Genomic DNA, 57,671 nt, shown 5'->3' with positions numbered 1-57,671 from the left:
TATACCGCCACTTATCGGGCTGTTTTTTGCCTATGTTGTTATTCTAAACTACGAAAAAGAGCGCAACTACAAGGATTTTACGCATCATTGGTATCAAAGCATCGCATATCTTTTTTTAGCAGAACAAGTTCATGGTTTTGAGCTTTTTTCTGTGGCGATAACTTTTGGGATTTTTTACTACTTTGTTTTTGACTATCTTTTAACATCACTTAAATTTAGGAATTTGCTATTAGTTATTTTAGTTTGCGTTGGATATATAGGCACTTTTTTAGTAAGCAACCTTATATCATATATGAAAAATTCGCCAAAGCTAGAGCTAAGCTATGAGTATGGATTTTACATTTTAGTTGAGTCTGCGATAGCATTTTTACTTTTTAGGGGGCGAATTTTATGAGGCTTCGTTTGGCGTTTTGCGCTGTAGTTTTAGTGTGGATAGTGCTTCTTGTGCGGATTTATTACCTAAGTATCAAATCAAACGAATACTACGCCGAAATAGCTGAAGACAATGTCGTAAGAACAAAGCTTATAGCTCCAACTCGTGGGCAAATTCTAGACTCAAAAGGTCGCCCTATAGCTATAAACAGACTTGGCTTTTCTATATCGCTTGCCCCACATCTAAAACAAGATGTAAGAATGGTTGAGATAGAAAAAATCGTATCGATTTTCCCAGATCAAAACGCTACTTTACTAGAAAAAGAGTATAAAAAACAAAACTCTCCATACAATCAAGACTTTATACAAATAGTCGATTTTATAGACTACGACACGGTTTTACCACACTTTGCAGAGCTAAATTTAAGACCAAATTTAAAGCTTGATTCATCATCAAAAAGGCACTATCCATATAACTTTTTAGCATCTCACATCATCGGCTATGTTGGGCGCTCAACAACAAAAGATATGGAAAAAGACTCACTAGCAAAACTTACAAACTATGTTGGAAGAAGTGGAGTTGAGGCGTTTTATAATAACGTTCTTCAAGGAAGTAGTGGCGTTAGAAAGACTAAAGTTACGGCACTTAATCAGGTTGTAGAAGAAATTTTATATGAAAAACCAAAAAGCCAAGATATAGCACTTAATATCGATATGGAGCTTCAGCAGTTTTTAAAAGATACCTTTGGCGATGCAGCAGGAGCGGCTGTTGTGATGGATGTAAACACAGGAGCGATAATCGCGGCTGGAAGTTTTCCAGAGTATAACTTAAACCCATTTGTTACAGGGATTACTCAAAAAGAGTGGGATGGGCTTATACAGGATTTAAAACACCCATTTACTAACAAACTTGTAAATGGACTTTATCCGCCAGGTTCAGTTATAAAAATGGGCGTTGGAATGTCGTTTTTAAATAGTGGCAAAATAGGCAGAGAAAAGACATACTTTTGTGGCGGATATATCGAGCTTGGAAAGCGTAAATTTAGATGTTGGAAGGCTAGCGGACATGGAAATATGAACCTAAATGACGCTATTAGAGAGAGTTGCGATGTATATTTTTACGAGGGTAGTTTAGAAGTTGGGATTGATTTTATAGCGCAAAATTTAGAAAGGTATGGTTTTGGTAAAAAAACCGGAGTTGATTTGCCAAATGAATTCGTAGGAACTGTGCCTAGTAAAGCGTGGAAAATGGAGAAATATAACCAGCAGTGGTTTATGGGAGAAACTGTAAATGCCTCCATCGGGCAGGGGTATTTTTTAACCACGCCTATGCAAGTCGCTAAATACACAGCCGAAATAGCAAGTGGCAAGGGGCTTACGCCGCATTTTTTAAAAAGTATAGATGGAAAAGATGTCGAGTTTAAGCCAACAGAGCTTTTCACGCCTTTTGAAAAAGAGCAATTGCCATATATCAGAAAAGCGATGTATGAGGTGGCAAACCATCCAAAAGGCACTGTTTATAGGCTTTTAAAAGATAACATCGTGCCAATTGCAGCTAAGACTGGAACCGCGCAAGTTATTAGTATACCACAAAGTGAAATCGTTCGGATGAAAGAAAAGGATATGGAGTATTTTCACCGTTCGCACGCGTGGATGACTACATATGGACCTTATGATAACCCACAATACGCCGTTACTGTCATGGTCGAGCATGGTGGCGGGGGTGGAAGCGCTGGTGGACCAATTATCAAAAAAATTTATAAAAAGTTAGTTGAAATGGGATATATAAAGCTTCCAGAAGTGGTGGAAAAAACGGTTAAAAAGGGCAAAAAGTAGACTAAATTTGCTTTTTTGATACTTTGAGTTTTTTAACTTTAGCTTTGGTTGGCTTGTTGATTTGGTTAAATTTAGACTATTTGTTCGACATATCTATGTAAATTTACAACGACTTTAAAAATTTGCTTTAGATTTAAAACAATGGTTCGTTAAATTTATTCTCCTGCAACGACATTCTAAAATAATTTTTTTATATTTTTATGCTAATTTATCTAAATTTACTTTATAGAAGAGATAAAATTTACTTAAAAATTTTAAATTTATAAGCAACTTTAGTTAAAATTTCTTTTAAATTTAGCCAAAATTTAGCTCTAAATTTAGCTAATCTTATAAAAATATTTTTTAGACCAATTTTATTAAGTATATAAATAAATATTTGACTATTTTATAAAGTAACATTTAGCATTAAATTTTTAACGCAATCAAATTGATTATAAAATGCAAAAAGTCGCTTAGCGCGCTATAAAGCTAGCGTGTCAAAGTATAAATTTATAAGCTAAAAACATCATAGCAAAGCTATTTTTATAAATTTAAATAAATTTACACTTTTAATTTTATCTCTACGACTATACTAAAATGCTATTTTTATAAATTTAGATAATTTTTCTTTAGATTTTTATTTGTAATTTATATTGTATTAGATAGAATAACACAAAGCAAATGTATCATAATAACCTTATAAAGGAGTTGATAATGTCACATCAGCCAAACACACGCTTGCTTGATAAACTCAACCATGCGAATTCTCACAAGAGTCACAAAAACTCGTTTAAAAATTTAGTTGGCATTAGCCTTATAACCTGTGTTGTTTTATTCGGTGCTTCTAGCTTAAATGCCGATGAGGTTACTTGGAATGATGAATCAGACAAAAGTAAGCTTGAGTCATATGGTGGTTTTCAGCCGATGCTAGCTCCTATAGGAACGCAGTATGGTACTGCTAGTCTTAGTGGAAATGTTGTAAATATAGAAAACACTCCTGGCATAAATGATCTTGGAAATATATTTGTCTATGGTGTACATCATGATACAAAAGAAGTTTCTGGAAATACTGTAAATATAAAAAATGGCAAGATAACAAGAGATGTTACTGGTGGAAATAGTTATTTTTATGATTTGCTTAATAAAACTATTACTGGCAATATAGCTTCAAAAAATACTGTAAACATAACTGGTGGTGAGATAGATAACTCGGCTACCATAGTAGGTGGTAAAGGAAAAATTGGCGCTAACGGAAACATTATAACTATAACTGCCGGAAGTATGCTTAGTGGCACTATACGTGGTGGCGTTAGTGATAGTGGAGAAGTTACGGCTAATCAAGTAAGTGTTTCTCAAGAAGATGGTAAAACAACAATTATACAAGCTGATATTTATGGTGGCTCTGCTGCTAACGTAAGTGATGGTGAAATAGCTAATGTTACAGGCAACGAAGTGTATATAACTAGCGGAACGATAATCAACGATTATATATCTGGTGGTCAAAGTGTTAATGGAATTTCTAGCGAAAATAAAGTCTATATATCTGGTGGAAACATATCCCCAAAACGCGATAATAGCGCCATATATGGTGGAGAAAGTTCAGCCTCTTCTGCTACATTAAACGAAGTGTATATAACTGGTGGAGCTATAGAAACTAAAGATGGAATTTACGGTGGTGTCGCTAGTGGTAATGATAGTGCTATGATTAGAAATGCTAGTGACAACAAGGTTGTCATCTCTGGCGATACAACAAAAGTAGTTGGTAATATTTATGGTGGAGTTAACTATGGTTATGGTTCTGATGATGCCGAAGAAGTTTCTAGAAATATAATTGAGATAACTAATGGAACAGTAGAAGGCGCAATTTATGGTGGAAGCAGTTGGTATTCGAAAGTTAATAACAATGTAGTTAAAATAACAGGTGGTAGCATAATAGCCAAAGATGGAATTTATGCTGGTAGCAGTTATGGTATAGTCGAAAAAAACACAGTTGAGATAGAAGGTGGAACTATAAGTGGCGATATCGTTGGCGGATATATTGTGTCCTCTTCTGCAGGTCAAGCCACCTCAAACACAGTTACCATTAAAGGTAATCCAAATTTAGCTAACTCAACTATCTATGGTGGATATAATGGTTATTATTCAAACGATACAGCCTTTGATAACTTTGTTAAAGGTAATACATTAAATTTATACTCTAAAGGCTTAAATGCAAAAAACATAGCTAACTTTGAAAACATAAATTTCTATCTACCAGCTGACTTTAAGCATAATGATACAGTTTTAACTCTACACGATACAAAAGATACAGATATATCAAAAGCTAAAGTTGCAGTAGGAGTAATAGATGGTAAAGCGCCTAAACTTGAAGTAAATGAAAGAGTAAATTTACTGCACTCACTAAATGCTAAAGTAATTCACCCAACTGATATGAGTAATCACGTAAGCCTTATGCAAGGAGTTTCTAAAGAGTATACTTTAGAGCTAAAAAATGATGAAGAAAAATACCTCTATGCCTTAGTTACAAAAGTACCCAAAAAACCAGTCACTCCAGAAGAACCAGCTTATAAAGAAAATCCAGGAGTAAAATCTTTCTTAGAAGCTGAGCTTAGCACTGCTTCGTTGTTAAATCAAGGAGTTGATTTAACAAGTAGCGATGGTATAAAAGCTATGAGAACTTCATATGATGAGCAGTATGGTTTGGGTGTATTTTCAGTAATTGGAGGAAGTGATATAAGATATAAAACAGGCTCATATGTAGATATAAAAGGCTTTAACTTTGCAGCTGGTGTATCAAATAGTGTGTTGGATAACTCTTTAGTATATGGTCTGTTTTTTGAGTACGGAAAAGGCGAGTATGATAGCTTTAACTCATTTGCAAACTCAAGTGTTGTAAGAGGAAGTGGAGATACTAAATACTACGGTTTGGCATTTGCTTTAGAAAAAGAGCTAGAAGATAGATTTTACATAGATGCAAGCGTAAGAGCTGGTAGAAGCAAGAGCGATTATAAAAGCAATGACTTTAATGGCTTAGCTAGTTTTGATATAAGTAGAAACTACTATGGAGCACATATTGGAGTTGGTAAGATAGTAGAGCTAAATTCGGTTTCAAATTTAAACTTATACACTAAGCTACTTTACTCAAGATTAGAGGGAAAAGATGTTGATATAAGAGGAGATAAATTTAGCTTTAATGCGATTGATTCGATACGAACAAAGCTTGGAGCTAGATATGAGTATCTAATAAACAATGGCTTTGATATATACACTGGCGTAGCGTGGGAAAAAGAGTATGATGGTGAGGCCAAAGGTTTTAACCATGCAACAAACAAAAGCATAGACGCGCCAAAACTAAAAGGTGATAGTGCTGTGCTAGAACTTGGAAGCAACTACCAAACTAATAGCTTTAACATAGGCACAAACCTTCAAGGATATCTTGGAGATAAAGAAGGAATTAGTGGTGGTGTTAAGGTGGAGTATAAGTTTTAAGAGCTAAAAAGAGTATGGGTTTATAACTCATATTTTTATAAATTTAGGCTTTAAATTTTAGCGCTAATCGAACTTTTAAGAGTTTCAAATTTGCTAAATTTAAAGCCTATAAATTTTGGTTTTAGTATTTGATAAAGTTAATCCACTTTTTATAAGTTTGTTTACTTGATAAATTTATTTTATTTTTAAATTTGATTTAGAGATAAATTTGGCTTTTAATTACTGTGATTAAAGCGCAAAGTTTAGCTAAAATCGCTATCGCATGTCCTAACTATCAAACTTTTTGGAAGGTTAAATTTAGCTATAACTTCGCTCTCTTTATCTCTCATCTCTCCATTGTCTATTTCATGATCAAATCCTAGTATATGAAGCAGTCCGTGAATAAACAAAAGTGCGATTTCAGCGTCTTTTGAGTGTGAAAACTCATCAGCTTTTTGCTGCGCTAAGTCTAAATTTATAACGATTGAGCCGATTGGAAAGTGCGCCATTTTTTCAAATGGAAAGCTAAGCACATCAGTAGTCTTATCAAGCCCACGCTCATTTTTATTTATAGCTTGCATATCAACAGAATTAACAAACACAAGCTCAACTTCATCGCCACTTAAAAAGCTTGCAATTTCATCTAAAATAGCTGGATAATCACTCTCACAACTTATCAAATTTAGCCCTTTGTATGTAAATTTTGGTAAAATTATAGCAAAAAAAGGATGAAATTTGAAAAAAGCAGTTTGTGTTATAAGTGGCGGAATGGACAGCACGCTTTGTGCGTATATAGCAAAAAACGAGGGTTATGAGATAGTTGCGCTTCATTTTGATTATAACCAGCGAACAATGGAAAAAGAGCGAGAAAGTTTTTATAAAATTTGTGATAAGTTAGGCGTAAAAACAAGGCTTGTGCTTGATGTTAGCTTTATCTCGCAAATCGGAGCAAACGCGCTAACTGACAAAACTCTTGAAGTACCAAAAGATGGGCTTGGCGCTGAAGTTCCTATCACATATGTGCCTTTTAGAAATGGGATTTTTTTAAGCATCGCAGCAGCATTAGCCGAAAAAGAGGGGTGTGAGGCTATATTTATCGGTGTGGTTGAAGAAGACAGTAGCGGATATCCAGACTGTAGCGAGAGCTTTATAAAATCGATGCAAGAGAGTATAAATTTAGGCAGAGCAACAAAGGTAAAATCACAAATCAAAATGCCACTTGTTCATCTTAGCAAAGCACAAATCGTAGAAAAAGCCCTAAATTTAGGCGTTGCGCTTGAGCTAACTTGGAGTTGTTATGAAAACAGCGATGAGGCGTGTGGAGTTTGTGATAGTTGCAGACTTAGGCTAAATGGCTTTAAACAGGCTGGATTTAAGGATAAAATTCCATATAAAAATTGCAATAAAAACTAAATAATATAAAATTTTAAAATATTTGTTGCGATAAATTTATAATTCTTATTATGATAAATTTGGATTTGTTATAGAACTCTTAAATTTAACTTTGTTTAAATGGTTTTGGTACATTTGTATGATTTTGGCTTAGCTGTATTTTAAAATTTAGTCGCGTTTTTAGTCGTGCGCTTGTTTGATTTTTGGAATTATACATTTTAAAATTTGTAGTTATGATTTTTTTGTGGCGTAGGGCTTATTTATGGCTTTTTAAGGTGTTGATATTTGCATTATTTGGATAAATTTAGCCAGTGCTGATGATAGTTTTAAAACTGCTTTTAAGCTTTGAGTTTGGTTTTTAAGTTAAGCGACTTTGCAGCTTTACGTGGAATATAGCTGTTTTATATCTTTTTAAACATTGAGAATTTTTGAGATTTTGACTAATGACAATGACTTTAAAAGTGCTTTAAGCTTGATACCTTTTTAAATTTAGCCATATTTTATTTTTATGCTAATGAATTTAGTTTAAAACCGACTTTAAAAATTTTAAACGTTATATTTTTTCTGTTTCAAAGCACAGTATTTGTGCGAATTTGTAACTTTTCAAAGCTATTAAAAAGTTATGATAACTTTTGCATAAACATTTTAGATATAGCAAAATACTGCGCGCAGCATGTAGGTTTAAAAATTTACTATTTTAAAAGAAAAATTTAGCGATATTAAAAAATGCAGATACTAAAAATAATATCTTTTTAAAATGTCATAGCAAATGCAACTTTACAAAATGTTTTAAAAATTCATATGTGCAAAATAGCCTTTCAAAAGCGCTAGTTTCTCTAAATTTAACTTCCATTTTTCGCGCCTAAAATCGCGTCGTATCTGCTTAAATTTCAAAAACTTAGCATGAAATTTAGCTTTTAAAGCACTTTAAAAATATTTTAAGCTAGCTCTAAATTCCTTTAAATTTATCCAGCTATTTGGCTAAATTTAGTATTTTTATCGCACCTTTTAACACGATGATAAAGACAATCGCGCCGATAAGCAAGTCTGGAATCTTTGAAGATGTGATAAAAACTAAAATCCCAGCCAAGATAACGCCTAAGTTGATAACGATATCATTTGATGTGAAAATTTGGCTAGCTTTGATGTGTGCTCCATCGCTTTGGCTTTGATTTAGCAGTTTTAAACAGATGAAATTTCCAACCAGCGCAAGTGCAGAAATGCTAACCATAAGTGTAAAATTTGGCAACTCTATCTCATAAAAAACTCGCCTTAAAACCTCTAAAAAGCCAATTCCGGCTAAAAGCAGTTGAAATACTCCAGCTATTTTGGCTACTTGTTTTTTAACAAAATCGCTCTTAAAAACCGCATATAAGCTGATAGCATAAACAAAGCTATCTGAGAGCATATCAAGGCTATCAGCAACCAAACCCATAGAATCAGCCAAAAAACCAAAGCCAAATTCGATGATAAAAAAGGCAAAATTTATAGCCAAAACTACCCAAAGCAAACGCCTGTCTTTTGCCTCATCATCTACGCGCAGCGTTTCTTTAAACTCGCTAGTTTGTAAAAGTGATGAGTCAAGTTTAAGCTCATCAAGTGCTGATAAGAGCGCATTTGCGTCGCATTCATGCACGACTTCTAATTCTCTTGTGCCAAAGTTAGCGCTGATTTGCAACACGCCTTCAATCTTGCTAAATTTCATTCGTATTAACCGCTCTTCGCACGGACAATCCATCTTTTTAACTTTAAAAACTGTTTTTTTCATTTTTCTCCAAATTTAACTAAAATTTATCGCATCTACATCGACTTCAGCATTTGCGATATTAGCACAAGCTCTAGCAGCTTGAATAATGGGCTTGTGTGAATCAGCGCGCACAAGAATTTCATAGCGATATTTTGATGCGATATACTCTATGGTTGCTCGCCCATAGCCGATGATTTCGATGTTTGCGACATTTTTTAAATTTAGCAAACAGCTATCCATAGAGTTTTTTGCCGTTTCTGCATTTTTATGCGAGATAAGAACCCTCAAAAGCCGTTTATAAGGCGGATAAAGCCCATCTCTAAACTCATCTTCATCGTTTAAAAATTTATCATAGTCGCTGATATAATTTTTAAAAAATTCCTCTTGTTTAGTTTGGAGTAGCACTCTTCCAACCCCAGCACGCCCAGCACGCCCAGCTATTTGTATAGCAAGGGCGAGAGTTTTTTCTCTAGCTCTAAAATCAGCGTAGCTTAAATTCTCATCAATGCCCATGATAACGGCAAGTTCGACATTGTGATAGTCGTGTCCTTTGCTAAGCATTTGAGTGCCGACTAAGATATCGATTTTTTGCTCGTTAAAATCTTTTAGTAAATTTACAAGTTTTTTTTGTGTAGTTATCTCATCACGGTCAAATTTAGCGATATTTGCGGTTGGAAACAGCGCTCTAAGTTCATCTAAAACTTCGCTTGTTCCCATTCTTTTAGCTTCTAAAATTTCACTTCCACACTTAGCGCAAGTTACTTTTGCGTAGGTGCTAAATCCACAGTAATGGCACTTAAGAGCATTTTTGTCTTTATGAAAACTCATACCAACGCTACAAAACGGACAAGTTACGATGGCGCTACATTTTAAGCAGATCATATACTTAAAATTTGCTCTTGTTGGCAAAAATACGATGGCTTGTTTGCCTTTTTCAAGGGTTGTTTTTAGCTCATTTTTGATTTTACTTGTGATTTTTGTTTCTGAAATATCATATAAAAAGCTCTTTTGGCTTTGAAAAAATGTCTCATTTAAGCGAAAAGTTGGCTGCTTTTTATATGTCGTAAGAGATGGCGTTGCTGAGCCAAGAACGACTTTTATATCAAGCTTTGATGAGAGAAAAAGCGCTAAATCACGTGCATTATAGCGTGGTTTGTGGGCTGATTTGTAGCTATCATCATGCTCTTCATCGACTATGATAATGCCTAAATTAACAAATGGTAAAAACAGCGCCGAACGCGCTCCTGCTATAAGTTTTATCTCACCATTTTGAAATTTTTCTAAGATTTGAGTCTTTTTTTTAGGAGTTATTTTGGAGTGCCAAATCCCAATATGACTTCCAAAATACTCCTCCAAGCGCTTTTGCATCTGTGGAGTTAGTGAGATTTCTGGCATTAAAAAAAGCGCTTGTTTGCCTTGATTTAGTGTCTTTGTAATAAGCTTTATATAAATTTCACTCTTGCCACTTCCCGTATCGCCAAAAAGTAGCGATGAGTTATGTGTATTAGCAAACTCGTAAGCTTCTTGTTGTTTTTGGCTTAAATTTGGCTCTTTTGTAAACTCGATTTGTTTGAATTTGGGTTCAACCAGCGGCTCGAAAATCCCAAAAGCAACACCGATTTCACAAACGTAGTAGTATGAGATAAATTTAGCTAGCTCGATTTGTATGAATGAAAATTTAGAATTTAAAATCTCTTCTATCTCTTTTGTAATAAAGTTTGTTTTTTCAACTTTTTCTAATACAACTGCTGTTTTTAAAGAGGTTTTAAGCAAGACTTTTACAAGGCAATAAGGCGCGATATCATTGTTTGATGAGTAAGTAAGCGGTTTTAAAGATGAGCTTAAAACCGCAACTTTATAATAAAACATTAAAAAATATACTTGCTATAACGCTATTCACTTAGCATTTTGCATACAGATTCTGCTGGTGGGCATGAAAACGTTCCAGCCGGAGTTGTTACGGTGTCTGGTTTGCCATTTTCACCCTTTTTTACTACACCTTTTTGGTAATAAGTAAAGTTTGTACATTTTCCAGCTACGCAAACTTCAAAAGTTGGTTGATCGGCTGTTCCCGAAGTTTTCTTCCAGCCATTTCTGGCATCGCCTTTGAATTTTATAGGAGATTGTAAAACTTCTGAAAAACCACCAGTTAGAACTGGCCAATTAGGATTTCCACTCATTAAATTTTGTTGTCTTTGCAAAGCTATACCGCTTCTTATAGCTGCTATATCAGCTCTTAGTTTTGAAACAGTTGCATCATCTCTTGTAACTACAAGTTTAGGTATGGCAACACCAGCTAAAATCCCCAAAACAACTATAACGAAAACCAACTCTATCATCGTAAAAGCAGATTTTAATCTCATAACACATCCTTTTTTGAAATACTTCTATACACTTATAAAAGTTTTGTATATTTTACAATTATTCTAGTAAAAAAGATATAAATTTAATGCGCCAAAGGCTTTCCAAGAAGAATATATCTTCCTTGTTTGATATAGTTTGATACCATAGGCGATTCTTGAACTCTTTTACAAAATGCATTATTTTGATTTATCGCGATAAGTTCAGCAGTGCCACCTCTTATGAGATTATCTTTTTCATCTTTTATATCATCATTATAAATTTTAATCTTCAAGCACCCAACACCACGAGTTGGAAGCGTAGCACTAAAATCGCCATCATCAACGACTTGAACTAAGGTCATAGATGAAATTTTTGGATTATATCCATTTTGCGATAGATAATAACCTGATAAATCACTTAGTAAAACTGATAAATTCTTAGCATAAGCAGCGATTTGCGCATCATCTCTAGTAGCTGCTAAACGTGGGATTGCAAATGCTGCTAAAATCCCAAGGATAAGTATAACAAATATAAGCTCGACCATTGTAAATCCGTGTTTTAACCCTTTCATCACAAATCCTCATTTTCTAAATTTATTTTTCCTATGATATCGCCAAATTTAACTTTTTGCTCACTTGTTAGCTCAAATTCCAAAGCACCGTTTTGAGCTAGTAAAACTATAGTTGAGCCAAGTTCGAAATTTCCGATATGCTCACCTTTTTTAATATACAGATTCTCATACTCGTAAAACTGCGTGTAGCTTGCGTTTGCGTTTGTTTGTATACGGTTATCAAAGTCAAATTTCATCTTTCCTACATTTAGCGCTCCAACAAAAACAAGCCAGAGAATTTTGCCATTTTCTAGCCTTGTTTTTAGCACGACTCGCTCGTTTTTACAGTATAAATTCGGCACTTTTATAAGCCATTTTTTAGCCACGCTATAAAGCTTTGCAGGAACATAAAATGCACTTAAAATCTCCAAATCACAAGGTGCGTGATAGTGATGATAATCGCTTGGCGAAAGATAGATATTTGTATAAATAATCTCGCCTTTTAGCTCATCTTTACTAGCGCTCATTCCAAGAAGTCTATCTATACTATAGTTATGGTTTTTTACACAAAGCGCTTTTAGACTATCGCTTTTGCCAACTTCAAAGATAAGCCCATCGCTTGGGCTTATAAGTGTATTTTTTTGACTTGAAAAATCTCTAGGTTTTACAAAAGTCCTTGTAAAAAGAGCGTTTAAACTCTTATAACTACTAGCATCATCAAACTCGCTCATATCGATTTTAAACGCTTTAATGTAGCGTTTGTTTATAAAAGTTTGAAGCTTTTTTGGGAATTTGATGTTTGCGATAAGTCCAAAAATTTGCGATATTAAATTTGTCATTTTATCCTCTTTTTAATTTTAAAAGTGTGATTTCAGATGGTGCGAAAACTCTAGCTTGCGGACCCCAAAATCCAGTGCCACTGCTTACATAAATTTGCTTTACGCCATCGTTATAAAGCCCAGCTACATAGGTTTGATCAAGTCTTACTAAAAAAGAAAATGGGAAAATTTGCCCGCCGTGAGTATGCCCACAAAGCGCTAAGTCAATCTCATCTTTTACATTTTGAACTACGTATTTTGGTTGATGGGACATTAAAACCGTTGGCAAGCTTTCATCTTTTCCACTAAGCGCTTTTTTCAAATCAGGCTCTAAGTAGCCAAATTTAAACCCGCTGATATCATTAACTCCTGCTAAATTTATACCTTCAAATTTAACATTCTCATTTGCTAAAACTCTCACGCCGTAGCTTCTTAAAGCTTGCATAAGCTCATTTGCACCGTTGTAATACTCGTGATTTCCAAGTGTAAAAAAGGCTGGAATTTTTAACTTTTTTAGCGGTTCTAAAACATCTTTTAGCTCATATGATTTTAAATCAAGCATATCGCCAACGATTAAAAGTGCCTTAGTATCAAGCGTGTTTACTTTATCTATGATAAATTCCAAAAAATCTTTGTTTAAAAACTCACCAAGATGAACATCTGCAATCATGGCTAAATTTAGCTCATTTGGCAAGTTTTTAAGCTTGATTTCTACCTCTTTAACGGCAGGTTTTTTAAGTCCATTATAAAATCCAGTCCCAACATATAAAGTACTAGCTGCTACAAATGCAGAATCTATGCTAAATTTAGCAAATTTTCTTCTTTTTTCACTAAATTTTATCTTACTGGTAAAAAAACTTATCAAGTCAAAAAGTATGCATATAGCAAAAAGCATAAAAGTAACTGCTATCGTAGCGACTGAAATTTGATATAAAATTCCATCTAAATAGTTAAATCTAAGTGAAAAAAAGTAAAGAATTTCAAGCATGGTTAAAAGAGTAAAAATTAGCCAAAAAATCGGCTTTAAAAAGAGAAAATTTCGCTCTTTTATAAAGCGATTTTGAAGCGATTTTAGAACATAAAGGTTTATAAACAAAAAAATCAAGCTTGCAACGATGGGGAAATAATACATCTTCATATGACAAAAAACTCTTTTAATCTCTCATTAACTCCGATAATCTCGCCATTTTTATCATATTTGAAAAGATTATCTTGCCTAAATTTAGCCAAAGTTCTTGAAAGCGTTTCTGGCGCGACATTTAGTATCGCTGCTACTTGAGACTGTTTTAACGTTTTAAAAAGTTCTAAATTTTCATATACAAATTTAGCTATCTTTCCGTCTGCATCAAGAACTATCTCACGGACAAAAACATCGTTCATAACTTTTAGTTTTTTAGCTAAAGATTTTAAAAACTCAAGCGAAATTTCAGGTCTAGATAAAAAAAGCTCTTTAAATTTAGCATAATCTATCCTTAAAATCTCACTATTTGACGTAAAATACGAACTAGCAGGATAGGGAATATCTTCAAAATTCGCTAACTCGGCTATAAAATTTATGGGGCGAATTTCGTGCATAAAGACATTTTTGCCTTTTGGCGAACTTTTATAAATTCCAATTGTCCCTTTTAGAAGGATATTTAGCCATTTTGACTCCTCTCCTTCTAAAAATAGAACTTCGCCTTTTTTATACTTTTTAAATATACTTATATCGTTTAATTTTTTGCAACTTTCATCATCTAAGCTGCTAAAAAAAGGAATTTGTTTTATCATTTATTTTTTAAAAGATCTCTAATCTCTGTTAAAAGCACAACATCTTCAGCTGGTGCTGCTGGTGCTTCTGGCACTTTTGGCTCTTCTCTTTTTAGTTTATTTATACCTTTAATAACGATAAATATACAAAATGCGATGATTAAAAAATCAACTATAGTTTGGATAAAAGTTCCATAGTTTATAGTCACAGCAGCAGCTTCGCCAACGGCATCCTTAAGTGTGATTTTAAGATCTGTAAAGTCCACGCCACCAGTTAAAACTCCAACAACTGGCATAATCACATCGCCAACAAGTGAGCTTACAATTTTACCAAAAGCTCCGCCTATAACAACACCAACTGCCATATCCATGACATTGCCACGCATAGCGAATTCTTTAAATTCCTTAACAAAACTCATAAATTCTCCTTTAAATAATTATAAATTTGTAAGATTTTAGCCAAATTTTGATAAAATTGGCATTAAAATTCTTATTGCTTTTTATTAGCCATTTGGATATATAATTATAAAAAATTTAAAAGGATGTTTAATGTATCGTTTTGCGCCATCTCCAACTGGAGATATGCATATTGGAAATTTACGAGCTGCTATATTTAACTACATTTGCGCTAAAAAGGACAAGTGCGGCTTTATACTTAGAATCGAAGATACTGATGTGGCAAGAAATATCGAGGGAAAAGATGATGAGATTAAAGAAATTTTGACTAAATTTGGTATTTCGTGGGATCAATTTTACCGCCAAAGTAAAAATTTGAAATTTCACCAAGAATTTGCAAACAAACTTTTGATAGAAAAAAAGGCATTTTGCTGTTTTTGCACCGAAGAAGAGCTTGAAGCTAAAAAAGAGCTTGCAAAGGCAAATGGCGAAGCATATCGCTATGATGGGACTTGCGAGAGACTAAGCGATATGGAAGTTTTAGAATGCGAAAAACCATTTGTCGTGCGTATGAAAAAACCAAACGCTGCGGTTGGTTTTAGCGATGCTATAAAAGGCGAGCTTGTTTTTGAACCTGAAAATATCGATAGTTTTGTCGTAATGAGAGTGGATAAAACTCCAACTTACAACTTTGCTTGTGCGATTGATGATATGCTAGAGGGCGTTACATTCATAATTAGAGGTGAAGATCATGTTTCAAACACACCAAAGCAAGAATGGATCAGACAAAGTCTTGGATATACCGAAAAAATGGGCTACGCACACCTTCCAATCATACTAAATCACGAAGGCAAAAAGATGAGTAAAAGAGAAAATAGCTCATCTGTTAAGTGGCTTTTGTTTAGTGGATACTTGCCTGAGGCGATTGCGAATTATTTGATTTTACTTGGAAATAAAACTCCGTGTGAAATTTTTACCATAAATGACGCTATAGAGTGGTTTGATATCAAAAATATTTCAAAAAGCCCAGCTAAATTTGATATAGATAAACTTTCTCAAATCAACCGTGAGCATATCAGGCGAGCAAGCGATGAGCGTTTGGCTGAAGTTTTTGGTATGGATAAGAAATTTGCAAATTTGATAAGATTTTACACACAAGAAGCGAGCTTAGTCGTAGAAATTTCAGAAAAAATAGCTCAAATTTATGGTAAAAAAGATATCCCAGATGAGTTTAAAGAGAGCGCTGAAGTTTTAAAAAAGGCGATTTTAGATATGGAAATTCCTGTAAATTTTGATGAGTTTAAAGCAAATTTAATGCAAATTTCAGGACTTAAGGGCAAAAACTTTTTTATGCCACTTCGCGTTTTACTAACAAACCAAACGCATGGTCCAGAGCTAAAAGAGCTTTACACACTTATAAAAGATGATATTAAGGAGATAGTAAACGTATGATTTTAAAGACATTTTTACTTGCGATTGCGCAAATTTTACAACTTGTGATATTTGCTTATACTTGGGTTATCATAATTGGCGCAGTTTTAAGCTTTGTTCGCCCAGATCCATACAACAAGCTTGTTCAAGTGATTTACCGTTTGACTGAGCCAGTTTATCAATACATTAGAAAATACATACCAACGACTTTTGGTGGGCTTGACTTTGCCCCATTAATCGTGCTTTTAGGACTTCAGTTTTTGGATAAATTTTTAGTAACTTTGGTGCTTAGATATGCTTCTACGATGTAGTTTTGTGCTGATGTTTTTTATCTCTTTGAATGCTTCGGTTTTAAGCTATGAAGAGATAAAAAAAGAGCCAAAATCTTTAGCAAAAGATTATTATATTTATCGTTTGATAACAGAGACAAAGTATGATAAAAACGAGATTAAAGAGCTTAAAAAAGATATTTTTAGAAACAAAGGAAAGCTTCAAACACAAATCGATAAAATCTTACCGCCTTTTAAAAAACAAGATAATTGCAACGGTATCGGCTCAAAAAACATCTTAGATGCAAATTTAAGTTGCAAACTAGCTAGAATGTTCCCAAATTTTATAAAAAGCATTTCGCAAGGTGATCGCGAGGCGCTTATAAAGGAGTTTGCTAGCAGGGCGGATTTGATAAATTTATTACAAGGCTATAACCAAAAAAACCCAGCTAAATACTACGCTAAAACGCAAAATGCGAAAAACTTTTTCATATACTATAACTCTATAAATCAGCAAGAGCAAGATGATAAATTTAACTTCGCTTTAGAGCCTGAATTTGCTCAAACTTTAGCGACTAAAGGATATTTTAAAACCTTTGTTGTAAATTCTGTACTCCAAAAAAAGCATGAGGTTTTAACAAAGTCATTGCTTGAATTAAATACTACAGTTTTATCTGATGACTCTGCGTTTTTTTTAGGACTTCAAGCGCTTAAATTTAATAAGCCTAAAAAAGCAAATGAGCTATTTTTTCAAGCAAAAACAACCTATAAAAAGCAGTTTGATAAGGATAAGTCAAGCTTTTGGATGTATCAAACTTCAAAAGATATAAATTTGTTAAAAGAGCTATCAAATAGCCAAAATATCAACATCTACTCACTTTATGCAAAAGAGATGACTGGAAATAACCAAGTTGAAGTAGTTATCCCGCAACCAACTAAAAAAAGCGTTAAGGGATATGATAGTAGCGACCCTTTTGCATGGGTAAAGCTTAAAGAAAAAGTAAAAACGCTAGATTTAAAAAATTTAGAAAAATATGCAGATAAATTTGATACTAAAAATACAGTTGGCGAGTATATTTATATAGCAAATATCTTATCAGGATATAAAGATAACTTTTATCCTATGCCGTTTATGGACTATCTAAAAGATACAAACATCCATAGAAGGGCACTTATCTTTGCTTTGGCAAGGCAAGAAAGCCGCTTTGTTCAAAGTGCGGTTTCCACCTCATACGCGCTTGGTATGATGCAGTTTATGCCGTTTGTTGCAAATGATATAGCTAAGAAAAACAAGCTTAAGGATTTTGATCAAGATGAGATGTTTAAGCCAGAAGTTGCGTATAAATTTGCTAATATTCATCTTGATTGGTTAGAAAGATATCTTTATAATCCAGTTTTTATAGCTTATGCTTATAATGGTGGTTTGGGATTTACCAAACGCACACTTTTAAGAGGGGATTTGTTTAACGATGGCAAATACGAGCCGTTTTTAAGCATGGAGTTAGTGCCAGTTCAAGAAAGCAGAGAGTATGCAAAACATGTTTTAGCAAACTATGTTATTTATCTTCAAGCTTTATCCGTGGAGTCCAATACATCGATTTTGACACTTTTAAAAACCTTAACGATACCTTCTCTAAGTGATTCGTTTCGTAAGTGATAGTTAGATAATCACTTTGTTTTTCTGGAGCAATTATCTCATAATGGTTGCTCCAAGGCAAATTTATGTTTGTTAGTTTAAGTAGTTCATCATCTTTTTGAAGCTTGTTTATAGTTAAATTTTCATCACTTCCATTTACTTTTAAACTTTTTAAATTTATATCTATATTTTTTGGATATGATGATAGGATAAATCTTTCTTTTGCGCCTTGTTCAAGCTTTAAAACAGGGTTTAGATAGGTTGCTACTGCTAGGTATTTTTCATCTTTTTTTATAATTTCAAATTTTTGCGTATATGCCAAAAGCTCATTTTTAAACGGTTCGTGAAATGGTTTTTTATCTGAACAAGAGATAAAAAGTAGGGCAAAAGATAGTATTAAAAGAGTTTTTTTCATTTTTCAACCTTGATAAATTTGGTTAATTTTATCTAAATATAATTAATTTTTAACCAAATTTAGCCTTTTTAAAAGACGAAATAGATATAATTAAAAACTTTATTTAAGGAATGTGAATGAAAAGAGTGGCGATTGCCTTTTCTGGACCTTCAAACACCGGTAAAACAACGCTTATACTAAAGGTTGCAAAGAAATTTATCGATGATGGGCTTAAAGTTGTGATTATAAAACACGACCCATCAGATAAGGCGAAATTCGATGTTGAGGGAAAAGACAGTTATAAATTTAGCCAAATTGGCGCTGATGTTGTCGTAGCAAGTCCTACAAGGACGACATATTTTAGTAAAGAGATGAAAAGTTTAGCTCAAATGGTGGATATGGTTGGCGAGTTTGATCTTTTGATAGTAGAGGGTTTAAAAACGCTGCCACTTCCTAGAATAAGCCTATTTAGAGAGCATATAGATGAGAGTTATCTTGAGTTTTCAGATGCTATAGCAACTGATGGACTAAAATGCAGTGTAGATATACCAAATTTTGATATAAACGATGTCGAGTCAATCTCAAAATGGGTCATAGATAATGCAAAAAAAGTATAAAGAAGGTAAAAATGCAAGAGATTTTTAAAACTATAGAAAACATTGCTATAAAGATAAGCGATGCGCTAAAATATGCAGATTTAGGCTATACAGATCACAAAAACCAAACAGGCGACACGCAGTTAAAACTCGATGTTTTAAGCGATGAGATTATAACAGCTGAGTTTAAAGATGTAAAAAGCGTAAAATCCTTAATAAGCGAAGAAAAAACAGATGAAGAGCTTTTAAACGAAGATGGCGAGTATATCGTAGCTTATGATCCGCTTGATGGCTCGAGTTTAGTTGATGTAAATTTTGCTGTTGGTTCGATTTTTGGAATTTATAAAAAAAGTTTAAGTGCTAAAAATTTAGTTGCTAGCGTTTATACCATATACGGACCACGCCTTGAAATGGTAGTTTGTAAAGACTCGCCAAAACTTTACCGCTTAAAAAGAGATGGAGAGTTTGGCTTTGTAAGAGAGCTAAAACTACAAGAAAAAGGCAAACTAAACGCAACTGGAGCAACTCAAAAAGGCTGGAGTGATACTCATAGAAAGCTTGTAAATACGCTATTTGAGCGTGGATATCGCTTGCGTTATAGTGGCGCTATGGTTTCTGATTTGCACCAAGTTTTACTAAAAGGCGGCGGGCTTTTTAGCTATCCAGCAACAAGCGATGCGCCAAAAGGCAAACTTAGAGTTAGCTTTGAAGTCTTGCCATTTGCTTTTATATATGAAAAAGCTGGAGGAGCTACAAGTGATGGCTTTTCAAATTCGCTTTTTGATATAGAGATTAAAGAGCTTCATCAAACAACTCCATGTTTTTTTGGGTCAGTCGATGAGATAGAAACTCTGCATCAAATTTATGGTAAGAAGAGTTAGAATGCAAGAAGAGAAAGATAAATTTGACGCTCATCTTGAAAATATGATAAAAACTTTGCAAGAGTGTCAAGAAAAGCATTCACTTAAAAGCTGTTTTGAGTGTGAAATGCTTTTAGAGTGTGAAACTAGAAAAAACTATGTAAACGCTGTCTATCTTAGTATGTCTAAGGGAGCAGAGGGCGGATTTGATTTTTAAAATTTGATAAGGGAAAAGATGGAAAAGAGATTTATAACTACACCGATTTATTATGTTAATGATGTTCCACATATAGGACATGCTTATACAACCATTATCGCAGATATGATGGCTAGACTTTATAGGCTTCAAGGGCATGAGACATACTTTTTAACAGGAACTGATGAGCATGGTCAAAAGATAGAAGAAGCGGCTAAATCACGTGGCTTTTCGCCAAAAGAGTATGCAGATGAGGTAAGTGGTAAATTTAAAGCTTTGTGGGATGAGTTTGAGATTTCATATGATCATTTTATAAGAACAACTGATGAATATCATATAAAAACCGCGCAAAATGCTTTTGATATAATGTATAAAAATGATGATATTTACAAAGGCGAATATGAGGGATTTTACTGTGTTAGCTGTGAGACCTTTTTTCCTGAATCTCAGCTTATAGATGGCGAGTATTGCCCAGACTGTGGTAAGCAAACTAGGCTTATTAAAGAAGAAAGCTACTTTTTTAGACTATCAAAATATCAAGATAAGCTTTTAAAATGGTATGAAGATGAAGAAAAATGTATTTTGCCAAAAGGTAAGAAAAATGAGGTTGTAAGCTTTGTAAAAGGCGGGCTAAAAGATTTAAGTATAACTCGAACTAGCTTTGAGTGGGGTATAAAACTGCCTGAAAGCTTAAATGAGCCAAAACATGTGATGTATGTTTGGCTTGATGCTCTTATAAACTACCTTTCAGCGCTTGGTTATACAAGAGATGAGAAAAATATGGACTTTTGGAACAACGCTATGCACATCGTAGGAAAAGACATCTTGCGTTTTCATGCGGTTTATTGGCCAGCGTTTTTAATGAGTTTAAATCTACCTTTACCAAAACACGTTGCAGCGCACGGCTGGTGGACAAGAGATGGTAAAAAAATGAGTAAATCTATAGGAAATGTTGTAAATCCAAAAGAGGTTGCTGATACTTATGGGCTTGAGCAGTTTAGATACTTTTTGCTTCGTGAAGTGCCATTTGGTCAAGATGGCGACTTTTCTCAAAAGGCGTTTATAAACCGTATAAATAGCGAACTTTGCAACGATTTAGGAAATTTACTTAACAGAATAATTGGCATGAGTAGCAAATACTCAAATTACGAGATAAATTCAAAAGATGTTTTAAAGTATTTTACCGATGAGATAGAAACTGCAAATGCGCTTTGTAAAAATGCGCTTTTAGCAAGCGATGAAGTGGCGACAAATCGCTATTTAGAAGAGCTTTGGAAAGTGCTAAATTTAGCAAATGCCTCGATAGCAAAGTATGAGCCGTGGAATTTGATTAAAGATGGTGAAAAAGATAAAGCACTAGCGCTTGTTGCGATGGTTAGTAATCTTCTTGCAAAAGTTGCTGTTCTTTTAAGTCCAGCTATGCCAAAAAGCGCAGATAAGATAGCAAAGGCACTTAGCTTTGATGTCAATACAAATTTATATAATAAACTTATAAAAGATGGTGGCATTATAGATTTTATGGCGGTTGCGACTGAGCCGTTGTTTGCTAAGGTTGAAGTTCCTAGCTTGGAAAACGTAGTTGAGGTTAAAAAAGAAGAGAAAAAAGTTGAGGTTATAAACATAGATGAGTTTAAAAAATGCGTTATAAAAGTAGGAACGATTTTAGAGTGTGAAAACATCGAAGGAAGTGATAAACTACTTAAATTTCAAATTGATTTAGGCGAGGAAAAACCACGTCAAATCATCTCGGGAATAGCTAAATTTTATAATCCATCCGAACTTGTTGGCAAGCAAGTGTGTGTTTTAGCAAATTTAAAACCAGCTAAAATTTTCAAACATCTAAGCGAAGGTATGATACTAAGCGCAGAAGATGGCAAACTAACGCTTCTTAGCACTTTAAGCAAAGTTCAAAACGGCGCTATAGTCGGATAAGGTAAATATGACGATACAAAATCTTGTTAGATTAATCGGTGCAAAACTCCTAAATGAGCCATCTATTTCAAATGTAGATAGCTTTACTTTTAATCTAAAAGATATAAGACATGCAACTGCTTTTATAGCTATAAATGCTAGTGAAGAAGATGTTGAAGAGGCTATAAATTTAGGCGCTTACGCTGTGATTTTTGATAGTGAATTTGAAGTTAAAAACAAAGAGGTTGCTTACATAAAAGTGCAGAATTTAAACTCTGCACTTTTTAAACTTATGCGTTTTACTCTAGCTTTAAATTCGGTTAAATTTGTGCGCTTAAGTACTATTGAAAGTGCGATTTTATCTAAATGTAGCGTTGATAAAAAGGCTATTTTTGCAAGTGAAAATGTGCATGAGCTTTTTATGCAAGTTATGAACGCAAAACAAGATGAGATTTTTTTTAGTCCAAATTTAGAAACTATAGAAAAAATAACCTCAGTTTATGAGAGTATAAGTCCAAATTTAGAGGTAAAACCAGATATAGACGGTTCGATTTTTTACCTAAATTTTATATATGAAGATGGCTATTTTAAGTTAAATTTTCCTCAAATTTTCTTACCAGAGATTTATGGAATTTTAGATTATATGAGAGAAAATGATATAGAGATAAAATTTAAAGATGGTAGAAATTTAGGGCATTTTGAGCCGATTTTTGTCGATAGGTTTTATGATGTTAGGCACTTTGGCGATAGTTATCGAGCCTTTATAGTAGAAAGCGATGAGAGACTTTTTTTGCGTGAAGCTAAATTTTTAAAAAATAAATTTAAAGGCGAAATTATCACTTTTTCACCTTTTTCTAATGATATAGAAAGCGATATAAAGTATAGAAATTTAAGCGATTTAAAAGTAAATTATAACTTCAGATATGCACTTGTTCTAGGAAATCACGACGAAATTTTAGCAATGTTAAATCAAAAAGCCGAAGAAGTGACGCTATTTGATGAAATAGAAGAGTAGAATTTTAAAGAAATTTTGCTCTAGTGTAACAAATTTACCCACAAATTTTTACTAATAAATAGTTAAATTTAACTTTAAATATAAACTAAAATTATCATTTCAATATAAAATCTATTTAAATAAATTTAAACTATAATAAATAATTAGTTTAAATTTGGTTATCATATATAAGAAATCCCACACATTGGCACTAAAATAATTAAATGGTTATTAAAAAAAGCGTATTTTGATAAAATTAAAAACAATTTAAGTTTTCAAACTATATTCAAATCCAGCACATTGCTTTAAGTCTAGTTATAATAAAATCAAAAATTCCAAAAAAGTTGTTATGATCTAACAGCTTAAAATGTCAATTTAAGGAGAATTTATGGAAATTTGGGAACAGGTCTATAATCCGTTGGGAAATATCTGGCTGAGTGCTTTTGTGGCATCTTTGCCGATACTACTTTTTTTTGCATCTCTTGTTTTGTTTAAGCTTAAAGGATGGGTTGCGGCGGCTTTAACTGTTGGTTTAAGCTGTATTATCGCCATCGCAATGTATGGCATGCCGATACAATCAGTTCTTTCTAGTTTTGTTTATGGGTTTATCACTGGTATGTGGCCAATCGCGTGGATTATCTTAGCTGCTATTTTCCTATATAAACTATCTGTTAAATCAGGTTATTTTGAAACACTAAAACATAGTGTTATGTCTATAACTCCAGATCACAGAATCCAAGTTATACTCATAGCTTTCTGTTTTGGTGCGTTCTTAGAGGGTGCGATTGGTTTTGGTGGACCAGTTGCTATCACAGCTGCACTTTTAATGGGTCTTGGACTTCGCCCACTATACGCTGCTGGTTTATGTATGATAGCAAACACAGCTCCAGTTGCTTTTGGTGCGGTTGGAATTCCAATTATTGCGATGGGTAAAGCAGTTGGCGTTGATCCTGTGCATATATCTGCAATGGTTGCTCATATGCTTCCTCCTATAACTATATTTGTTCCATTTTTCATAGTATATTTAATGGATGGATTTAAAGGCGTTAAAGAGACATATCCAGCTATTTTAGTAGCTTCTTTAACCTTTGCTATAACTCAGTTTGTAACCGCTAGTTATGTTGGGCCAGAGCTTCCAGATATCACTTCAGCGGTTGTTTCGCTTGTTTGTACTACGGCGTTTTTAAAGATTTGGAAACCAAAAAATATCTTTAGAGTCGAAGGAAGTGAGCCATATGTTGAAAATGAGCAAATGAGCGCTAAACTTGTTATAAAAGCATGGCTTCCGTTTGTTTTTCTTATCCTTACGGTTGTTTTATGGACTATGCCATTTTTCAAAGCTTTGTTTGCAAAAGGTGGCGCACTATCGTTTACAACATTCCAATTTACAGTGCCATTTATAAATGAAATCAACCAAGTTGCACCGATAATCAAAGAGGGTCAAAATGCTGCTTTAAGTGGTGTATTTTCTGTGCCGTTGATTTTAACTGCCGGAACTGCTATTTTAGCGGCTGCTTTCCTAACAGTAGCAGCTTATAAGCTAAAAACTTCTATGATAAAAGAGGCTGCGACTGAGACAATTAAAGAGATGAGTATTCCTATTCTTACGATAGGTTTAGTTGTTGCATATGCATATGTTGCTAAAAACAGCGCGCAAGCTGCAACTATGGGTCTAGCTCTTTCAAATACCGGTCAAGCGTTTGCCTTCTTCTCGCCAGTTATTGGTTGGCTTGGAGTTTTCTTAACAGGAAGTGATACAAGCTCAAACTTGCTATTTGGTCCACTTCAGCAAGTTACAGCTCAACAACTTGGAGTTCAAGATTATGTATTTTTAGCAGCAAATACTGTTGGTGGTGTTGTTGGTAAGATGATAAGCCCACAAAGTATAGCTATAGCTTGTGCGGCGGTTGGTCTTGTAGGACAAGAGAGTTCGTTGTTTAGATTTACTCTAAAGTATTCGATATTTTTCATCATTATAGCAGGCATTATTTCATGGTCGATAGTTCATATCGTGCCAAGTCTTATACCGCTATTTTAAATAAATTGTTTAAAGTGGATAAATTTATCCACTTTAATGTATAATACTTATATATTTTTTTAAAGGATTTACATGTCACAAAAAGTTTATCTTTTTGCTACCTGTTTGGGTGCATCGATGATGGGCAAAACGGTGGTAAATGCTATTAAGCTTTTGCAGCGAGAAGGAATTGAGGTAATCTTTAAAAAAGATCAAACATGTTGTGGACAGCCATCTTACAATACAGGATATTTTAACGATACAAAAGAAGTAGCACTTTATAATGCTAAGCTTTTTAGCGAAAATTATCCCATTTTAGTTCCTAGCGGATCTTGTGCTGGTATGATGATGCATGATTATGTTGAGCTTTTTAAAGGTGAAAAAGAGGAAGAGAAAATCAAAGAATTTAGCTCTAAAATAGTTGAACTAAGTGTGTATTTAGACAAAGTTTTAAATGTGAAGTATGAAGATGCTGGTGAGCCTATAAAAGTAACTTGGCACAGCAACTGCCACGCTCTTAGAGTAGCAAAAAGCATAGAAAGTAATTTAAATCTTTTAAAAAGATTTAAAAATGTCGAGCTTGTGCAACTAGAGTATGAAAAAGAGTGCTGTGGTTTTGGAGGAACTTTTGCGGTAAAAGAGCCTGAAATTTCAAATGCAATGACGCTTGAAAAGATTAAGCATATAGAAGAAACAGGCGTAAAATACCTAATAAGTGCTGATGGAGGCTGTTTGATGAACATAGCTGGAACTATGTCAAAACATGGTAAAAATATAAAAGCGCTTCATCTATACGATTTTATACTCTCAAGACTCAATGGAGATAAGATATGAAACATGAAGAAATAGTAAGAGAAAATCTTGCAAACAAACAACTTAGAGAAAATTTAAGCAAAGCTATGCACACTCTTCAAACAAACAGAGCTAAGATGGTGGAGAGTAAATTTGTTAATTGGGAAGAGCTTAGAGAACAAAGTAAATATGCAAAAAACAAAGCTTTAAATTCTCTTGAAGAAAGACTACTTGAGTTTGAAGCAAATGCTACGAAAAACGGCTTTATAGTGCATTGGGCTAATGATGGCGATGAAGCTTGCGAGATAATATACAACATCATGCTTGAAAAAAAGGCTAACAAAATCCTAAAAGGTAAATCTATGGCAAGCGAAGAGATAGGACTAAACCACTATCTTGAAAAAAGAGGCATTACAGCTATGGAAACAGACCTTGGAGAGGTTATAATACAGCTAATCCACGAAGCGCCAGTTCATATAGTAGTGCCGGCGATTCACAAAAATCGCTATGAAATAGGCGAAATTTTTCACGATAAACTCGGAGTTGAAAAAGAGAGCGAACCAGAGAAACTAAATGCTATCGCAAGAGAGTATCTTAGAGGTGAGTTTAAAGAGCTTAGTATAGGGCTAGGTGGAGTAAATTTTGCTTTATCTAAAGAGGGCGCTATATGGATGATTGAAAATGAGGGAAATGGTAGAATGTGTACTACTATATCTGATGTTTTAATCAGCGTTTGCGGTATAGAAAAAGTTCTTGAAACTGTAGAAGATGCAGTTAGCGTAGATAGTATGCTAACACCTTCAGCTACTGGTCAGTTTATAGCAAACTATAACAACATCATCTCAGGTCCAAGACGAGAAGGCGAACTTGATGGCCCAAAAGAGTGTCATATAGTGCTTTTTGATAACAGACGAACAGATATGCTAAGACATGAGGACTATCATGAAGTTTTAAGATGTATTAGGTGTGGAACCTGTATGAACTTTTGTCCAGTATATGATAAAATCGGCGGACACAGCTATCAAGCAACTTATCCTGGTCCTATAGGAGATGTAATCGATCCTCAAATTTTTGGTATGGATGAGCATGGCGATGTAGTAACTCTATGCAGCCTTTGTAACAGATGTAGTGCGGTATGTCCGGTAAAAATCCCGCTTGCTGATATGATAAGAAAGCTAAGAAGAGATAAGGTCGGAGATGGAGATAATCCACCTTTTGGAACACAAAATTTAAGTAAAAATATAGCCGAAAAGATGGTTTTCAAAGCCGTTACAACTGCCTTTACTAACGGATGGATATTTAGAAATGGCGTTAAAGCCGCTAGGATGTTTAACACTCCTATTCATATGGTTTCAGGCTTTGTTCCTGTTGTAAACAAATGGACTAAGTATAAAAATCTATCAAATTTTGGTATAGATGTTTATAAAGAGGTTTCAAACATGCAAGGAGTAAGATATGAGTAGTAAAGAAGATATACTATCTCGCATAAGAGAGGCGAAAAAAATCGAAGGGCTTGTCGTAGAGCCAACGCCAGATCCGGTTAAATTTATAAAAAATGCAAACGAAAATAATGATTTGCTAAGCGAGTTTAAAACTCGTGTGGCTGAAAATAGAGCGTTTGTAATCGAGTGTGATAAGTCGGAAATAGAAGAGAAAATCAACGAAATTATCAAAAAAGAGGAGGTAAAAAACCTACTTTATCCAGTAAATTTACCTATAGATGTAGAAAAAGTTGATATAAGTACTAAATTTGCTTTTGATAATGAGATAGAGAATTTCAAAGAAAGACTTTTTGAGTATGATTTTTCTATCATACAAGCTAGAATGGGCGTTAGCTCGCATGGAGTTTTTTGCGTAGCATCAAGCAAAGAGCAACCACGACTTTTAAGTCTAACTCCAAAAGTATGCGTTGTGCTACTTAAAAAAGAGAATATGACTAAAAGTATGAGTGGGGCGCTAAATCAGATAAAAGAGGAAGATGGAAGATTTCCAACTAATATAATCTTCATCTCTGGCCCATCAAGAACGGCTGATATAGAGCTTATAACTGTTCTTGGAGTTCATGGTTCGCAAATCGTTTATGTGATTTTATACTAAAATATGGGGCTAAATTTGGCTGAGTGCTAAATTTAGCCCATTTTAACGGCTTTAGAATTTTAAATTTAAAGATTTTATTTTTAGTTGTTTTGACACATCTTGCAAAAATATATAAAATATTTTACTAATGCTATATTTTTTATTTTTATTAACCAATATTTTCTTCCTAAATACATGCCACTTTCGTAAAGAATTTAAAAAAATATGCTATGTAGAGTAGTTTATAATTTTAACAACTTAACTTTTATAAATTTATAGGTTAAAAATAACGCTGATTTAAATTTGATTTTTAAGTATTGTTTTTTATTAAATTCAAGGCTCAAAACAAGTTAAGCGGATTTTCTCTTATCAATTTAAGTAAAATTTGATATAAGTTTTCTCTGTTATTAAACCTAAATTCACACTCTTTTAAGTGCAATATAAAATTATCTTTTTTATGCCTTTAAATTTACTTAACCTATGCTTTGCATAACCCCAGAAATTCTCTATACCATTTATGTAATTTTACCATTAGCGAATTCATTTTTGCAGTGTTTTATACGGTAATGAGCTTTTGCTCCATAATCCACTAAACCATCATAAGCTCTGCAACTATCAGAGTAAATAATACTCTCATTTAGCTCACTAAACTCTCTTAATATTGACACTAGCTCACTTGCACTGCAGTTTTTAACTACTTGTGTATAGACCTTACCATTCTTGTTTTAACATACCAAATACTAGTTGTTTATTAGCTGCACCTATGCCTCTTTTGCCTCTTACTCTTTTAGCTCCTTCTATTTACAGTTACTAGCAAAGCGAAGTAAAAAGTAGCTTTCATCTATTTCTATCTCGCCATCAAATTTAGAAATTTCCTCGCATTCTTGTGCCATTAAAATTCTTATCTCTTTTAGAATTTTATTGATAGAATTTCTAGAAGTATTACAAATTTCAGCTATCTTTACAGCTTCTAAATCAAGGCAAAAATACTTGAGAATTTCACAAAATTTCTTTTCAGAAATTAGGGAACGGTATATGTATTTGTTTTTCATCGATAGCATAGTAGTTAAAAACCCCTTTAAAAGTTTTTAACTTGTCTTGAGCCTAAAAAATTATTAAGATAAAAGCAAAAAAGAGAAGCATTGAATTTGAAAACTAAGCCTAGAAAAGAGCTAAATTTAGCTTCAAATTTAGGTAAATTTTACCTTTTAAGCAAAATTTACCTATTTTTATAAAGATTTTATTTTAGATTTAGCTTAAACATTAAACCTAAAGTGCATTACATCGCCATCGGCAACAACATACTCTTTGCCCTCTAACCTCATTTTTCCAGCCTCTTTTGCCTTGCTTTCGCCACCGCACGCTACATAGTCATCATAAGCTATAACTTCAGCTCTGATAAATCCTCGCTCAAAGTCATTATGTATAACACTAGCCGCTTTTGGCGCTTTCCAGCCCTTTGTTATCGTCCATGCACGAACTTCTATAACTCCAGCTGTAAAGTAGCTGATTAAATTTAGTTTTGCAAAAGCCGTTCGTATGATATGCTCAAGCCCACTCTCGCTAGATCCAAGGCTTTCTAACATCTCTTTTGCCTCATCATCTTCAAGTCCTACAAGCTCTTCTTCGATTTTAGCGCATAGTTTTATCACTTCGTGGTTGCTTTTTGCGGCGTATTCTTTAAGTGTTTTTACATACTCATTATCTTGTGCGATTCCTTCTTCATCGACATTTGCTCCATAAACCACCTCTTTAGCAGAAAGCAAGCGAAGCTCTTTATTAAGTTCGCTAAATGCATCGCTTGTAAACTCTTCAAAGCTACTTGCACTCTCTCCATTATTTAAATGCTCAAGTAGTTTTGTAGCGATTTCAAGTTGCTCTTTTGCCCCTTTTTGGTTTGATTTTACCTCTTTGTTTAGGCGTTCTATTTTTCTGCTTAGTTGCTCGATATCGGCTAAAATAAGCTCGGTTTGTATGATTTCGATATCGCGAATCGGATCGATTTTGCCCTCAACATGAGTGATGTTTTCATCATCAAAGCAACGAACTATATGAAGGATGATTTCGGTTTCTCTAATGTTTGAAAGAAATTTATTCCCAAGCCCTTCGCCCTTGCTAGCTCCTTTTACAAGTCCAGCAATATCGACAAATTCGATAGTTGAGTATTGAATTTTGTTTGGAATCACGATTTTAGCAAGCTCTTTTAGCCTTACATCAGGCACTGGCACGATGGCTTTGTTTGGCTCGATTGTGCAAAATGGATAGTTTTGCGCTTCTGCGTTTTGTGCCTTTGTAAGAGCGTTAAAAGTTGTTGATTTGCCCACATTTGGGAGTCCTACGATGCCTACAGCTAGTCCCATTAAGACTCCTTTGCTAAGTTATATAGATAGTATAAATTTGCTCTTACTCCAGCTCCAGTAGCGCCGATTTGGTTATATCCCCACGCTTTTTCAAGATACGCAGGTCCTGCGATATCAAGATGAAGCCATCTGTCTTTATACTCATCTTTTATAAATTTATCCAAAAACAGCCCAGCTGTCGTTGTTCCGCCGTATCTGCTTGAAGCGGTGTTGCTGACATCGGCGATGTTGCTTTTGATAAGCTCTCTTAAATAATCATTAAATTCCAATACACTCATAAGCTCGCCACTTGCTTTGGTTACTTTTTTATACTCTAGTTTAAACTCTTCGTTGTTGCCTAAAAGCCCGATTGTAAACTCACCAAGCCCCACAACGCAAGCCCCAGTTAGTGTCGCCATATCGATTAGTAAATCAGGTTTTAGCTCTTGAGCCCAGCTTAGACAATCAGCTAGCACCAAGCGCCCCTCAGCATCTGTGTTTCTAACCTCGATAGTTACGCCACTTCGAGATATTAAAACATCATCAGGTTTATATGAGTTTCCGCCTATCATATTTTCAGTTGCACCGATAACGGCGTGAATTTCAAATGGCAGCTCAAGTTCTGCCGCACCTTTTATAATGCCCATTGCAGCGAGCGCACCACTTTTGTCGCACTTCATCGTAAGCATATAATCGCTTGGCTTTAAACTTAACCCGCCACTATCATAAGTTAGCCCTTTACCGACAAAAACGACTCGTTTTTTAGCCTCGCCATCTGGCTTGTAAACTAGATGTATAAGGCGTGGAGGATGAACTGATGAGCGATTTACCGCTAAAAATGCGTTCATGTTCTGTTCTTGTAAAAACTCCTCGTCGTATATTTCGCACTCTACGCTATCATAACCAGCAGCTAGAATTTCAGCCTCGCTTGCCATTTTTTGTGGAGTGTAAATTTCTGGGATTTCATTCACGCCATCTTTTGCGTAGTTTGTCGCATCTGCTATGATTTTGCCAAATTTAAGTCCATTTTGCGCTTTTTGTAAGTTGATAGTTTTGCCACTAAATTCGCTTGATGAGATAAAAATTTCTTTTAGAGTATATTTTTTCTTTTCGCTTTTGTATTTGTTAAACTCATAACTTCCAAGATAAAGCCCCTCAGCTAGCGCCATATAGCTTTTTGTGGTGCATTCGCCAAGATATGATGCGACTTTAAAATTTGTTATATTATAAACTTTAAGCGTGTTATAAGCACTTGCTAGTGCTTTTCTGATTTGATCGCTTTCTAGCTTTTTAATGCCGATATATAGGCGTTTTGATTCAAGAAGTAGTAAATTTGTATCACCTTTATAGTTTAAAAGTTCAAATTTATCACTATCTTTTATGAATTTATGCTCTAAGTTTTTATCAACTACCAAAATCACTTCAAAATCAGCCGAAATTTCATCTATCGGCTTATCAACTAATGTTAATTTCACTATTTTTTCCTTTTCTTTCGTTTAATATTTTCTTTTCAATCTCTTTAAAAATATAGTAAATCACCGCAAAAAAGCACGCTATAATCGGTATAGCCGCATACCAGTGTTTTTCCATCCAGCCAACTGCTTTCCAAATTTCTTGCCCAAAATACCAAGCTAAAAGTATAGTTATAGCAGCCCAAACCCAACCGCTGATTAAATTTATAATGGCAAAAGTTTTAGCGCTATATCTTGTGATACCGATACTCATCGGAATTATCGCACGAAACCCATAGATATAGCGTTGTAAAAATACAATCGGCCAGCCGTATTTTTGAAGCATCAGATGAGCGACTGCAAATTTGCGTTTTTGCTTGTTTAGTTTTTTTGTAATGTATTTTTTGTTATATCTGCCAATATAGAAGTAAATTTGATCTCCTACAAAAGCTCCAAGCCCAGCTACAAATATAGCAAAACCTATATCAACATGACCCTCATGTGCTAAAATTCCACCTAAAATAAGCGCTAACTCGCCTTCTAACAAACACCAAAAAAATAGTATTATGTAGGCGTATTGATGATAATTTATCATCCATTCTTTTAAAATTTCCTCCATCTAAACCTCTAAAATAGAGTAAAGCGGAGTTAGTTTTGAGACTAAATTTGCACCATTTAAGTCTTTTAAATCGATTAAAAAACAGGCTTCAACGCAAGTTGCATTTGTTTGGTTTATAAGTTCAACAGAAGCTTTTGCCGTTCCTCCAGTTGCTATCAAATCATCAACTAGCAAGACTTTCGCATCTTTTACACTTGAAAACGCATCGATATGAATTTCAATCTCATCGACACCATACTCAAGTGAGTATTTTTGTGAAATTGTTATATATGGAAGCTTTTTTGGCTTTCTAATCGGCACAAAAGGTAGGCGAAGTCTTGAAGCAAGGGCAGCCCCAAAGATAAAACCACGACTTTCAATACCGGTTATAAAGTCAAGATTGTAGCTTTTATAACGTTTTTCTAAATGATCCATTAAAAAGTTAAATGCATCTTTGTTGTTTAAAAGTGTCGTTATATCGCGAAATACAATACCAGGTTTTGGGAAGTCGTTTATGCTTCTAATCGTGCTTAAAAGGTATTTTTTCTCTTCATTTGTCATTTCTATCATCTTTTGCCTTTTGAAATTTTTTAAAATTATCGTTTTGGAGTTTTAGTTTTGTGTTTCTGATTTGTAAAATTGTAGTTTTGTTTTCTAGCCTTTTTCTATGCTCTTCAAGTAAAGCCATAGTATCGATGCTAGTTTTTAAATTTAGTTTAAGTTTTTCTACTATTTCATTTAATGCTTCTATGTCTTTGGTTAAACGGCTAATCCTAGTTTCAAGCTTTTTTCTTTTTAGAAAATTTAGCACAACAACCACAAATAAAATAGCGCATAAAATTATAAGTAGAGCTTTCATCTAGCAACAACATCCTAGCTTATCGACTCGTTTTTGATGCCTTCCACCTGCAAATTCTGTCGAAAAAAAGGCTTTTAACATCTCTTGAACTACGCCCATTCCAACGACTCTTGCGCCATATGCTAGCACATTTGCATCGTTGTGCTCTCTTGCCATAGTGGCTGTGAAAGTATCGTGGCATAGCGCACATCTAATGTCTGGATTTCTGTTTGCGGCTATGCTTATGCCAATTCCAGTTCCACATATTAAAACGCCATAAGCTTCATCTTCGTTTGCGACTTTTTGGCATAAAATTTGAGCAAAATCAGGATAATCAACACTAACTTCAGCGCTATTTGCACCCAAATCAACAACCTCAAATCCTAAATCCAAAAGCAACTTTTTGCTCTCATCTTTGACTAAAAACCCAGCATGATCGCTTGCTATGTAAATTCTTTTAATATTCATATAAATACCTAAATTTTTATTAAAACGACTGTATTATACTCAAATTTTGTTAATTCAGATTAAAGCGATAATGCTCTTTAAAATTTGAGAAATCGGATAAAAAACATACTCTCCAACTGGCGAGATGATAATGACTATAATAACGATAAGTGAGTATTTTGACAAACTGTCGTAAAAATTTGCAAAACCGTTAAATCCAAACATCCTAGCAAGATATCCAAGTGCGTGAGAGCCATCAAGTGGCGGGATAGGGTAGAGGTTAAAAATAGCTAAAATGATATTAATCGTTAGCGCCATAAAGATAAAATTTAGCGCATACTCTGGCGCTAAGTTAAAATGAAGTAGCAAAAAGGATAAGATTGCTAAAACAAGGTTGTAGCAAATTCCAGCTAAACTTACCAAAATAGCGGCTTTATATCCACCATTTTGGATAACCGTTTTGGTGTTTATAGGAACTGGTTTTGCCCAACCAAAAATAACTCCACCAGCGATATATAAAATCGCTGGAACTAAAATAGTTCCTATAATATCGACATGCAAAAGTGGATTTAAACTCAAGCGACCTGCGTTTTTAGCGGTGTTATCGCCAAATTTATAAGCGATATATCCGTGCGCTATCTCATGACCTACGATTGAGATGATTAAAACTACAGCAAGGGTTAGAAGCTGAGTTGGGCTTAGGTTTTGCATTTTTATCCTTTTGTAATGATGGCTCTTTTGGCTAAACAGTTTTAAGCGTTAAATAAGCAATATTAAATTTAAAATGGGATAAATTTATACCGGCTTTACACCGATATAAATCTTGCTTTTAAGGTTGTTCGTGGATAAATTTTTCATTATTTTGCACGGTATCTACGAAGCGACCGATTCTTTCCCAACGAATTTTTTTGTTTTTATCCCAGCTAAAATATATAAACCAAGGCTTTCCAACTATAAATTTATACGGAACACTTCCCCAAAAACGGCTATCGTTTGAGTCATCTCTGTTATCGCCTATCATAAAAAACTCACCATTTGGCACTTTTTTATAGTATGCGTTAAAATCTAGCCCACTATAAAGTTGTGGCAACTCTTTTACATACATCGGCTGCATAGAAAATTTGCCACTTTCTAAAGCTCTGATTGTAGTTGGTAAAATGTCGATTTTATCGCTATAGTGTATCCCTTTAAATTTATATGGCTCTTTTACAAATTTAACCCCATTTAGTATAACTATATCTTTTTTATCGTAGTTTTCATCTATGTATTTATCCCCTTCGTGAGGGCGTAGATACATACTTTTTGAAGTAAAAATCACTTCATCCCCACCAACAGCGAAATTTCTTTTAACAAAGTGAAGTTTTGGATCTGGTGGATAACGAAATACAACGATATCTCCACGGCGTGGCATATCGCCTTTTAATATATGTCCATCACCATCAAAATCAGGCGCAACCGGAACTTCAAGCCAAGGGATATGTGGTGTTGGTATTCCATAAGAGAATTTTTTAACGAACAAAAAATCCCCAACTAAAAGTGTATTTTTCATCGAGCCACTCGGTATGACAAAGGCTTGTGCTACAAAAAATATCACAAATAAAACGATTATTATCGTGCCAGTCCAGCTGCTTGAAAAATCATAAATTTTACTAAATATTTTTTTCATCTATCTCTTTCTCGCTAAGCGGTTTTTAGCTGAAGTTATGGTGTTTTGAAGAAGCATAGCTATTGTCATAGGACCAACACCACCTGGAACTGGAGTTATAAATGAGCATTTTGGCGCAACTGCTTGAAAATCAACATCTCCTACAAGTTTGCCATCTTCAAGGCGGTTGATTCCAACATCCACGACAACAGCGCCATCGCTTATCATATCAGCTTTTAAGAAATTTGGTTTGCCGATAGCTGCTACGATGATATCGGCTTTTTTAGTGATATCGCTTAAATTTTTAGTTTTGCTATGAGTTATCGTAACTGTCGCACTTGCGTTTAAAAGTAAATTTGCCATAGGCTTTCCAACTATATTACTTCGTCCGATGATAACGGCGTTTTTACCGGCTACTTCGATGCCATACTCTTTTAAAAGTCGCATAACTCCAAGTGGAGTACAAGGCACAAAGCCATCAAGTCCACTAACCAAGCGACCGACATTTACAGCATGAAAGCCATCGACATCTTTATCAGGACAAATCGTTTCTAAAACTTTGTCTGTGTTGATGTGTTTTGGAAGTGGAAGTTGAACTAAAATACCATCAACTAGCTCATCTTCGTTTAAATCTTTTATTAAATTTAAAAGCATTTCTTCGCTAGTATCGGCATCTAAGCGGTGCATTATAGAGTTGATTTCGCATGCGATACACGCTTTTTCTTTTGAAGCGACATAAGTTTGACTTGCTTTATCTTCTCCTACAAGGATAACTGCAAGTCCTGGTTTAACGCCTTTTGAGGCTAAATTTAGTGCTTCAAGCCTAACTTCATCTTTGACTTTTGCGCTTATGGCTTTTCCATCTATTAGTGTCATTTTATACCTTTTTTATGGTTTTAAAAGCGTATAATATCTAAATTTAGATTAAAAGTTTAACACATAGTTTAAATTTAGCTTGTAAAAATTTTAGTTTTTCTTTGCAATCTTTATATTTTTATATCTTTTTTAAAACTATAACTTTACCTAAATTTAAACTCAAAAAGTGTATTATAAGAAAAAATTTTAGAGTGAGTTTGATGCGTGTTTTGCTTGTTTTATCGGTGTTTTGTAGCGTGTTGTTAAGTGAGAGTTTTATAACAGATCTTGAGTATGGAAATATGCTTTATAAAAATCCGCGTGGGATTGGCTGTAACAGATGTCATGGGTTAAAAGGCGAGGGCATGATAATCAGCAAATATAAAGAGTATAACCAAACTTCAGAAAAAAAAGATGAAAAAGTTCTTAAAGCGCCAGCGATAAATTCGCTCTCATTGCAAGAATTTGCCGATGGTATAGTAGAGCCAAAAGGTGTAATGCCGAGCTATTTTTTAACGCAAAATGAAATTATAGTTTTATATAAATATTTAAAAGAGATAAATAAGGAGAAAAAATGACAAATCACGAGGCTTTTTTAGAGGCTAAAAAATACATCCCAGGTGGAGTTGATTCGCCTGTTAGGGCTTTTGGAAGCGTTGGAAGCGAACCGTTTATGGTAGAGCGAGCAAAAGGAGCTTTTATATATGATGTAGAGGGCAAAAAATACCTTGATTTTGTCCAAAGCTGGGGGCCTTTGATATTTGGTCATGCTGATAAAGATATTCAAAATGCTGTTATTAAAACGGCAAAAAATGGTTTAAGCTTTGGAGCTTCAAGCCCACTTGAAACTAAGCTTGCAAAGATAGTTTTAGAGCAGTTTGACTATCTTGATAAAATTCGTTTCGTAAGTAGTGGCACAGAAGCTACAATGAGTGCAATCCGCCTTGCGCGGGGCTTTAGTGGCAAAGATGGGATTATTAAATTTGAAGGTTGTTATCATGGACATAGCGATAGTTTGTTGGTAAAAGCCGGAAGCGGGGCAACTACTTTTGGAAACTCAAGTAGCGCTGGAGTGCCTCAAGATGTGGCAAAAAACACATATTTAGCTATTTATAACGACATCGAAAGTGTAAAAAATATACTCAAAGAAAATCATAACATAGGAACTATCATCATCGAGCCAGTTGCTGGAAATATGGGCTTAGTTCCAGCCGATAAGCAGTTTTTAAAAGAGCTTAGAAAAATTTGTGATGAGAAAAATATAGTTTTGATTTTAGATGAGGTTATGAGCGGATATCGTGCTAGCAAGCTTGGAAGTTATGGAATTTATGGCGTAAAGGGCGATATAGTTACGTTTGGTAAGGTTATAGGTGGCGGTATGAATGTGGCTGCTTTTGCTGGAAAAGAGGAGATAATGAACCACATAAGTCCACTAGGAGCGGTTTATCAAGCAGGAACGCTAAGTGGAAATCCAGTGGCTATGGCAGCTGGAATTGCGTCTTTAACTAAGATAAATGAGAGTGAAAACCTATATAGCGAGCTTGAAAGCTTGGCAACTTTGTTTATGACAGGGTTAAAAGAGATAGCTGATGAGTGTGGGGTTTATCTTCAAATTTGCGTTCGTGGCTCGATGTTTGGCTACTTTTTTAACGAATTTGAGGTTAAAAACTACGATGATGCGCTAAAAAGTGACACTAAAAAGTTTGCTAAATTTCATACAGGCATGATAAATGAGGGTATTTTTCTAGCTCCAAGCCAGTTTGAAACAGGCTTTATATGCGCTGCTATGAGCAGAAAAGATATAGAATTCGCACTTAAAAAAGCTAGAAAAGTTATGAAAACATTATGAAAAGAATAACTAAAAATTTAAACAAAATCGTTCGTGGAGCAAATGCTTTAAGTCTTGGAATCTCTATCGTCGCGGCTGTTGCGATAGGGGTTTTGATGGGGTATTATGTTTCTAAATGGACTGGGTTTAAGTTTTTCTTTTGGTTTTTTGCATTTTGTGGAGTTGGGGCTGCTTTTTTAAACATTTATAGAGCGTATAAAGTTCAAATGCAAGATATGAAGGACTTAGAAAACGACCCAAAATACAAGCAATATCAAGATGTATTAGATAAACAAAATGCTAAATTTGATGCTGAGGATGAGGATGAAAAATGGAGCTAAAATTGTTTAAAATTTATGCTTTGCTTGATTGTATTTTGATTCTTGTTTGTATTATGATGGGTAGAAACTGGTTGTTAAATTCGCAAATTTCGTTTTTTATATCTATTTTTATAGCTTATGCGTCGTTTAAATCATACAAAAATAGAATTGAAAACGAAATTTACAGTGGCAAATACGATGATTTGGGCGAAGATGATGAAGTTCAAAAAATAGGAGCAAAAGCTAGCGCTATAACATTTTTTTCCCCACTTAAAATCTTAGGCTATCTCTTTCTTGGGGGTAGCTTTTATCTGCTTGCAAAATATGCTTTTTTAAATGTCGCTGCTTTTTCTATAGGCATAGCTTTGATGCCCTTAGGAGCTATCATTTATGGTATATTTTTTGATAAATCTTAAGCTTATAAAATACAAATTTAGTAAAATCTCCATTAAATTTATTTCTGTTTAAGTATAAAATAATTTTAATTTCTTTATATTTTGATTAAAAATAAAATAAGCAAAAAGTGCTAAAATTTATAGATATATTATTTCAAGGAGATAAAATGAACAGGAGAGAAGTTTTAAAGGGTTTAGGCGCGTTAGGCGGAGTGCTTTTGTTAAATGAAAATTTACTAGCAAAAGAGCAAACTCAAAAACTAATACTTATAAAAAACGCACAAGTTTTTGATGGGGTAAATTTACTAAAAGGCGCAAAAGATGTGCTTATAGAGAACAACATCATCAAAAACGTAGCCGACAAAATAGATGAAACTACACTAAAAGATACTACCATAATCGATGCAAAAGGCAAATTTCTTATGCCTGGACTAACAGATGCGCACTGGCACGTGATGTTTGCAGCCTCAGAGCTTGATAGTGTAAACTTGCCAGATCCTGGTCTTTTTTACGCAAACGCAATCAACGGTGCGCGCGATACAGTTATGCGAGGATTTACCACAGTTAGAGATATGGCGGGAGCTGTTTTTGGGATAAAAACTGCGATTGATTCGGGCATTATATATGGTCCTAGAATTTATCCAAGTGGTGCGTTTATCTCTCAAACTAGCGGTCATGGCGACTTTACGCCAGTTACTGCAAATACAGATGGATGTTGCGAGTGTAGTGGAATTTTAGAGCGAATGGGCGAATTTAAAGTCGCCGATGGCGTTCCAGAGGTTCTTCGCGCGGTTAGACAGCAGCTTAAAAAAGGCGCAAGTCAGATTAAAATCGGCGTTGGCGGTGGTGTTATCAGCGCTTTTGATCCACTCGATAGCATTCAGTTTAGAGTAGATGAGATAAAAGCAGCTGTTGATGCGGCGAGTGATTGGGGAACTTATGTTTGTGCGCATGTTTATGATGATAATGGTATAAATAGAGCGCTTGATGGCGGTGTTAAATCTATCGAACACGGACAGTTAGTTAGCGAAAAAACAGTCGCTAGAATGGCAAAAGATAAAGCATGGTTGTCGCTTCAACCGTTTGAGTATAATGAGTTTAGCCCAGCACCAAAAAGCCCAAAAGGAGCTATCCTTAACAAAGCATGGAGAAATGCCGTAAAATACGCTAAAAAGCACAACTGTAGGTTTGCTTTTGGAACGGATTGTTTGTTTAATCCAGCTCAAGCAAAAGGACAAAATTTTATGTTATGTCTGTTTGCTAGTGAGATTGGCGAGCTTGAGACTTTGCGACTTGCGACAAGTAACAACTGTGAGTTGTTTAAAATGAGTAAAAACCGCGATCCTTACGGTGAGCATGAACTTGGTCGAGTTAAAAATGACGCTTATGCGGACTTGATTTTAATCGATGGCGATCCATTAAAAGATATATTTGTCTTGTCAAAATATGAAGATACATTTAAAGTTATTATAAAAGATGGCGTTATCGTTAAAAATACTTTGGCATAAATTTGACTTGCGATTTAAAATTTAACATTTTAAAATTTTAACGCAAAAGCTCATTAAAATTTAATTAAAATCCTTGATTTTGCAAATTTGCTGTCAAGGATTTTATAATTAACAGTTTAAAAAGATTTTAAATGCTGTATTTATTGCATTTTATTAAAAGTTAAATTTAAATACTTTTTCTTTTTAATCTCCTAAATTTTAGAGCTTTGATGACACTAAATTCACTAGGAAATTTTTTAAATTTCACCATTTGAATTTTATTTTATGAGCTTTAAGATTGTGCGAAATGCATTTTAAAGTGTTTAAATTTATATATTTCTTAATATTTTAAAAACGATTTGGTTGTTTAAATTTAATATTTTTAAAGCTTATTAATTTAAGTTAAAGTTTTAAAAATGCTTAAAGTATTGCTAGAATTTACACTATAAAATGGGCGTATAGGTTGAGTTTTTTAAAATTGAGTTTAAAAGGATTAAAAATTTGTGTTTAAAATCGATATTTTATAAAATAGTGATTTAAATTTAACAAAAACATAGGTTTAAACGCTATATTATAAAAAATTTGCAGATTAAATGCCTAAATTTGTTTAAATTTGATTTTTATATTTATTTATAAATTCTTAATTTCTTAAACTATTTTTGGCAAAATGTCTTTATAATATGATTAAAACAAATCAAAATCAACGCATTTTATATCAAAATAAATCTTTGTTATTTTTAAAAATTTAGCAAAATTTAAAAGCTAGAATAAAACCAAACTAGCCATTTCTTAGCCATTTTTTATAAACCCATTTGTAGTAAAATGCCGCTAGTATGAAAAATATAGCTATTAGCATTGTTATACCAAAAGTTCCAAGCCCTAAACTATACAAAAGCCCGGTCATAAGGGAGGTTATGGCAGCTGTTCCAAGATATATCATATCAACATATGCAACAACTCTACCGTAGTATTTTTTATCACAATGCGTTTGCACTAATGTATAAGTATAAGACCAAACCACCGATGTGCAAAGCCCAGCAAAGAATAGTCCGATAAAACTTATATAGAAGTTAAACTGCAAAACCGCCCAAAAAACAATGCCAGCCGCCTCGCCTAAAAATAGCCAAAAAAGCGTTCTGTTATTTACAAATTTACTTAGCAGTATAGGCCCAGCAACAAGTCCTAAAGCTCTCATTGTGTTTATTAAACCGATTATCAAAGCTGTGCTTAAAATGCCTTTATACTGATGATCAGCCATGATGCTTATAAGCGCGTCGTATGCCGTAACCGCGACAAATGCGTGAACTAAGATAAGATTTGCTAAGAGCGGATTTGACTTGATATATAAAATACCTTCTTTTATCATATTTATCGCTTTTACGTTTGATGCGCTTTTTTTCTCATCAAGTTTTATGCGAGTTAGCAGGTAAATTCCAACGACATATATGAAAAAATCCACCAAAAACGAAGTATAAATTCCAAAAAAGTGTATAAAAATTCCAGCTAAACCCATTCCGGCTGTGTAGCAAACTCCCCAGATTATCGAGTGAATTTCGTTAGCTAGTTTTAGCTCATCTTTGTTTAAAATTTTTGGAAGCAAGCTCATCTCAACTTGAAAATAAATCCCACCAACTCCCATTCTAAGGAAAACCAAAACTTGTAAAAACCAAAAGTAGCTAAGGTCGTTTATAAAAAGAAGCATTAAGATAGTAACCGCTTCGATAACCATAAATATCATCAAAAGCGGCAAGGCTTTAAATTTATCGATTATCACTCCACTAAATGGCGCTAAAATCACGCTTGGGATAAACGCCATAGCAGCCGTTAAGCTTATCATCCAAACTTCGGCGTTAAGCTCGATTAAAAGGGTAAAAATACCTATATGGCTAAACCACATGCCAAAGTAGCATATAAGCTGGATTATCGATAGTAGGCGAACGGTTTGGTTTGATTTTAATAAATTTAGATATTTTTTCATAGTTTAAGAAGAAATTTGTCTAAGCCTTTCATAAATTTAAGTGTAAAATTTGGTATAAATTTTTCAAATTCGGCTAAATTTATGGCAGTTTTTGAAAATTTAAAGTATTATATCTAAAATAAAACTTTTTTAAGGATATATTTTGAGAGTTACTATTTTTTGTGGTTCAAGTAGTGGAAACAGCGAGTTTTACGCCATAGCAAAAGAATTTGGCTCATTTTTAGCACGCAGAAAACACACTGTGATTTATGGTGGTGGAGCAGTTGGGATAATGGGTGGGGTTGCTAGTGGAGTTTTAGAGGAAAATGGCGAGATAATAGGCATAATTCCAGAGCTTTTATACGATAAAGAGATGGGAAATGAAGCTGTTAGTAACCTAATAACAGTTAAAACTATGCATGAGCGAAAAGCCCTTATGAGCGATATGTGCGAGGCGTTTATAACGTTGCCAGGCGGGCTTGGAACGTTTGAAGAAGTTTTTGAGGTTTGGACTCACGCGCAACTTGGATATCATGAAAAACCAATCGCATTTTTAAACATAAATGGCTTTTATGACAAGCTTTTTGACTTTGTTAAATTTGCAAGCGATAGCGGATTTATCGGTAAAAAATTCCTTGATATGGTTATCATAAAAGACGATTTTGACGAGCTTTTAAAAGCGATAGAAAACTATAAAGCGCCAAAAGCAAAGTACTAATAAAATACAATCACCTTTTTAAAGGCGATACTACTAAAATATATTTAAAATCAGCATAAATTCAACATCTAAACACTCTTTAAATTCATATTAAAACATCATTAAAATAACATAAATTTAAAGAGCATTTAAATTCCATTGATGTAGAATTACAAGGTAAATTTCTATATAAAAACAGGTATAAAACATAACTTTATAAAATAAGGACTAAATTTGAACCAAACATCTAAAAATTTTATCATAACCATAGCTGTTATATTTATAACTATACTTGCATATCTTTATAAAACCAACCAACTACCAAATTTAACCAACCAAACCAACTTCACAATCACTTCAGACACAAACGTTTCTGCTATACCAGGACTTAGTAAGTATGTAACTCAAGAAGAGGTTGATGAGTTTGGGTTTAGCTATTCTGATATCCATTGTGATAAGGAGACAAATTCCACTCTTATACCACTAAGAAATGCACTACAAGAAAAAGACACTTATAAAGTTATAAACTTTTTAAAAGAGCATAATCTAAGTGCGGATATTAAAATGGTAGATGGAAAGACTCCTATAATGTATAGCTCTTTTTATAATGATTTAAATACAACAATGGAATTATATAAAATAGGAGCAAACCTACATATTAAAGATAGATATAAACTAAATGCTCTAGCATATGCTATAAGCATAAACTCTGCGAACACAGTTAAATTTCTACTTGATAATAATGTAACTATGCAAGAAACCCCAGTGGTTCAAATGTATGGTGCAGGAGTAGCTAGTTTCTATAGACAGATAGATAAGATTATTATAAATAACTATGATATGCAGATAGGTTATGAAACAGGAATAACTCTGTTTAAGTGCGGAGAAGGTAGATATGGTGATGGTTTAAATCCTTTTTTATACATAGTTTATTCAAATTTATATGACACAGCAAAAGTTGTTTTAGAAAGTGGATATAAGCCAACTGAATGCAGTTGGGGTTCTAATAAATACGCAGTTGATTGCTATAAAAAGATAACAGAATATGACAACTACGAACCTATGCTAGAACTTATGCTTAAATACAATGTCCCTGGACAACCTACAAAAGAGCAACTAAAAGAGGCGTATGAGAAATGCTATAGAGGTTATAAATTAAGATATGACTTACAACAAGACTATATAAAAAAAGGTATAGTTCAAAAAATCAAGCATTTAGAAAATTATACAAAGCATTGCTCTGATGAAAATGGAACTTTTAAAGATACAAAAGCATATATAAACTATGCAAATGATTATAGCAAAAACTATGCAGTAGATTCTTTCATTAATAGAAACAAGAATAACCCATCTAAGGTGATTTACCTTGATAAAAACTCAAGTAAGTCTAACTCAAATTTAACAGATAAAAATAAAAATAAAAATAAAAATAAAAACTAAAAATAAATAAATTCAAAAAGGAGTATATAATCAAGAAGCATAACTCATTATCTGCAAAGTATGAGGAGTTGAAACATTTGAAAGTTAATATGAATGATTATCTTGACAGAAATAAAACTGAAAAGAAAAAGGAATCGGTTATTGATGTGATAAAGAAACATAAAAGAAAAATAGATAAAAAAATTGAGCGGAGTCATAGTATGAATAACGATATGGAGTTATAGTAATAAATGGAGAGTATTATAAATGACATGCTTGGTTTTTACGATGCAATTAGCATCGTATTTTTTACTAAAAATATAGAAAAAACAGGAAAAATATGCTATAATGTCTACTTAATAGATAAAAATGTGGCAAGAAGGAATAATGATGGCGGGTCTCAATGTTGCTGATGTAATAAAAGAGTTAGGTATTTCTAAGTCATATTTATATAAATTAATAGATAAAGAAAACATTTTAATTCCGAGAAGCGAAACAGGAAGATATTTCTGGGATGAAAGTACAGTTGAAACTATAAAAAAAGTTTTGCATATAGATGGTTCACAAGATAAAGAAAATATAGATTCATTGATATCTAAATTAGGCTTAAAACAGTCATTCATAAATAATAGAAGATATTTAGGAAATAAATATTCCCTTTCTGATTTTATACGAAAAACAGTTGATGAAAATTGTAAAGGTGTAAATATTGTTATTGACATCTTTAGCGGAACCGGTGCAGTTGCAAATACTTTTAAGGATAAAATGCTTATCACAAATGATTTGCTGTATAGCAATTATATTTCCAATTATGCATGGTTTGGATATGAAAAATATTCAAGCAAAAAGATAGTTGAGCTTATATACGACTATAATCAAGTTAAAACAAAAGAAAATAATTATATGCGAGAAAATTTCGCAGATACATTCTTTTCTGCTGATGATTGTAGCAAGATAGGATATATAAGAGAAGATATAGAAGTAAAATATAAAAACAAAGAAATAAATTTTAAGGAATATGCGATTTTGATTACATCACTTCTATATGCAATGGATAAGATTGCAAATACTGTTGGACATTATGATGCATATAGAAAAAATGCCGACTTTGAAAAAACTTTAGTGTTGAATGTTTTGCTACCTGAAGAAACGATAAATTCTAATAATACTTGTTATAACCTTGATTCAAATAAGCTGATAAAAAGTATTAAGGGTGATTTGTTGTACTTGGATCCTCCGTATAATTCAAGACAGTATTGTGATGCATATCATTTACTTGAAAATGTAGCAAGATGGGAAAAACCTGAAGTTTATGGGATTGCAAGAAAGATGGATAGGACTTTACTTAAAAGCGATTACTGCATGATTACAGCTACAAAAGCCTTTGAGGAACTTATTGAAAATGCTGATACAAAGTATATCTTGCTTTCATATAACAATATGTCTGATAAGGGGAATGATAGGTCGAATGCGAAAATATCAGATGAAGATATTGTGAGAATTCTTAGCAAAAAGGGGGAAGTTGCTATATTTGAATCGGATTATAAGAGTTTTTCGACTGGAAAATCAGATATAAAGGATAACAAAGAAAGATTATTTTTATGCGAAGTATTTAGCGAAAAAAAGAAGAAAATGAAAATATCTTGTCCCTTTAATTATACAGGTGGAAAATTTAAATTATTGGAACAGCTGCAACCTTTATTTGTTGAAAAGGAAGTGTTTTTAGATTTATTTGCTGGAGGAGGAAATATTGGGATAAATTCATCTTCTTCAAAGGTTATTTTTAATGATTTAAATGAAAAACTGATAGATTTAATTAAATTTATAAAAGACACTGATACTAACATTTTATTAAAACAAATAGATAATATTATTGATAGATATGCTTTATCTAACACATCTTTATATGGATATTCTTATTATGATTGTGATAGCAGTAAAGGCTTAGCTGAATATAATAAAAAAAGATTTCTCAAGTTAAGAGATGATTTTAACGATAAAGTCCTTGGTGGAGAAATAGATTACTCAATGTTATATGTATTGATAGTTTTCTCTTTTAATAATCAAATTCGTTTTAATCGAAAAGGATTGTTTAATCTTCCTGTAGGGAAGAGAGATTTTAATTCTAAAATGAGAAGTAAGCTTGTTCTATTTTCTGAGGAATTAAAAAGCAAAGATGTCCAGTTCATGAAGAAGGATTTTAGGGAGATTTTGTTAGATGATTTTTCTAATGAGACTTTTATTTATTGCGATCCTCCTTATTTGATTACAAATGCAACATATAATGAAAATGGAATGTGGACTGAACTAGAGGAAAAAGCTTTACTTGAATTTTTGGATGAAGCCAACGAAAAAGGTTTTAGGTTTGCTTTGTCTAATGTTTTGGAAAGTAAAAATAAAAAAAATGATATTTTATATAATTGGATTGAAAGTAAGGGGTATTACTGCAACCGTTTGAATAAAAGTTATTCAAATAGCAACTATCACAGAAAAAATAAGAATAGTATATCTGAAGAAGTTTTAATTACTAATTACCCAGTTGATTGGAGGAATGAGTAAATGGCTAATAAAAGTATTCCATATCAAAGTTTTTGCTGGGTTATAGGAACTACAAGTTTTAGAACTGCAAAATTAAATTTAAAAATCGAGGCGCAATTATTGCTTCTTGATGAGTTTTATAATGAAGTCATAAAGAAATCTAACTGGAATTGGAATAATGAATTGCAAGAAAAATATTATGATTTTATGAAAAACAAAGCCTTCTTGACAGGTGATGCGAAAAGGAAGGACAAAGATGCCAGAGAAAAAACATCGGGTTTAGTTGATATTGGTTTAATTACAGAAGATAGATTGGTTACAGAAGCAGGAAGAAAACTGCTTAAAATAACAAGCAGTGGGGATTTTGAAACCAATAATGTGTTTAATATTAACAGAGATAGCTTTATCTATCTAAAACAGCTACTTAAAACAAGTATAGATGTAAGTGGTAGTATCGTTAGACCTTTTATTGCGGTTATAAAGTGTCTGACTGAACTTGAATTTTTAAGCTATGATGAATTCACTTATTTTGTTCCATTGATTAGAGATGACGTGAGTGAAACGCAAATTATCTCAGGTATTAAATTATATAGAGAAGGTGAAATTTCGCCAGAAGAAATAATTTATAAGAGTCTTATGCAAATGGATAACTATAAACTTGCTAGGGAAGAATTTATAGCCTCTGATGTTGATGAAAATTTGATATGTCTAGTTGGGATGAATCGTAAAAGTCGGAATTATGATAAGCCTTATTATAAATTGTATCAGTCCATAAAGAATATATTCCTTGATGGGAAAAGTGATTATGAATCGTTACTGAACTCTGCAAAGAATATAAATCAAAAGCCAGGAATATTGTGGAGAAGTTTACTATTCAAGACAAACAATATCGGTGTTGTAAGAAAAAATGGGAAATCTTCAATTCACAAACAATGCCCATTTATAAACTGTAAAAATGAGACAGAACTAAAAGAAGTGTTTTTCAAATATTTGCATGTTTTTAAAGCAATGGCAACTTTATCTGATTATTTTGATTTAAATAGAAGATATTTTAATATTACAGATACTCTAATTTTCGAAGATCGCATGGTTAAGCTGGATATGATTCCAAAATATTATTTTAAAGAGATTATTGAAGTCCTGTATACAGAGACATTTAGTAGAGACGATAATCTCAGTGTAGATGTTCCATTAGAAACTATATCAAGAGCATTCGAGTTAGATATGGGCAAAGTATATTCTGCATTAAGTAAAGATTTAGGAATAACCATAAAGAGTCCTGAACAAGCAGCAACTTACGTAAATGATGAAAGATACAGAAGGTTCAATACTTTGATTGATAAGAAATTTAATGACTCTGTGCTTATAGAGCTACTCAATTGCTTTGAGAAACGTGATGATAAAAGAATTGAAGAACTTGTTACAGATGAGGCTGCAATACCAACTATATTTGAATATGTTTTGGGAATTATATGGTATAAAGTGAGTGAAAGACAGGGGAATATTTTGGATTTCATGAAATTATCATTAGAAGCCAATTTGTTGCCAAAGACCCACGCAGCTGGAGGCTATGCAGATATTATATATAAATATGAAGCGTGTACTTCTTATCCGAAACATTCATTATTGCTTGAAGCAACTCTTGCAGATGGAAATAATCAAAGAAGAATGGAAATGGAGCCTGTTTCAAGACATTTAGGCGATTATAGGATTAGATTTAATAATCAGTTTGATTATAGCCTATTTGTAAGCACATACTTGGATAAAAATGTAATCTCAGATTTTAGATATAGAAAGATAATTCCATATGCTAGAGATGAAGAAACCATCACAGGAATGAAGATTATTTCAATGGATACAGATTCTCTTAAGAAGATAATTAAAAATAAGGTCAAATACAAGTATCTGTATGAAGTGTTTGACAAATATCATGAAATGGATTTAGATCCTCTGCAAACTTTGAATTGGCATGGGGATTTATTAAAAGAGTCTACTGGTGAGTATAAAGTATAGTATTTGTAGTTATGGGAGGAATGAAAGTGGAGAAGATTATTTTTGAAAACATTGAAAATGAAGATATTTTTGTATCAGATTATAAAAAGCTTATTAGAAATAATGAAATAGATTTTTCCAGAGAAGGAATTTCTGTAATTTATGGTCCTAATGGAACTGGTAAAACAAGTTTAGTAAAGGTTTTATCATCCGAAAAGGGAACAAAAGTAAAGTATACTTATGGTGGAGAAGAATATACGGATGGTTCTCAATTTTTTGTGATAAACGATCAAAATAACAGAAATATCATACAAGGAGAAACTAAAGATTTTTTATTAGGAGACAACATAAAAAAAGAATTTGAATTACAGGAGTATATAGAAAATGAATATAATAGACTTTGCACTGAAAGCATTTCTATTTTAAAAAACAATTACAATGTATCTTCAAGCAGTAATAAATCTATAGATTGCTTTTCTGAATGGGCAAGTGTTCAAAATATAATTAAAGATTTAATGAATAACAGAAGTAAAGGGACTAAAACTGGTGTGGATGCCTATATTTTGGAATTTGAAAAGCATACTCAAATAACCATTCATGACTATGAACAAGATAAGTTAGATTATATTATTTCTGATTTATCAGAAAAGAATCCTCTTATTATTGAAATTGAAACGATAGATACAAATAAGTTATCTAATAATTCTCATATAAAGGAGATAGAAGAAAATACAGAAGCCATAAAGATACTTTCACGCTTCAGCTACAAAGACCAGTGCATAGTTTGTGATTCAAATGAAATTGATTATGAAAATTTATTAAGTAAAAAATCCAAAAACAAGGAAGAGATTATAAAGACATTAGATGCAAAAACTAAAAAAATTGTTGAAAAGATAATTGCTAATGTAAGTGAAAAAGAACCGTTTAGAATAAAAGATATTATGCTAGGAGCAATTGAAACAGGAAATTTGAGTGATGTTTTGTTACTCAAGAAGTCTATTAAAGAACATAAGAATATATTTGCAAACAAGGCAATTAAGGAATTGGTGCAACTCTATAAATCTTCTGATATAAAGATAAAAAATGAAGAATATCAAAAATTGATAAATCAGAAGCCAGATATCACAGAGGAAGATTTTTTATATATTGAGCAGATTATTAGTAACAATATGAGTAAGAAACTGCAGATAATTAGAGATGATAAGAAAAATATAAAAATTGTTTTAGAGAATAAAGATTTTCTTGGGATTAACAGAGAAGAATTGCCATTAAGTTCAGGAGAACAAAATTTTCTATCATTAACATTTGAATTTTTGAAAGCAAAAAACTCTGACAAACCAATTATAATACTAGATGATCCTATTTCTAGCTTTGATTCTATTTATAAAAATAAAATAGCTTATGCAATAGTTAAGATATTACAGAATAAGAAAAGGGTTATTTTGACTCATAATGTAGATCTATTAAGACTTTTAGATGGACAATTGAAAAAATGCTTTAGGTTATTTTTATTCAATAACACAGAGAATGAAGAAAATGGGTTTATAGCATTAAATTCTGATGAACGTGATATGCTTATTAACCTTGATGAACTGTTAAAAACATTTAGAGAAAAGATTTATGAACATATAAAAGATGTAGAATTATTTTTGATTTCGTTAATTCCTTTTATGAGAGGATATTCAACAATGATTAATGATAATGATATTAAAGAAAATCTAACTCAATTAATGCATGGATATAAAACAAATACAGTTGATATAGCAGAATGTTATATAAAGTTATTCGGGAATAAGAATAATATAATTCCTAATAATTATAAAGTAAATGTTGATGATATGTTGAATAAAACTGTTGATGGAAAGGAAATTGTTGATAAAGAGAAATATCCATTATTAAATCGTACACTAGTACATTCATTTACTTATTTGTTTTTAAGATTATTGATAGAGAAAAAATTAGTGTCAAAGTATAACATAGATACTGAAAGTAAGAGTGGAGCTAAGCAACTTGGACAGATAATCTCAAAAGCTTTTCCTGAAAATAGTAAAAATAGTGATAATATAAAAAATAGAGTTTTTCTTACAACAAAGAAAACTTTGTTGAATGAATTTAATCATTTTGAGGGCAATATGAGTATTTTTCAGCCGGCAATTGACATTACTGATCATATGTTGGGAAAGGAGAAAACAGATATTTTAGCTTTTGTAAACAAATTATAGTTTTTTGACTTCATGCTTGCAATATGCTTGCAAAAAATTAGATAAACAGAAATAAAATGGATAATAGAGCTAAAACAGATATTAATAATATTGATTTTACACCATTTATACAAAACAATATCAATGGAGATGTCGTTCTACAATAGACTTTGGAACTGGTTTATGTTAAGGCTCTACAGAAACTAGCTTTAGTGGATATGTGGCTTTAAACGGCGGTTGTAGTAAGCTAAGGATTAAAAAAGACTGGTGCTGTTGTTATTAAAGGGCAAAAATCATAACAATGCTATGTATATAAATTCGCGAATAAACTATTTTATTAAATTTAAGTTTATTTTAAAATTATTAATTGCAATCGAAAGTATAAATTTTTATTGAATATTTTAATATGAGGTGTTTATATGAATTATTTTTTAAATATTCTAACCTCTAGTTTTACGATGAGTTTTTGCATGTTTTTCTTTTGTTATTTTCTTGTTTTACAAACAACTGAGATATTTTCTTTGTAAATAATGATTTTTTATATACTATGCAGTTGTCTATTTTTTTTTATACCATATTTTTGGATTTTTTTATGATAGTATATTTTTTAATCTCAAAATTATCTGATAAAATATCCATTTTTTTGCACATCTATTTATGCATTCAGCCTTAATTCCAATTATTATGTTTATATTTTTTACAATATTGTCGCTATTTTTAATTTAGGTGTTGCATATTGCATTAGTTTGTTATTGGCTGAAATTTATTCCATATTAACTATATATTATACTAAATAAAATTAAGAAGGAAAAGCTAGGATTGGATATAATGGAGAGATTCTATATGGTGTAGTTGTAAAAAAAATAAAAAGAAACAAGAGAAAAGACTCAAACCAAACTCTACTACTAGAAGAGATTATAAATCAAACTATGAAATCATCACAGCATAACGATAATATAGAAGTCTTTTATAAAAACAAAGATTATACTATAAACTCACTTAGTGGGGATGATGAGATAATAACTAAAGATGGAAACGATACTATCTATTCAGAAGATGTCAATGATACTCGGAACATAAAATATAAATTTAAGAATGAACTAGCTTCTTAAATTTATGTTTTATTTATATTTATTTAAGTGATGTTTTAATTATTTAGTGTTAAAATCGTATGCTTTTATATTTCAATCACAATAGGAGTTTATTTGAATAAGGATAAATTTGAATTGTTGAAAAAAGAGTACGAGGAGTTTAGAGATGAACACCACTATATGGTGCACTACTTTGATGCGACATTTTATAAATTTTATGAGCGATTTTTTTCCAAATATCGAAATTTACGCTAATGCAAATAAAATGCCAGAACTTTGTGCATTTTATTTTAGCTATACGTGGGCGGTTTGCGCTTTTGTATTAATTTGGTATATTTATAGGTTGCCGCGTATTAATAAGGATGCTAGAGAGTATTTTGGTATTGGTGAATTTAAGGGCAAGGGTATTTTTAAGGAGAAATTTATACCAGTTGCAAATGGCGGAATCAATGGTTTTGCGCTATGGGTATTTAGTATTTTATTTTTTGGTTTTGCAGTGTATATAAATTTTTCAGGTCATCTGGTTGATTCTACTATTGGCAGATGGATGTTTGATAGGTTCGGGATACTTTTGGTTGCTGTGTTCCAGAACTTAGCGGTTGTTATGGTTTTTTTTGCCATGATATACAAAATCATCGACACAATAAACTTAAACAGATTAAAAAAATATTTATAAATTATTAATATTTAAGTAGTGTTTTATTAAATTTATATATAATTATATAGTTATCTAGAAAGGAAAAATATTGAAAAGATTATTTTTGGTTGTAGTAGCTTTTGTAAATTTAACATTTGCAGAAGACGTGAAATTAGAAAATTTACAAAGCATATCCTATGATTATCTCATGGAAAGAATATTGGACGGCAACGAAAAATTTTCTTGTGATAATTTTATGAATATCTTAAAAGAATGCGAACAAAAATCAGCAAATTCATGTTATAAAATCGGGTTTTTGCATTTAAAAGGTAGCTGTGTAGAACAAAATAAAGAATATGCGCTTGAGTATTTTAGGTATGCGTGCAAATTAGGTAATGTAAATAGCTGTTTGCTAAGTGGTTGGTTATTTGAATATTATAAAAAAGATTTAGATTTGGCTTTAGAATACTACAAAATATCATGCGATATAAATTATATATTTTGTAATGATTTAGCATTTTTTTATAAGCACAAGAAAAAAGATGAAAAAAATGCTATGTATTATTTTGATAAAGCATGTTCGGTGGGAAATTTAACAGCATGTGGAAATCTGGCTTTTATCTTGGAAAAAAAGAGTGGTGTTAGTGAGTATTCAATTGCTCTAAATCAAAAAGCTTGCAATGGTGGTATTAAGCACTCTTGTCATAATCTAGCGCGAAACTTTGAAAAAAATAACAAAATAAATATTGCTATGAAAATATATAAAGAAAACTGCAACAATGGTTTTTATGCCTCTTGCCATAACTTAGGAGTTGCATTAGCGAAGCAAAATCTAAATATGGATGCAAAAGTGTTTTATAAAAAAGCTTGCGACGGTGGTATTATGAGCTCGTGCAATAATTTAGGTTATATAGCAAATAATAAAAAAGATGCCTTAAACTACTTTAAAAAAGCTTGCGATGGTGGCGATAAAAATGGTTGTGAGAATTTAAATAAAATATATAATAAGGAAAAATAAAATGAATTTACTAGGTAATTTTTTGGATTTTTTTAATAAGACTGATAAGATTTATAATGCTAAAAATATAAATAATAATATAGAAAAGATAATATTTTAGCAGTATATACAAACGTTTAATAAACATAGATATTTCATAGAAGAAATAAATGTCACTATTTTATAAAAAATGTGAAGTTTGTGGAGAAAAAATAAATAAATTACAGTATTTATTTTTATTTGCGATAATAAAATAGAATGTAAAAAATGTGGTTTACAATATGAAATATCTAATATCAAAGTTTTAAAATTTTTCATCTATAATAGAGACTTTTAGCGCTCTTTTTGCCTATTTTTGCTGCTGGATTTGGTATTTATATTGGTGAAAATTTTAATGTTCATATACTGGTATCTATTTTTGTTTTTAGTTGTTTTGTTATCTTCTTTTTATTTTATTTAGTTTTAGAATGGATACTTATACTTTTTATTTATTTCTATATTTAAATTTCAGAAAATAACAAAATATATAAAAATATGAGCATACTTGACATTATATTTAATAAATTTTTAAGAAAAATTATGGGAATTATCAGTGAAGTTGTTAAATTTGGTAGAGATGTTATAAAAAGCACTTAAAATACTGCTAAAATAAATATAAACAAGCGATAATTTCTAGTCTAACTTTCAAATCAAACCCAACCGCCAAAAAGTAAAATAGAATTAAATTTTAAAATGCTATAATATCTAAATTTTGCAAGGAGTTTTTATGGAGAGTTTTGTTGTTTTTGTCGTGGTTGTGTGCGTTTTGGTGGCTATGTTTTTAAAAGCTGGTATTAAGGTCGTATCGCAGTCGGATTTGATGGTCATAGAAAGGCTGGGTAAATTTCACAGAGTTTTAGATGGCGGATTTCACATCATCATACCATTTATCGATCAAGTAAGAGCGACTCTAACAGCTCGAGAACAGCTTGTTGATATCACAAAACAGCAAGTTATAACAAAAGATAACGTAAATATCGCCGTTGATGGGATAGTGTTTTTAAAGATTTTTGATGGGAAAATGGCGGTTTATAATGTTGAGGATTATAAACGAGCCATATCAAATTTAGCCATGACAACGCTTCGTGGCGAAATCGGCGGTATGCTCCTTGATGATACACTTTCATCGCGTGATAGGCTAAATGGTGCGCTTCAGATGGCTTTAGGAGATGCGGCAAATAACTGGGGTGTAAAGATTATGCGCGTGGAAATTTCTGAAATTTCAGTTCCAGAAGGCATAGAAGAGGCGATGAATATGCAGATGAAAGCCGAGCGTGAAAAACGCGCCATTGAGCTTAAAGCTGAAGCTGAAAAGGCAGCACTTATCCGCAACGCAGAGGGCTTAAAGCAAGAAAAAGTGCTAGAAGCAGAAGCAATCGAACGAATGGCAGATGCGAAAAAATACGAGCAAATCGCCTTAGCAGAAGGTCAAAAAGATGCGATGGATAACATAAATATGGCGATGGGTGCTTCGGAATTTGCAGCACAGTATCTATTAGCGCAAAATAGAATTTCAGCCTTTAACGAGCTTGCAAAAAGTCCAAGTAAGGATAAAATTTTGGTTCCATATGAAGTTACCGAGCTTGTTGGATCGCTATCTTTGGTAAAAGAGTTTTTATCTAAGAAAAACAGCAAGGAAACGCGATGATAGAGCCACTTGTGCTGATTAGCATCGGCGTGGTGCTTACGATAATCGAGCTTGTTTTAACAAATTTTGTTTTTATATTTTTTGGGTTTGGATTTATCATAGTTGGACTAGTAAATTTTGCTATAAAATTTAGTTGGGAATGGCAACTTTTAAGCGCTTTTTTGTTATCCTTGCTTTTGCTTTTTACGCTAAAAAAGCCTATGAAAAAAGCTTTTTTTAAGCATAGCGGCGATATAAAAGATAACTTTTTAGACGAGGCTGGAGTTGGCATTATAAAAGATTCAATGATCTATTATAAAGGAACTTTTTGGCAAAGCGATGAGCTAGATGAGCTTATAAAAAATGGTGCTAAAGATGGCGATAGAGTCGAAGTTTTAGGAACTTCAAGCAATAAGATAAAATTAAGAGGTAAAAATTGAATAAAAGAATAAGCATAGAAGAAGCTGTAAATTTAATCGAAAATGCCACTTTATGCGAGCTTGGTGAGATGGCATTTGCTAAAAAGCTTGAGCTTCATCCAGACCGTTTAACAAGCTTTGTGATTGATAGAAATATAAATTATACAAATGCTTGTTGGGTGGATTGTAAATTTTGTGCGTTTTATCGACATGTAAACGAAGATGAGGCGTATTTGCTAAGCTTTGAAGAGATTGGCAAAAAAATAGAAGAGCTAATCGCAATCGGCGGCACGCAAATCCTTTTTCAAGGTGGCGTTCATCCAAAGCTTAAAATCGAGTGGTATGAGGACTTAGTCGAATATATAGCAAAAAAGTATCCTACTATAACAATTCATGGATTTTCAGCAGTTGAAATCGACTATATCGCAAAGATTAGCAAAATTTCCACCCTTGAAGTGCTTCAAAGACTCCAAAAAAAGGGACTTTATAGTATGCCAGGAGCTGGAGCAGAGGTGCTAAGCGATAGAGTTAGAGATATCGTAGCGCCTAAGAAGTGCGACACTGCCACGTGGCTAAGAATTCACGAAGAAGCCCACAGTATCGGTATGAAAACAACAGCAACGATGATGTTTGGCACGGTTGAAACAAATTTAGAGATAGTAGAGCATCTAAACTACATAAGAGAGCTTCAAGATAGAACTGGTGGCTTTAGAGCCTTTATTTTATGGAGTTTTCAAGGCAAAAACACAAGACTTTTAGAGTCTCATCCAGAGATTATGAAGCAGTCATCAAATCGATATCTAAGGCTGCTAGCGGTTGCAAGACTGTTTTTGGATAACTTTGCAAATATCCAAAGCTCATGGGTAACTCAAGGAAGTCATATCGGACAACTTGCGCTTAAATTTGGTGCAAACGACTTAGGCTCAACGATGATGGAAGAAAATGTTGTAAAAGCCGCAGGAGCGAGCTTTAGAATGAGTAGCGATGAGATGATAGAGCTTATTAAAGATATAGGCGAAATTCCAGCTAAGAGAAATACAAATTACGATATATTGGAAGTTTATGCATGAAAAAGATAGATTTAAATATAAAAAATAACCAAATTCCACTTCTTTATAAATTTGACGCTAGCTTGCCAGCAGCCGAGTTTAAGATGGTTTTTACCACGTCTGGTGGGGTGATTGAAACTAAGGCTGGGCTTGCAAATATATGCGCTAGAATGCTTGATGAGGGCACAAAAAATCTCGGCGTTAGCGAGTTTTCAAGGCTTTTAGAAATAAGAGCGATTGATATCTATCCAACTAGTGGTTTTGAGACTTTTGGGGTGCAGATAAATTGTCTTAAAGAGCAGTTTTCTTATGCGTTTTCTATGCTAATTGAACTTTTTAAAGAGCCAAATTTTACAAACCAAACGCTTGAAAAGGTGAAAACGCAAGTAAAAGGCGAAATAGCGACAAACCAAAGCGAGTTTGACTATCTTGCAAAGCTTGAGTTAAATAAAATTCTATATCCAAATTCTATCAAACAAAACCCTAAAATAGGCACTTTAGAAAGTGTTGATAGTATAAATTTAGATGATGTTAAAGAGTTTATTCAAACTAAGTTAAATTTAGCAAATTTATATCTAGTTTTAGCTGGTGATGTGGCGGTTGAAAGTGTTGAATTTAGTAAGCTTTTAGAGCTTTTTGAAGTGGGCGAAAAAAGAGATTTGCCATATTTTAAAACAAGCGATAAAAGAGTTATTAGCGAGATTAAAAAAGATAGCCAACAAGCTTATATCTACTTTGGAGCGCCATACGACGCGGTAAAATCGGAGCTTCATAAAGCAAAAGTTGCAACCTTTATCCTTGGAAGTAGTGGTTTTGGAAGTAGGCTTATGGAAGAAATTCGCGTAAAAAGAGGGCTTGCTTACTCTGCTTATGCGGTTAATAGTTTTGCTTTGAGTTCAAATAGGATTTGGGGATATTTGCAAACCAAAAATGAAAGCAAAGAAGGTGCGATTGAAGTCGTAAAAAGCGAGTTTGAACGTTTT

53 protein-coding genes and 1 pseudogene (2 of these 54 running past the window's edge) are annotated in these 57,671 nt (G+C 33.0%); 33 read left to right on the top strand and 21 right to left on the bottom strand.

Annotated elements, in window-relative coordinates; all coding sequences use genetic code 11:
* The 3 genes from CGEO_RS07050 to CGEO_RS07040 form a co-directional block, all read left to right on the top strand.
* Window positions 1-394, top strand: the 3' portion of a protein-coding gene (locus CGEO_RS07050) for a hypothetical protein (RefSeq protein WP_242647974.1). The gene continues 95 nt to the left of window position 1, outside the view; 394 of the gene's 489 nt are visible here — the last part of the coding sequence; its start codon lies beyond the left edge, outside the window; the stop codon is at window positions 392-394.
* Window positions 391-2,208 carry a penicillin-binding protein 2 gene (mrdA, locus tag CGEO_RS07045; RefSeq protein ID WP_075494914.1) on the top strand — a complete coding sequence of 606 codons (1,818 nt, stop codon included), beginning with the start codon at window positions 391-393 and terminating at the stop codon, window positions 2,206-2,208. The genes CGEO_RS07050 and mrdA overlap by 4 nt, the downstream gene beginning before the upstream one ends.
* Window positions 2,209-2,901: 693 nt before the next feature.
* The gene (locus CGEO_RS07040; RefSeq protein ID WP_172658124.1) at window positions 2,902-5,676 is read left to right on the top strand and encodes an autotransporter outer membrane beta-barrel domain-containing protein; all 2,775 of its coding nucleotides are present in this window, start codon (window positions 2,902-2,904) and stop codon (window positions 5,674-5,676) included.
* A 242-nt stretch (window positions 5,677-5,918) separates the two neighbouring features.
* Here CGEO_RS07040 and ybeY read toward each other — a convergent pair whose 3' ends face one another.
* On the bottom strand, window positions 5,919-6,335 hold the full coding sequence (ybeY, locus tag CGEO_RS07035; protein ID WP_075540583.1) for an rRNA maturation RNase YbeY: 417 nt from the start codon (window positions 6,333-6,335) through the stop codon (window positions 5,919-5,921).
* 55 nt (window positions 6,336-6,390) lie between these two features.
* Between ybeY and queC the strand changes: the two genes are divergently transcribed.
* Complete coding sequence (gene queC, locus CGEO_RS07030; RefSeq protein WP_075495301.1) at window positions 6,391-7,068, top strand: 7-cyano-7-deazaguanine synthase QueC; 678 nt, start codon at window positions 6,391-6,393, stop codon at window positions 7,066-7,068.
* 952 nt (window positions 7,069-8,020) lie between these two features.
* Here the strand turns inward: queC and CGEO_RS07025 are convergent.
* The 8 genes from CGEO_RS07025 to mscL form a co-directional block, all read right to left on the bottom strand.
* The gene (locus CGEO_RS07025) at window positions 8,021-8,815 is read right to left on the bottom strand and encodes a cation efflux transmembrane domain-containing protein (RefSeq protein ID WP_075540582.1); all 795 of its coding nucleotides are present in this window, start codon (window positions 8,813-8,815) and stop codon (window positions 8,021-8,023) included.
* A 12-nt stretch (window positions 8,816-8,827) separates the two neighbouring features.
* Window positions 8,828-10,663, bottom strand: a complete 1,836-nt coding sequence (locus tag CGEO_RS07020; RefSeq protein ID WP_075540581.1) for a primosomal protein N' — start codon at window positions 10,661-10,663, stop codon at window positions 8,828-8,830.
* Between the two features lie 23 nt (window positions 10,664-10,686).
* The gene (locus CGEO_RS07015) at window positions 10,687-11,157 is read right to left on the bottom strand and encodes a type II secretion system protein (protein WP_082259004.1); all 471 of its coding nucleotides are present in this window, start codon (window positions 11,155-11,157) and stop codon (window positions 10,687-10,689) included.
* A gap of 83 nt (window positions 11,158-11,240) precedes the next feature.
* Complete coding sequence (locus tag CGEO_RS07010; RefSeq protein ID WP_075531947.1) at window positions 11,241-11,708, bottom strand: type II secretion system protein; 468 nt, start codon at window positions 11,706-11,708, stop codon at window positions 11,241-11,243.
* Entirely contained in the window at window positions 11,708-12,526 is an 819-nt protein-coding gene (locus tag CGEO_RS07005) for a phosphatidylserine decarboxylase (RefSeq protein WP_075540580.1), read from the bottom strand. The genes CGEO_RS07010 and CGEO_RS07005 overlap by 1 nt, the downstream gene beginning before the upstream one ends.
* A gap of 1 nt (window position 12,527) precedes the next feature.
* Window positions 12,528-13,643: a metallophosphoesterase gene (locus tag CGEO_RS07000; RefSeq protein WP_075540579.1), complete on the bottom strand. Its 1,116-nt coding sequence runs from the start codon at window positions 13,641-13,643 to the stop codon at window positions 12,528-12,530.
* Window positions 13,640-14,275, bottom strand: coding sequence for a Crp/Fnr family transcriptional regulator (locus CGEO_RS06995; protein ID WP_075540578.1), 636 nt, complete (start codon window positions 14,273-14,275; stop codon window positions 13,640-13,642). The genes CGEO_RS07000 and CGEO_RS06995 overlap by 4 nt, the downstream gene beginning before the upstream one ends.
* On the bottom strand, window positions 14,272-14,673 hold the full coding sequence (gene mscL, locus CGEO_RS06990) for a large-conductance mechanosensitive channel protein MscL (RefSeq protein WP_075540577.1): 402 nt from the start codon (window positions 14,671-14,673) through the stop codon (window positions 14,272-14,274). The genes CGEO_RS06995 and mscL overlap by 4 nt, the downstream gene beginning before the upstream one ends.
* A gap of 130 nt (window positions 14,674-14,803) precedes the next feature.
* On the opposite strand from mscL, the gene gltX reads away from it, so the two are divergent.
* The 3 genes from gltX to CGEO_RS06975 are packed head-to-tail and all read left to right on the top strand — an operon-like array spanning window position 14,804 to window position 18,007.
* The gene (gene gltX / locus CGEO_RS06985) at window positions 14,804-16,102 is read left to right on the top strand and encodes a glutamate--tRNA ligase (protein ID WP_075540576.1); all 1,299 of its coding nucleotides are present in this window, start codon (window positions 14,804-14,806) and stop codon (window positions 16,100-16,102) included.
* A complete protein-coding gene (locus CGEO_RS06980; protein WP_075495289.1) occupies window positions 16,099-16,392 on the top strand; it encodes a YggT family protein in 294 nt (97 codons plus the stop codon). The genes gltX and CGEO_RS06980 overlap by 4 nt, the downstream gene beginning before the upstream one ends.
* The gene (locus CGEO_RS06975; protein WP_075540575.1) at window positions 16,376-18,007 is read left to right on the top strand and encodes a lytic transglycosylase domain-containing protein; all 1,632 of its coding nucleotides are present in this window, start codon (window positions 16,376-16,378) and stop codon (window positions 18,005-18,007) included. The genes CGEO_RS06980 and CGEO_RS06975 overlap by 17 nt, the downstream gene beginning before the upstream one ends.
* Here the strand turns inward: CGEO_RS06975 and CGEO_RS06970 are convergent.
* Complete coding sequence (locus tag CGEO_RS06970; RefSeq protein WP_075531940.1) at window positions 17,907-18,401, bottom strand: hypothetical protein; 495 nt, start codon at window positions 18,399-18,401, stop codon at window positions 17,907-17,909. The genes CGEO_RS06975 and CGEO_RS06970 overlap by 101 nt on opposite strands.
* A gap of 116 nt (window positions 18,402-18,517) precedes the next feature.
* Between CGEO_RS06970 and mobB the strand changes: the two genes are divergently transcribed.
* From mobB to CGEO_RS06925, 9 genes are all read left to right on the top strand, one after another.
* Window positions 18,518-18,997, top strand: a complete 480-nt coding sequence (gene mobB / locus CGEO_RS06965; RefSeq protein WP_075495285.1) for a molybdopterin-guanine dinucleotide biosynthesis protein B — start codon at window positions 18,518-18,520, stop codon at window positions 18,995-18,997.
* A gap of 11 nt (window positions 18,998-19,008) precedes the next feature.
* The gene (locus CGEO_RS06960) at window positions 19,009-19,857 is read left to right on the top strand and encodes a class 1 fructose-bisphosphatase (RefSeq protein ID WP_075540574.1); all 849 of its coding nucleotides are present in this window, start codon (window positions 19,009-19,011) and stop codon (window positions 19,855-19,857) included.
* A 1-nt stretch (window position 19,858) separates the two neighbouring features.
* Window positions 19,859-20,053, top strand: coding sequence for a hypothetical protein (locus tag CGEO_RS06955; protein WP_075495283.1), 195 nt, complete (start codon window positions 19,859-19,861; stop codon window positions 20,051-20,053).
* Between the two features lie 18 nt (window positions 20,054-20,071).
* Entirely contained in the window at window positions 20,072-21,964 is a 1,893-nt protein-coding gene (metG, locus tag CGEO_RS06950; RefSeq protein WP_075531938.1) for a methionine--tRNA ligase, read from the top strand.
* A gap of 7 nt (window positions 21,965-21,971) precedes the next feature.
* Entirely contained in the window at window positions 21,972-22,958 is a 987-nt protein-coding gene (locus tag CGEO_RS06945; RefSeq protein WP_075540573.1) for a hypothetical protein, read from the top strand.
* Between the two features lie 367 nt (window positions 22,959-23,325).
* Window positions 23,326-24,975 carry a lactate permease LctP family transporter gene (locus CGEO_RS06940; protein WP_075495280.1) on the top strand — a complete coding sequence of 550 codons (1,650 nt, stop codon included), beginning with the start codon at window positions 23,326-23,328 and terminating at the stop codon, window positions 24,973-24,975.
* A 72-nt stretch (window positions 24,976-25,047) separates the two neighbouring features.
* On the top strand, window positions 25,048-25,788 hold the full coding sequence (locus CGEO_RS06935; RefSeq protein WP_075495279.1) for a (Fe-S)-binding protein: 741 nt from the start codon (window positions 25,048-25,050) through the stop codon (window positions 25,786-25,788).
* Window positions 25,785-27,209, top strand: coding sequence for a LutB/LldF family L-lactate oxidation iron-sulfur protein (locus CGEO_RS06930; protein ID WP_075495278.1), 1,425 nt, complete (start codon window positions 25,785-25,787; stop codon window positions 27,207-27,209). The genes CGEO_RS06935 and CGEO_RS06930 overlap by 4 nt, the downstream gene beginning before the upstream one ends.
* The gene (locus tag CGEO_RS06925; protein WP_075531934.1) at window positions 27,202-27,843 is read left to right on the top strand and encodes a LutC/YkgG family protein; all 642 of its coding nucleotides are present in this window, start codon (window positions 27,202-27,204) and stop codon (window positions 27,841-27,843) included. Before CGEO_RS06930 ends, CGEO_RS06925 begins: the two co-directional genes overlap by 8 nt.
* A 319-nt stretch (window positions 27,844-28,162) precedes the next feature.
* Here CGEO_RS06925 and CGEO_RS06920 read toward each other — a convergent pair.
* From CGEO_RS06920 to folD, 10 genes and pseudogenes are all read right to left on the bottom strand, one after another.
* Window positions 28,163-28,874: pseudogene (locus tag CGEO_RS06920) on the bottom strand (IS1595 family transposase).
* Window positions 28,875-29,078: 204 nt separating this feature from the next.
* Window positions 29,079-30,182, bottom strand: a complete 1,104-nt coding sequence (gene ychF, locus CGEO_RS06915) for a redox-regulated ATPase YchF (RefSeq protein WP_075495385.1) — start codon at window positions 30,180-30,182, stop codon at window positions 29,079-29,081.
* Window positions 30,182-31,636, bottom strand: a complete 1,455-nt coding sequence (locus CGEO_RS06910) for a leucyl aminopeptidase (protein WP_075540599.1) — start codon at window positions 31,634-31,636, stop codon at window positions 30,182-30,184. The genes ychF and CGEO_RS06910 overlap by 1 nt, the downstream gene beginning before the upstream one ends.
* Window positions 31,617-32,231: a DedA family protein gene (locus tag CGEO_RS06905; RefSeq protein ID WP_075495389.1), complete on the bottom strand. Its 615-nt coding sequence runs from the start codon at window positions 32,229-32,231 to the stop codon at window positions 31,617-31,619. The genes CGEO_RS06910 and CGEO_RS06905 overlap by 20 nt, the downstream gene beginning before the upstream one ends.
* Window positions 32,232-32,780: an adenine phosphoribosyltransferase gene (locus CGEO_RS06900; RefSeq protein ID WP_075495391.1), complete on the bottom strand. Its 549-nt coding sequence runs from the start codon at window positions 32,778-32,780 to the stop codon at window positions 32,232-32,234.
* A complete protein-coding gene (locus CGEO_RS06895) occupies window positions 32,761-33,069 on the bottom strand; it encodes a hypothetical protein (RefSeq protein WP_075495393.1) in 309 nt (102 codons plus the stop codon). Before CGEO_RS06895 ends, CGEO_RS06900 begins: the two co-directional genes overlap by 20 nt.
* A complete protein-coding gene (gene rpiB / locus CGEO_RS06890) occupies window positions 33,070-33,516 on the bottom strand; it encodes a ribose 5-phosphate isomerase B (RefSeq protein ID WP_075495395.1) in 447 nt (148 codons plus the stop codon). It lies immediately after the preceding gene.
* Window positions 33,517-33,570: 54 nt separating this feature from the next.
* Window positions 33,571-34,212: a site-2 protease family protein gene (locus tag CGEO_RS06885; RefSeq protein ID WP_422851330.1), complete on the bottom strand. Its 642-nt coding sequence runs from the start codon at window positions 34,210-34,212 to the stop codon at window positions 33,571-33,573.
* Window positions 34,213-34,324: 112 nt separating this feature from the next.
* Window positions 34,325-35,161, bottom strand: a complete 837-nt coding sequence (gene lepB / locus CGEO_RS06880) for a signal peptidase I (protein ID WP_075495399.1) — start codon at window positions 35,159-35,161, stop codon at window positions 34,325-34,327.
* Window positions 35,162-36,016, bottom strand: a complete 855-nt coding sequence (gene folD, locus CGEO_RS06875; RefSeq protein WP_075495401.1) for a bifunctional methylenetetrahydrofolate dehydrogenase/methenyltetrahydrofolate cyclohydrolase FolD — start codon at window positions 36,014-36,016, stop codon at window positions 35,162-35,164.
* A 200-nt stretch (window positions 36,017-36,216) separates the two neighbouring features.
* Between folD and CGEO_RS06870 the strand changes: the two genes are divergently transcribed.
* The 5 genes from CGEO_RS06870 (at window position 36,217) to CGEO_RS06850 (ending at window position 40,046) form a co-directional block, all read left to right on the top strand.
* Window positions 36,217-36,573: a c-type cytochrome gene (locus tag CGEO_RS06870; RefSeq protein WP_075495414.1), complete on the top strand. Its 357-nt coding sequence runs from the start codon at window positions 36,217-36,219 to the stop codon at window positions 36,571-36,573.
* Complete coding sequence (gene hemL / locus CGEO_RS06865) at window positions 36,570-37,844, top strand: glutamate-1-semialdehyde 2,1-aminomutase (protein ID WP_075540600.1); 1,275 nt, start codon at window positions 36,570-36,572, stop codon at window positions 37,842-37,844. Before CGEO_RS06870 ends, hemL begins: the two co-directional genes overlap by 4 nt.
* The gene (locus CGEO_RS06860) at window positions 37,841-38,164 is read left to right on the top strand and encodes an AtpZ/AtpI family protein (RefSeq protein ID WP_075531717.1); all 324 of its coding nucleotides are present in this window, start codon (window positions 37,841-37,843) and stop codon (window positions 38,162-38,164) included. Before hemL ends, CGEO_RS06860 begins: the two co-directional genes overlap by 4 nt.
* Window positions 38,155-38,559, top strand: a complete 405-nt coding sequence (locus CGEO_RS06855) for a hypothetical protein (protein WP_075495407.1) — start codon at window positions 38,155-38,157, stop codon at window positions 38,557-38,559. The genes CGEO_RS06860 and CGEO_RS06855 overlap by 10 nt, the downstream gene beginning before the upstream one ends.
* A 146-nt stretch (window positions 38,560-38,705) precedes the next feature.
* Window positions 38,706-40,046: a metal-dependent hydrolase family protein gene (locus CGEO_RS06850; protein ID WP_075495409.1), complete on the top strand. Its 1,341-nt coding sequence runs from the start codon at window positions 38,706-38,708 to the stop codon at window positions 40,044-40,046.
* 757 nt (window positions 40,047-40,803) lie between these two features.
* Here CGEO_RS06850 and CGEO_RS06845 read toward each other — a convergent pair.
* The gene (locus CGEO_RS06845; RefSeq protein WP_075495410.1) at window positions 40,804-42,003 is read right to left on the bottom strand and encodes an MFS transporter; all 1,200 of its coding nucleotides are present in this window, start codon (window positions 42,001-42,003) and stop codon (window positions 40,804-40,806) included.
* A 142-nt stretch (window positions 42,004-42,145) separates the two neighbouring features.
* Here CGEO_RS06845 and CGEO_RS06840 point away from each other — a divergent pair, with 142 nt between their 5' ends.
* The 12 genes from CGEO_RS06840 to CGEO_RS06785 form a co-directional block, all read left to right on the top strand.
* Window positions 42,146-42,700 (top strand): LOG family protein, encoded by a 555-nt coding sequence (locus tag CGEO_RS06840; RefSeq protein ID WP_075495412.1) that lies wholly within the window; start codon window positions 42,146-42,148, stop codon window positions 42,698-42,700.
* A 213-nt stretch (window positions 42,701-42,913) separates the two neighbouring features.
* Window positions 42,914-44,119 (top strand): ankyrin repeat domain-containing protein, encoded by a 1,206-nt coding sequence (locus CGEO_RS06835; RefSeq protein ID WP_172658123.1) that lies wholly within the window; start codon window positions 42,914-42,916, stop codon window positions 44,117-44,119.
* Between the two features lie 369 nt (window positions 44,120-44,488).
* Complete coding sequence (locus CGEO_RS10210) at window positions 44,489-46,657, top strand: Dam family site-specific DNA-(adenine-N6)-methyltransferase (RefSeq protein ID WP_075540426.1); 2,169 nt, start codon at window positions 44,489-44,491, stop codon at window positions 46,655-46,657.
* Window positions 46,658-48,649 carry an AlwI family type II restriction endonuclease gene (locus tag CGEO_RS06825; protein WP_075540427.1) on the top strand — a complete coding sequence of 664 codons (1,992 nt, stop codon included), beginning with the start codon at window positions 46,658-46,660 and terminating at the stop codon, window positions 48,647-48,649.
* A gap of 26 nt (window positions 48,650-48,675) precedes the next feature.
* Complete coding sequence (locus CGEO_RS06820; protein ID WP_165590167.1) at window positions 48,676-50,850, top strand: AAA family ATPase; 2,175 nt, start codon at window positions 48,676-48,678, stop codon at window positions 50,848-50,850.
* A 908-nt stretch (window positions 50,851-51,758) separates the two neighbouring features.
* The gene (locus CGEO_RS06815) at window positions 51,759-51,941 is read left to right on the top strand and encodes a hypothetical protein (protein WP_075540428.1); all 183 of its coding nucleotides are present in this window, start codon (window positions 51,759-51,761) and stop codon (window positions 51,939-51,941) included.
* A 145-nt stretch (window positions 51,942-52,086) separates the two neighbouring features.
* Entirely contained in the window at window positions 52,087-52,596 is a 510-nt protein-coding gene (locus CGEO_RS06810) for a hypothetical protein (RefSeq protein ID WP_075540429.1), read from the top strand.
* A gap of 70 nt (window positions 52,597-52,666) precedes the next feature.
* Window positions 52,667-53,575, top strand: a complete 909-nt coding sequence (locus tag CGEO_RS06805; RefSeq protein ID WP_075531797.1) for a tetratricopeptide repeat protein — start codon at window positions 52,667-52,669, stop codon at window positions 53,573-53,575.
* Window positions 53,576-54,320: 745 nt separating this feature from the next.
* Window positions 54,321-55,241 carry an SPFH domain-containing protein gene (locus CGEO_RS06800; RefSeq protein ID WP_075494906.1) on the top strand — a complete coding sequence of 307 codons (921 nt, stop codon included), beginning with the start codon at window positions 54,321-54,323 and terminating at the stop codon, window positions 55,239-55,241.
* Complete coding sequence (locus CGEO_RS06795; RefSeq protein ID WP_075494904.1) at window positions 55,238-55,660, top strand: hypothetical protein; 423 nt, start codon at window positions 55,238-55,240, stop codon at window positions 55,658-55,660. The genes CGEO_RS06800 and CGEO_RS06795 overlap by 4 nt, the downstream gene beginning before the upstream one ends.
* An 8-nt stretch (window positions 55,661-55,668) precedes the next feature.
* Entirely contained in the window at window positions 55,669-56,709 is a 1,041-nt protein-coding gene (locus tag CGEO_RS06790; RefSeq protein WP_422851328.1) for a dehypoxanthine futalosine cyclase, read from the top strand.
* Window positions 56,706-57,671 carry the 5' portion of a M16 family metallopeptidase gene (locus tag CGEO_RS06785; protein ID WP_075531795.1) on the top strand. 252 nt of this gene lie beyond the right edge of the window, so the window shows 966 of its 1,218 coding nt (coding positions 1-966); its start codon is at window positions 56,706-56,708; the stop codon falls past the right edge of the window. Before CGEO_RS06790 ends, CGEO_RS06785 begins: the two co-directional genes overlap by 4 nt.

The sequence above is a fragment of the Campylobacter geochelonis genome (genome assembly GCF_013201685.1).
Classification (GTDB): domain Bacteria; phylum Campylobacterota; class Campylobacteria; order Campylobacterales; family Campylobacteraceae; genus Campylobacter_B; species Campylobacter_B geochelonis.
The sequence above is the reverse complement of the archived record's forward strand: the minus strand, read 5'-3'. Positions and strand labels throughout refer to the sequence as shown.

Bases quoted from the DNA above. Each gene is read 5' to 3' on its own strand.
- mrdA (WP_075494914.1), top strand. From the start codon at position 391: ATGAGGCTTCGTTTGGCGTTTTGCGCTGTAGTTTTAGTGTGGATAGTG.
- CGEO_RS07040 (WP_172658124.1), top strand. From the start codon at position 2,902: ATGTCACATCAGCCAAACACACGCTTGCTTGATAAACTCAACCATGCG.
- CGEO_RS07025 (WP_075540582.1), bottom strand. From the start codon at position 8,815: ATGAAAAAAACAGTTTTTAAAGTTAAAAAGATGGATTGTCCGTGCGAA.
- CGEO_RS07020 (WP_075540581.1), bottom strand. From the start codon at position 10,663: ATGTTTTATTATAAAGTTGCGGTTTTAAGCTCATCTTTAAAACCGCTT.
- CGEO_RS07015 (WP_082259004.1), bottom strand. From the start codon at position 11,157: ATGAGATTAAAATCTGCTTTTACGATGATAGAGTTGGTTTTCGTTATA.
- CGEO_RS07010 (WP_075531947.1), bottom strand. From the start codon at position 11,708: ATGAAAGGGTTAAAACACGGATTTACAATGGTCGAGCTTATATTTGTT.
- CGEO_RS07005 (WP_075540580.1), bottom strand. From the start codon at position 12,526: ATGACAAATTTAATATCGCAAATTTTTGGACTTATCGCAAACATCAAA.
- CGEO_RS07000 (WP_075540579.1), bottom strand. From the start codon at position 13,643: ATGAAGATGTATTATTTCCCCATCGTTGCAAGCTTGATTTTTTTGTTT.
- CGEO_RS06995 (WP_075540578.1), bottom strand. From the start codon at position 14,275: ATGATAAAACAAATTCCTTTTTTTAGCAGCTTAGATGATGAAAGTTGC.
- mscL (WP_075540577.1), bottom strand. From the start codon at position 14,673: ATGAGTTTTGTTAAGGAATTTAAAGAATTCGCTATGCGTGGCAATGTC.
- gltX (WP_075540576.1), top strand. From the start codon at position 14,804: ATGTATCGTTTTGCGCCATCTCCAACTGGAGATATGCATATTGGAAAT.
- CGEO_RS06980 (WP_075495289.1), top strand. From the start codon at position 16,099: ATGATTTTAAAGACATTTTTACTTGCGATTGCGCAAATTTTACAACTT.
- CGEO_RS06975 (WP_075540575.1), top strand. From the start codon at position 16,376: ATGCTTCTACGATGTAGTTTTGTGCTGATGTTTTTTATCTCTTTGAAT.
- CGEO_RS06970 (WP_075531940.1), bottom strand. From the start codon at position 18,401: ATGAAAAAAACTCTTTTAATACTATCTTTTGCCCTACTTTTTATCTCT.
- mobB (WP_075495285.1), top strand. From the start codon at position 18,518: ATGAAAAGAGTGGCGATTGCCTTTTCTGGACCTTCAAACACCGGTAAA.
- CGEO_RS06960 (WP_075540574.1), top strand. From the start codon at position 19,009: ATGCAAGAGATTTTTAAAACTATAGAAAACATTGCTATAAAGATAAGC.
- CGEO_RS06955 (WP_075495283.1), top strand. From the start codon at position 19,859: ATGCAAGAAGAGAAAGATAAATTTGACGCTCATCTTGAAAATATGATA.
- metG (WP_075531938.1), top strand. From the start codon at position 20,072: ATGGAAAAGAGATTTATAACTACACCGATTTATTATGTTAATGATGTT.
- CGEO_RS06945 (WP_075540573.1), top strand. From the start codon at position 21,972: ATGACGATACAAAATCTTGTTAGATTAATCGGTGCAAAACTCCTAAAT.
- CGEO_RS06940 (WP_075495280.1), top strand. From the start codon at position 23,326: ATGGAAATTTGGGAACAGGTCTATAATCCGTTGGGAAATATCTGGCTG.
- CGEO_RS06935 (WP_075495279.1), top strand. From the start codon at position 25,048: ATGTCACAAAAAGTTTATCTTTTTGCTACCTGTTTGGGTGCATCGATG.
- CGEO_RS06930 (WP_075495278.1), top strand. From the start codon at position 25,785: ATGAAACATGAAGAAATAGTAAGAGAAAATCTTGCAAACAAACAACTT.
- CGEO_RS06925 (WP_075531934.1), top strand. From the start codon at position 27,202: ATGAGTAGTAAAGAAGATATACTATCTCGCATAAGAGAGGCGAAAAAA.
- ychF (WP_075495385.1), bottom strand. From the start codon at position 30,182: ATGGGACTAGCTGTAGGCATCGTAGGACTCCCAAATGTGGGCAAATCA.
- CGEO_RS06905 (WP_075495389.1), bottom strand. From the start codon at position 32,231: ATGGAGGAAATTTTAAAAGAATGGATGATAAATTATCATCAATACGCC.
- CGEO_RS06900 (WP_075495391.1), bottom strand. From the start codon at position 32,780: ATGATAGAAATGACAAATGAAGAGAAAAAATACCTTTTAAGCACGATT.
- CGEO_RS06895 (WP_075495393.1), bottom strand. From the start codon at position 33,069: ATGAAAGCTCTACTTATAATTTTATGCGCTATTTTATTTGTGGTTGTT.
- rpiB (WP_075495395.1), bottom strand. From the start codon at position 33,516: ATGAATATTAAAAGAATTTACATAGCAAGCGATCATGCTGGGTTTTTA.
- lepB (WP_075495399.1), bottom strand. From the start codon at position 35,161: ATGAAAAAAATATTTAGTAAAATTTATGATTTTTCAAGCAGCTGGACT.
- folD (WP_075495401.1), bottom strand. From the start codon at position 36,016: ATGACACTAATAGATGGAAAAGCCATAAGCGCAAAAGTCAAAGATGAA.
- CGEO_RS06870 (WP_075495414.1), top strand. From the start codon at position 36,217: ATGCGTGTTTTGCTTGTTTTATCGGTGTTTTGTAGCGTGTTGTTAAGT.
- hemL (WP_075540600.1), top strand. From the start codon at position 36,570: ATGACAAATCACGAGGCTTTTTTAGAGGCTAAAAAATACATCCCAGGT.
- CGEO_RS06860 (WP_075531717.1), top strand. From the start codon at position 37,841: ATGAAAAGAATAACTAAAAATTTAAACAAAATCGTTCGTGGAGCAAAT.
- CGEO_RS06855 (WP_075495407.1), top strand. From the start codon at position 38,155: ATGGAGCTAAAATTGTTTAAAATTTATGCTTTGCTTGATTGTATTTTG.
- CGEO_RS06850 (WP_075495409.1), top strand. From the start codon at position 38,706: ATGAACAGGAGAGAAGTTTTAAAGGGTTTAGGCGCGTTAGGCGGAGTG.
- CGEO_RS06845 (WP_075495410.1), bottom strand. From the start codon at position 42,003: ATGAAAAAATATCTAAATTTATTAAAATCAAACCAAACCGTTCGCCTA.
- CGEO_RS10210 (WP_075540426.1), top strand. From the start codon at position 44,489: ATGGCGGGTCTCAATGTTGCTGATGTAATAAAAGAGTTAGGTATTTCT.
- CGEO_RS06825 (WP_075540427.1), top strand. From the start codon at position 46,658: ATGGCTAATAAAAGTATTCCATATCAAAGTTTTTGCTGGGTTATAGGA.
- CGEO_RS06815 (WP_075540428.1), top strand. From the start codon at position 51,759: ATGAAATCATCACAGCATAACGATAATATAGAAGTCTTTTATAAAAAC.
- CGEO_RS06810 (WP_075540429.1), top strand. From the start codon at position 52,087: ATGAACACCACTATATGGTGCACTACTTTGATGCGACATTTTATAAAT.
- CGEO_RS06800 (WP_075494906.1), top strand. From the start codon at position 54,321: ATGGAGAGTTTTGTTGTTTTTGTCGTGGTTGTGTGCGTTTTGGTGGCT.
- CGEO_RS06795 (WP_075494904.1), top strand. From the start codon at position 55,238: ATGATAGAGCCACTTGTGCTGATTAGCATCGGCGTGGTGCTTACGATA.